Annotated in this window: 50 protein-coding genes and 1 tRNA gene (1 of these 51 running past the window's edge); 16 read left to right on the top strand and 35 right to left on the bottom strand. The window is 62.7% G+C overall.

What is annotated here, in order from left to right; translation table 11 throughout:
* The first annotated feature begins 251 nt into the window (after positions 1–251).
* Positions 252–671 carry a VOC family protein gene (locus tag IPM06_14290; protein ID MBK8771593.1) on the top strand — a complete coding sequence of 140 codons (420 nt, stop codon included), beginning with the start codon at positions 252–254 and terminating at the stop codon, positions 669–671.
* Between the two features lies 1 nt (position 672).
* Here the strand turns inward: IPM06_14290 and IPM06_14285 are convergent, their stop codons facing one another.
* The 5 genes from IPM06_14285 to IPM06_14265 all read right to left on the bottom strand — a co-directional run bounded on the left by IPM06_14285 (position 673) and on the right by IPM06_14265 (position 5085).
* Positions 673–954 (bottom strand): cupin domain-containing protein, encoded by a 282-nt coding sequence (locus tag IPM06_14285; GenBank protein ID MBK8771592.1) that lies wholly within the window; start codon positions 952–954, stop codon positions 673–675.
* Between the two features lie 95 nt (positions 955–1049).
* On the bottom strand, positions 1050–1796 hold the full coding sequence (locus IPM06_14280; GenBank protein ID MBK8771591.1) for an SDR family oxidoreductase: 747 nt from the start codon (positions 1794–1796) through the stop codon (positions 1050–1052).
* A gap of 28 nt (positions 1797–1824) precedes the next feature.
* Positions 1825–1899 (bottom strand) — tRNA-Glu (locus IPM06_14275).
* A gap of 86 nt (positions 1900–1985) precedes the next feature.
* Positions 1986–3770 (bottom strand): single-stranded-DNA-specific exonuclease RecJ, encoded by a 1785-nt coding sequence (gene recJ, locus IPM06_14270; GenBank protein MBK8771590.1) that lies wholly within the window; start codon positions 3768–3770, stop codon positions 1986–1988.
* A 10-nt stretch (positions 3771–3780) separates the two neighbouring features.
* Complete coding sequence (locus IPM06_14265) at positions 3781–5085, bottom strand: homoserine dehydrogenase (GenBank protein ID MBK8771589.1); 1305 nt, start codon at positions 5083–5085, stop codon at positions 3781–3783.
* Positions 5086–5222: 137 nt separating this feature from the next.
* Between IPM06_14265 and phaC the strand changes: the two genes are divergently transcribed.
* Positions 5223–7037 carry a class I poly(R)-hydroxyalkanoic acid synthase gene (gene phaC / locus IPM06_14260; protein ID MBK8771588.1) on the top strand — a complete coding sequence of 605 codons (1815 nt, stop codon included), beginning with the start codon at positions 5223–5225 and terminating at the stop codon, positions 7035–7037.
* A 144-nt stretch (positions 7038–7181) separates the two neighbouring features.
* Here the strand turns inward: phaC and parE are convergent, their stop codons facing one another.
* Positions 7182–9215, bottom strand: coding sequence for a DNA topoisomerase IV subunit B (parE, locus tag IPM06_14255; GenBank protein ID MBK8771587.1), 2034 nt, complete (start codon positions 9213–9215; stop codon positions 7182–7184).
* Between the two features lie 203 nt (positions 9216–9418).
* On the opposite strand from parE, the gene IPM06_14250 reads away from it, so the two are divergent.
* The 3 genes from IPM06_14250 to IPM06_14240 all read left to right on the top strand — a co-directional run bounded on the left by IPM06_14250 (position 9419) and on the right by IPM06_14240 (position 13362).
* Entirely contained in the window at positions 9419–10849 is a 1431-nt protein-coding gene (locus tag IPM06_14250; GenBank protein MBK8771586.1) for a homospermidine synthase, read from the top strand.
* Between the two features lie 108 nt (positions 10850–10957).
* Positions 10958–12733 (top strand): ABC transporter substrate-binding protein, encoded by a 1776-nt coding sequence (locus IPM06_14245; GenBank protein ID MBK8771585.1) that lies wholly within the window; start codon positions 10958–10960, stop codon positions 12731–12733.
* Complete coding sequence (locus tag IPM06_14240) at positions 12733–13362, top strand: DsbA family oxidoreductase (GenBank protein ID MBK8771584.1); 630 nt, start codon at positions 12733–12735, stop codon at positions 13360–13362. The genes IPM06_14245 and IPM06_14240 overlap by 1 nt, the downstream gene beginning before the upstream one ends.
* On the opposite strand, the gene mfd is transcribed toward IPM06_14240, so the two are convergent.
* Both mfd and IPM06_14230 read right to left on the bottom strand, forming a co-directional pair.
* Complete coding sequence (gene mfd, locus IPM06_14235; protein ID MBK8771583.1) at positions 13359–16835, bottom strand: transcription-repair coupling factor; 3477 nt, start codon at positions 16833–16835, stop codon at positions 13359–13361. The two genes, IPM06_14240 and mfd, sit on opposite strands and share 4 nt — an antisense overlap.
* Positions 16832–17107, bottom strand: a complete 276-nt coding sequence (locus IPM06_14230) for a succinate dehydrogenase assembly factor 2 (GenBank protein ID MBK8771582.1) — start codon at positions 17105–17107, stop codon at positions 16832–16834. The genes mfd and IPM06_14230 overlap by 4 nt, the downstream gene beginning before the upstream one ends.
* 64 nt (positions 17108–17171) lie before the next feature.
* Here IPM06_14230 and recG point away from each other — a divergent pair, with 64 nt between their 5' ends.
* The gene (gene recG / locus IPM06_14225; protein MBK8771581.1) at positions 17172–19274 is read left to right on the top strand and encodes an ATP-dependent DNA helicase RecG; all 2103 of its coding nucleotides are present in this window, start codon (positions 17172–17174) and stop codon (positions 19272–19274) included.
* A 6-nt stretch (positions 19275–19280) separates the two neighbouring features.
* Here recG and IPM06_14220 read toward each other — a convergent pair whose 3' ends face one another.
* Entirely contained in the window at positions 19281–20045 is a 765-nt protein-coding gene (locus IPM06_14220; protein MBK8771580.1) for a DUF502 domain-containing protein, read from the bottom strand.
* Positions 20046–20092: 47 nt separating this feature from the next.
* Here IPM06_14220 and IPM06_14215 point away from each other — a divergent pair, with 47 nt between their 5' ends.
* Positions 20093–20470, top strand: a complete 378-nt coding sequence (locus tag IPM06_14215) for a YbaN family protein (GenBank protein ID MBK8771579.1) — start codon at positions 20093–20095, stop codon at positions 20468–20470.
* A gap of 7 nt (positions 20471–20477) precedes the next feature.
* Here the strand turns inward: IPM06_14215 and IPM06_14210 are convergent, their stop codons facing one another.
* Positions 20478–21392, bottom strand: a complete 915-nt coding sequence (locus tag IPM06_14210) for a sel1 repeat family protein (protein MBK8771578.1) — start codon at positions 21390–21392, stop codon at positions 20478–20480.
* Between the two features lie 319 nt (positions 21393–21711).
* Between IPM06_14210 and IPM06_14205 the strand changes: the two genes are divergently transcribed.
* Together IPM06_14205 and IPM06_14200 are read left to right on the top strand one after the other, a co-directional pair.
* Entirely contained in the window at positions 21712–22830 is a 1119-nt protein-coding gene (locus IPM06_14205; protein ID MBK8771577.1) for a DUF898 domain-containing protein, read from the top strand.
* A complete protein-coding gene (locus IPM06_14200) occupies positions 22830–23924 on the top strand; it encodes a M48 family metallopeptidase (protein MBK8771576.1) in 1095 nt (364 codons plus the stop codon). Before IPM06_14205 ends, IPM06_14200 begins: the two co-directional genes overlap by 1 nt.
* Here the strand turns inward: IPM06_14200 and IPM06_14195 are convergent.
* Together IPM06_14195 and IPM06_14190 are read right to left on the bottom strand one after the other, a co-directional pair.
* On the bottom strand, positions 23919–24209 hold the full coding sequence (locus IPM06_14195) for a chorismate mutase (protein MBK8771575.1): 291 nt from the start codon (positions 24207–24209) through the stop codon (positions 23919–23921). The genes IPM06_14200 and IPM06_14195 overlap by 6 nt on opposite strands.
* A gap of 86 nt (positions 24210–24295) precedes the next feature.
* Positions 24296–26380, bottom strand: a complete 2085-nt coding sequence (locus tag IPM06_14190) for a ComEC/Rec2 family competence protein (protein ID MBK8771574.1) — start codon at positions 26378–26380, stop codon at positions 24296–24298.
* A gap of 116 nt (positions 26381–26496) precedes the next feature.
* Between IPM06_14190 and IPM06_14185 the strand changes: the two genes are divergently transcribed.
* Together IPM06_14185 and gltA are read left to right on the top strand one after the other, a co-directional pair.
* A complete protein-coding gene (locus IPM06_14185; GenBank protein ID MBK8771573.1) occupies positions 26497–27921 on the top strand; it encodes a glutamate--tRNA ligase in 1425 nt (474 codons plus the stop codon).
* A 113-nt stretch (positions 27922–28034) separates the two neighbouring features.
* Positions 28035–29333, top strand: a complete 1299-nt coding sequence (gene gltA / locus IPM06_14180; GenBank protein ID MBK8771572.1) for a citrate (Si)-synthase — start codon at positions 28035–28037, stop codon at positions 29331–29333.
* A gap of 71 nt (positions 29334–29404) precedes the next feature.
* On the opposite strand, the gene fabZ is transcribed toward gltA, so the two are convergent.
* The 7 genes from fabZ to IPM06_14145 form a co-directional block, all read right to left on the bottom strand.
* Positions 29405–29884 carry a 3-hydroxyacyl-ACP dehydratase FabZ gene (gene fabZ, locus IPM06_14175; GenBank protein MBK8771571.1) on the bottom strand — a complete coding sequence of 160 codons (480 nt, stop codon included), beginning with the start codon at positions 29882–29884 and terminating at the stop codon, positions 29405–29407.
* A gap of 77 nt (positions 29885–29961) precedes the next feature.
* Positions 29962–32370, bottom strand: a complete 2409-nt coding sequence (gene bamA, locus IPM06_14170) for an outer membrane protein assembly factor BamA (protein MBK8771570.1) — start codon at positions 32368–32370, stop codon at positions 29962–29964.
* Positions 32371–32535: 165 nt separating this feature from the next.
* Complete coding sequence (gene rseP, locus IPM06_14165) at positions 32536–33672, bottom strand: RIP metalloprotease RseP (protein ID MBK8771569.1); 1137 nt, start codon at positions 33670–33672, stop codon at positions 32536–32538.
* Between the two features lie 99 nt (positions 33673–33771).
* Positions 33772–34623, bottom strand: coding sequence for a phosphatidate cytidylyltransferase (locus IPM06_14160; GenBank protein MBK8771568.1), 852 nt, complete (start codon positions 34621–34623; stop codon positions 33772–33774).
* On the bottom strand, positions 34620–35345 hold the full coding sequence (locus tag IPM06_14155; GenBank protein ID MBK8771567.1) for an isoprenyl transferase: 726 nt from the start codon (positions 35343–35345) through the stop codon (positions 34620–34622). Before IPM06_14155 ends, IPM06_14160 begins: the two co-directional genes overlap by 4 nt.
* Before the next feature lie 11 nt (positions 35346–35356).
* Positions 35357–35923: a ribosome recycling factor gene (gene frr / locus IPM06_14150; GenBank protein MBK8771566.1), complete on the bottom strand. Its 567-nt coding sequence runs from the start codon at positions 35921–35923 to the stop codon at positions 35357–35359.
* A gap of 15 nt (positions 35924–35938) precedes the next feature.
* Positions 35939–36655, bottom strand: a complete 717-nt coding sequence (locus IPM06_14145; GenBank protein ID MBK8771565.1) for a UMP kinase — start codon at positions 36653–36655, stop codon at positions 35939–35941.
* Between the two features lie 155 nt (positions 36656–36810).
* Here IPM06_14145 and IPM06_14140 point away from each other — a divergent pair, with 155 nt between their 5' ends.
* Entirely contained in the window at positions 36811–37386 is a 576-nt protein-coding gene (locus IPM06_14140) for a DUF805 domain-containing protein (GenBank protein ID MBK8771564.1), read from the top strand.
* A 71-nt stretch (positions 37387–37457) separates the two neighbouring features.
* Here the strand turns inward: IPM06_14140 and IPM06_14135 are convergent, their stop codons facing one another.
* From IPM06_14135 to IPM06_14100, 8 genes are all read right to left on the bottom strand, one after another.
* Complete coding sequence (locus IPM06_14135) at positions 37458–38381, bottom strand: elongation factor Ts (GenBank protein ID MBK8771563.1); 924 nt, start codon at positions 38379–38381, stop codon at positions 37458–37460.
* 137 nt (positions 38382–38518) lie between these two features.
* Positions 38519–39274, bottom strand: coding sequence for a 30S ribosomal protein S2 (gene rpsB, locus IPM06_14130; GenBank protein ID MBK8771562.1), 756 nt, complete (start codon positions 39272–39274; stop codon positions 38519–38521).
* A gap of 198 nt (positions 39275–39472) precedes the next feature.
* Positions 39473–39928 (bottom strand): DoxX family protein, encoded by a 456-nt coding sequence (locus IPM06_14125; protein MBK8771561.1) that lies wholly within the window; start codon positions 39926–39928, stop codon positions 39473–39475.
* The gene (locus tag IPM06_14120) at positions 39925–40689 is read right to left on the bottom strand and encodes a putative DNA-binding domain-containing protein (protein ID MBK8771560.1); all 765 of its coding nucleotides are present in this window, start codon (positions 40687–40689) and stop codon (positions 39925–39927) included. Before IPM06_14120 ends, IPM06_14125 begins: the two co-directional genes overlap by 4 nt.
* On the bottom strand, positions 40679–41593 hold the full coding sequence (locus IPM06_14115; protein MBK8771559.1) for a DUF692 domain-containing protein: 915 nt from the start codon (positions 41591–41593) through the stop codon (positions 40679–40681). Before IPM06_14115 ends, IPM06_14120 begins: the two co-directional genes overlap by 11 nt.
* 38 nt (positions 41594–41631) lie before the next feature.
* On the bottom strand, positions 41632–41940 hold the full coding sequence (locus IPM06_14110; protein ID MBK8771558.1) for a DUF2282 domain-containing protein: 309 nt from the start codon (positions 41938–41940) through the stop codon (positions 41632–41634).
* Between the two features lie 146 nt (positions 41941–42086).
* The gene (locus IPM06_14105) at positions 42087–42746 is read right to left on the bottom strand and encodes a class I SAM-dependent methyltransferase (GenBank protein MBK8771557.1); all 660 of its coding nucleotides are present in this window, start codon (positions 42744–42746) and stop codon (positions 42087–42089) included.
* On the bottom strand, positions 42743–45430 hold the full coding sequence (locus tag IPM06_14100; protein ID MBK8771556.1) for a DUF2339 domain-containing protein: 2688 nt from the start codon (positions 45428–45430) through the stop codon (positions 42743–42745). Before IPM06_14100 ends, IPM06_14105 begins: the two co-directional genes overlap by 4 nt.
* 56 nt (positions 45431–45486) lie before the next feature.
* Between IPM06_14100 and lipB the strand changes: the two genes are divergently transcribed.
* Both lipB and gstA read left to right on the top strand, forming a co-directional pair.
* Complete coding sequence (gene lipB / locus IPM06_14095; protein ID MBK8771555.1) at positions 45487–46164, top strand: lipoyl(octanoyl) transferase LipB; 678 nt, start codon at positions 45487–45489, stop codon at positions 46162–46164.
* Positions 46165–46227: 63 nt separating this feature from the next.
* Positions 46228–46830 carry a glutathione transferase GstA gene (gene gstA, locus IPM06_14090; protein MBK8771554.1) on the top strand — a complete coding sequence of 201 codons (603 nt, stop codon included), beginning with the start codon at positions 46228–46230 and terminating at the stop codon, positions 46828–46830.
* Between the two features lie 193 nt (positions 46831–47023).
* On the opposite strand, the gene clpA is transcribed toward gstA, so the two are convergent.
* The 3 genes from clpA to IPM06_14075 all read right to left on the bottom strand — a co-directional run bounded on the left by clpA (position 47024) and on the right by IPM06_14075 (position 50905).
* Positions 47024–49426, bottom strand: coding sequence for an ATP-dependent Clp protease ATP-binding subunit ClpA (clpA, locus tag IPM06_14085; GenBank protein MBK8771553.1), 2403 nt, complete (start codon positions 49424–49426; stop codon positions 47024–47026).
* A gap of 112 nt (positions 49427–49538) precedes the next feature.
* Entirely contained in the window at positions 49539–49865 is a 327-nt protein-coding gene (gene clpS, locus IPM06_14080; protein ID MBK8771552.1) for an ATP-dependent Clp protease adapter ClpS, read from the bottom strand.
* Between the two features lie 230 nt (positions 49866–50095).
* A complete protein-coding gene (locus IPM06_14075; GenBank protein ID MBK8771551.1) occupies positions 50096–50905 on the bottom strand; it encodes a phytanoyl-CoA dioxygenase family protein in 810 nt (269 codons plus the stop codon).
* A 131-nt stretch (positions 50906–51036) separates the two neighbouring features.
* Here IPM06_14075 and IPM06_14070 point away from each other — a divergent pair, with 131 nt between their 5' ends.
* Positions 51037–51438, top strand: coding sequence for a DoxX family protein (locus tag IPM06_14070; GenBank protein ID MBK8771550.1), 402 nt, complete (start codon positions 51037–51039; stop codon positions 51436–51438).
* A gap of 63 nt (positions 51439–51501) precedes the next feature.
* Here IPM06_14070 and IPM06_14065 read toward each other — a convergent pair whose 3' ends face one another.
* Positions 51502–53472 (bottom strand): acetyl/propionyl/methylcrotonyl-CoA carboxylase subunit alpha, encoded by a 1971-nt coding sequence (locus IPM06_14065; GenBank protein MBK8771549.1) that lies wholly within the window; start codon positions 53470–53472, stop codon positions 51502–51504.
* Between the two features lie 94 nt (positions 53473–53566).
* The gene (locus IPM06_14060) at positions 53567–54754 is read right to left on the bottom strand and encodes a hypothetical protein (protein MBK8771548.1); all 1188 of its coding nucleotides are present in this window, start codon (positions 54752–54754) and stop codon (positions 53567–53569) included.
* Positions 54755–54850: 96 nt separating this feature from the next.
* Between IPM06_14060 and rimO the strand changes: the two genes are divergently transcribed.
* Entirely contained in the window at positions 54851–56176 is a 1326-nt protein-coding gene (gene rimO, locus IPM06_14055) for a 30S ribosomal protein S12 methylthiotransferase RimO (protein MBK8771547.1), read from the top strand.
* On the opposite strand, the gene IPM06_14050 is transcribed toward rimO, so the two are convergent.
* The 3 genes from IPM06_14050 to IPM06_14040 form a co-directional block, all read right to left on the bottom strand.
* Complete coding sequence (locus tag IPM06_14050) at positions 56173–56964, bottom strand: hypothetical protein (GenBank protein MBK8771546.1); 792 nt, start codon at positions 56962–56964, stop codon at positions 56173–56175. The genes rimO and IPM06_14050 overlap by 4 nt on opposite strands.
* Before the next feature lie 58 nt (positions 56965–57022).
* Positions 57023–57478: a hypothetical protein gene (locus IPM06_14045; GenBank protein MBK8771545.1), complete on the bottom strand. Its 456-nt coding sequence runs from the start codon at positions 57476–57478 to the stop codon at positions 57023–57025.
* A 99-nt stretch (positions 57479–57577) separates the two neighbouring features.
* Positions 57578–57671, bottom strand: the final stretch of a protein-coding gene (locus IPM06_14040; GenBank protein MBK8771544.1) for an outer membrane protein transport protein. It continues 1178 nt past the right edge of the window; 94 of the gene's 1272 nt are visible here — the last part of the coding sequence; its start codon lies off the right edge, out of view; the stop codon is at positions 57578–57580.

Here is a 57671-nt window from a genome sequence, read left to right as displayed (position 1 = left end):
ACGATTTGTACAGCGTCTCGAATTCGTGGCGTTGATAACTCACCAGCGCGGCAATGCCAACTTGCGACTCCGCAAATGGTCACTTGAAAAAGAGACTGTAATTCCGGCACTTGTTGCACTTCGTCGGAAGATTTTGTGCAGGTGCTCAGGACGCTCACGCGGACGCGCTTGGCTGCCTCCCGCCGTACGGTGCTGGACAAACGAATCACCAGTCTGGCAATTTGGCTGCGACTCACCCGAAAGGCAGCCACATGAAATATCTCCACACCATGATCCGCGTCTCCAACCTTGAGCAGTCGCTGGACTTCTTCATCAACAAGCTCGGCTTCGTGGAACAGCGGCGCTACGAGAATGAAAAGGGCCGCTTCACGCTGGTGTTCGTGGCCGCGCCCGAAAGCCCGGATGCACCTGTCGAACTCACCTACAACTGGGACCCCGAGGCCTATACGGGCGGGCGCAATTTCGGCCACCTCGCCATCGAGGTCGACAACGTGCACGACTATTGCGCGAAGCTGCAGGCGCAAGGCGTGACCATCAACCGCCCACCGCGCGACGGCCGCATGGCCTTCATCAAGACGCCGGATGGCATTTCGATCGAGGTACTGAACAAGGGCGGCGCGCTGACACCGCAGGAGCCCTGGCTCAGCATGCCCAACACGGGCAGTTGGTAGTCTACCAGACGCCGTCCACGAACTGCGCTTCGCCGTCGCCTGGCCACGGCGGCATGGTCACGCCGATGATGTCGAGTGACGTATCGCCGTCGCAGCGGAATTGAAAGGCGGTGCCGACGGGAATGGTGAGAGAGAGGCCGGGCTCAAGTTGGGTGATCATCTCGTGACTGCCCGACTTTCGCCAGATGCGGCCACGGCCAGCGCTCACGTACCAGACTTCATCGACGGTGTGATGGACGATGGCCTTGGACACCTGCCCCGGCGCAAGACGGAATTGCGCCATGGAGCCACGGACCGTTGCAGAGAGAAGCCGCACCTCCGAGCCATCGGGTGCGATGACGTCCGGCGTGTCCGGCAGCTTCCGATCGCCCGGCGCGATCACGGCATCAATTGTCCGCCGTTCACTTCGATCACCTGGCCGGTGACGTAGCCCGAGGCCTTGCCGCTGGCGAGATAGAGGAAGGTACCGGCGCAATCCTCGGCCGTTCCGAGGCGCTGCATGGGAATGGTCTTCGCTGTTGCGGCCAATTTCTCCGCGCTGGAATAGCGGCTGTGGAAGGCGGTGTAGATCGTGCCCGGCGACACCGCGTTGACGCGGATGCCATGGCCCACCAGTTCCTTCGCAATGGTTTTGGTGAAGGACGAGACGAAGCCCTTCGCGCCCGCATAGATGCTGCCACCCGCGCTGGAACCCTGCCGCGCGGCGATGGACGTGACATTGATGATGGTGCCGTCCTTCTGCTTGATCATCTCGTTGGCCGCGAGGCGGCTGCAATGGACGAGCTGGCGGCAGTTCACATCGAAAACCTTGTCGATGAAATCGTCGGTGAGGTCGGCAAGGGCGGTGCGAGCCACCAGGGTGCCGGCGTTGTTCACCAGGACATCAATACGGCCGAAATGCTTCATGGCTTCTGCCATCAACGCGTCGGGGCCACCCTTCTGGGTGAGGTCGAGCTTGATGGTCTTGATGCCTGCTGCCTCAATAGCTTTGAGTTCATCGCCACCGGCGTGGTAATGCGCCAGCACACGGGCGCCCGCGGCTGCAAAGGCGAGCGACACGGCGCCGCCAATACCTGTGACGCCGCCCGTCACCACAACGGCCTTGCCCTTCAGATCATCAAACATGGAAAGCTCCGCGGATACGGGAGAAAAGTGGCGCGCCCTACGGGAGTCGAACCCGTCTTTGCAACGTGAAAGGCTGCCGTCCTAACCGATAGACGAAGGGCGCACTGGGATGCCAGACGGTGACAAATCACCGAAGGCCGCCGCTCTATAGGTGGCGAAATCCGGCTTGGCAAGCACCAAGACACAACTTCAGCGAACGGGTGCGGCATCCTCGATCTGGAGGCTGGGAACGCGCTTCGCACCCCATTCATCTGCCACCAGCCGCCCGGCGATGTGGAGCGGAAACTGGCGTTCGGAGAGCAGCAATTCCCCCAGTTCCGTGCCCATGGCGCGGAAGGCGATGGCCTTGATGCGCGTGCCGTCGGCGGCCACCACGGTGCAGCGGACGTGATCGCTCCCCGCCGTATCCGCGTAGATGACGCGGTGCGCCGGGAAGACGAACATGGGTGACGGGTGGCCCGAGCCATAGGGCCCCGCCTGCTCCAGCAATTCGATGAGGTCGAGCGTTGCCGCCGTCGCCGTCAGCGCGCCGTCGACCAGGAGGGAATCGTCCCGCGATGATTCCACTTCCTGCGCGAGATACTCGCCGAGGAATTGGCGAAGGTCCCCCAGGCGAAGTTTTTCCACCGTGAGGCCCGCCGCCATGGCGTGTCCGCCGCCCTTGAGCAGCAGTCCGCCTTCCAGTGCGGTGCGCACGGCGCGGCCGAGATCAACGCCCGCGACCGAGCGGCCCGAACCCACGGCAAATCCCGTCTTGTCGTCGATCGCGAGCGCAAAGGCCGGACGGCGGAACCGTTCCTTGAGGCGGGCGGCCACCAGACCGACCACTCCCGGATGCCAACCCGATGCCGCTGCGATGATGACGGCAGGCTTAGCCTCCTTGCCCAGTTCGAGTTCAGCCTGGGCGACGGCTTCATCGACGGCGCGCATCTCGATCACCTGGCGTTTGCGGTTCAGGTCGTCCAGATTCCGCGCGAGGTTGGCGGCTTCTCCGCGCTCGTTGGCCATGAGCAGAGCCAGTGCCTCGTCGGCATGGCCGACCCGTCCTGCCGCGTTGAGGCGCGGGCCAAGCATGAAGCCCAGCGCATAGACATCCGGACGTCGTTTCAGCCCCGCCACATCGGCCAGCGCGGCAAGGCCGGCGTTCTCGCGCCGTGCCATGATCTTGAGGCCCTGCGTGACATAGGCGCGGTTCAGGCCCTTGAGCGGCACCACATCGCAGACCGTGGCGAGCGCCACCAGTTCCAGCCACTGCAACATGTTGGGTTCGGGCCGCTCCGGGGTGTAGTGGCCCTGCAGTCGCAACAGGCGGTTCGTGGCGGCGATGAGGATCATCACTACCCCGGCGGCGCAGAGATGGCCCTGCCCGGACAGGTCATCCTGCCGATTCGGATTGATCACCGCATGGGCCGCGGGCAGTTCGGCGCCTGCCTGGTGGTGATCGACGATGATGGTTTCCAGTCCCAGTCCGGCGGCATGGGCCAGCGGGTCATGGGCGAGGACACCGCAATCCAGCGTCAACAGAACTTGCGTGCCTGCATCGGCGAGTGCCCGCACTGCCTTGGCGCTGGGGCCATAACCTTCGCTCAGCCTGTCTGGCAAATAAACTTGGGCATCGCCGCCCACGGAACGGAGGAAACGCAACATCAGCGCCGCGGACGACACGCCATCCACGTCGTAGTCCGAGATGATACCGATCTTCTCGCCATTGCGAATGCCAGCGGCGAGCCTCTCGGCCCCCTTCTCCATGTCACGGAACGTGGCGGGTTGCGGCATGAGCGAGCGGAGCGTGGGATTGAGGAAGGCTTCCGCATCGTCAATGCCGACGCCGCGCCCCGCCAGCACGCGGCACAGCAATTCCGGCAGATCATGCCGTTGCGCAATGGCCTCCGCCACGCGCACATCCTGCAACCGCGCCTGCCAACGCTGCCCCTTGGCCGAGCGCGTGACATTGAGAAAAGCGGGCGCGGTCATGCGCGTCCCGTCACAGCCGTTCGATTCGTATCACCCGGGGGTGGCCGACGACGTGACCGTCTTTTTCGATCTTGCCCATGGCCTTGCGGATCGACGGTTCCAGGGTGTTGTGGGTGATCAGAATGAAGGGCGCGGTGTCACGCGCCGTGGCGGCGGAGGCGGTGCCGCGCTGGACGATGCTTTCAATCGAAATCTTCTCATCCGCGAGAATGCGGGCGATGGCCGCCACGGCGCCGGGGCGGTCGTGCAATTGCAGCGACACATAGAAGCCGCCCTCGTGGGCCTTCTGCGGGGCCTGCACATAGGCCTTGAGGCTCTTCGCCGGCACGCCGAACACGGGCCGGGCATTGCCACGGGCAATGTCGACAATGTCGCCCACCACGGCAGAGGCCGTGGGATGGGAGCCGGCACCCCTGCCCTCCAGCATGAGGTCGCCCACGAAGTCACCACGGATGACGACGGCGTTGAACACGCCGTCGGTTTCTGAAACGGGAGAATTCTTCGGCACCAGCGTCGGGTGAACCCGCTGCTCGATGCCGCCTTCATGCTGCACGGCAACGCCAAGCAGCTTGATCTTGTAGCCAAGCTCGGCGGCGTTGCGGATGTCTTCCAGCGTGATGGCCTCGATGCCTTCAATGGCGATCTTGTCCACGTTCACCTGCGTGCCAAAGGCGAGCGAGGTAAGGATGGCGAGTTTGTGGGCGGTATCAAAGCCGCCAACGTCAAAGGTCGGATCGGCTTCGGCGTAACCCAGCCTCTGTGCCTCGGCGAGCACGTCGGCGAAGCTGCGGCCCTCGTCCGCCATCTTGGTGAGGATGTAGTTGCAGGTGCCGTTGAGGATGCCGAAAATGCGGCGCACATCGTTGCCCGCCAGTCCTTCGCGCAAGGTCTTGATGACGGGAATGCCGCCGGCCACGGCCGCTTCGAAGTTCAGCATCACGCCCTTGGCCTCGGCGGCCTTCGCAAGTGCAGCGCCGTGATGGGCAAGAAGGGCCTTGTTGGCCGTGACCACGTGCTTACCGGCGGCAATGGCCGCTTCAACCGAATCGCGGGCGGGACCGGAATCGCCGCCGATCAGTTCAATGAAGACGTCGATCTTGTCGGATTTGGCCAGCGCCACGGGATCGTCGTACCAGGCGAGGTTCGACAGGTCATGGCCACGGTCCTTGCCCTTGCTGCGGGCCGACACTGCCGTCACGGCCACGGCACGCCCGCCACGGGCAGCCAGAAGGTCGCCATGGCGTTTCAGGATGTCGAGGACACCCGTTCCGACGGTACCAAGCCCCGCGATACCCAGCCTGAGCGCATTGGTCATTTGTTTGTCTTGTGCCTTCCCGAAATTTGCCGGACTTATGGCCTTCAGGCCCCGATTTGGCAAGGAAAGCCCTTGCCCTGCGTCGCCGCGTCCTTAAATTGAACAGCGCAGATATACCGAGATATACCAAGGTTCTCATGAGCGACAGCAAGCCCGGCCCGGTCTCCGATTTCAGCCTGCCAGATCCCGCACGCTTCGCGCAGAACCTTGCGAAACTGGCGGAACAGGCAGCGGTTCTCGCCAAGACGCTCTCGGAAAATCCCGAGGCACGGCAAATGGAGGCCGAAACCCAGATCGTGCCGATGGCGCAGGTGAGCAAGACGCTGGGCGAAGTGTGGCAGGCCCACATGGCTGACCCGAAGAAGTTCATGGAGGCGCAGGGGCAATTGTGGGCGCAGTACACCGAAGTGTGGAACCGCTCCTGGGGCCGAGCCATGGGCATGCCCGTCGATCCCCTCGTCACGCCCGCCAAGTCCGACAAGCGCTTCAAGGACAAGGATTGGGTCGAGAACACGGTCTACGATTTCATCAAGCAGATCTACCTCGTGTCGACCCGCTGGGCATTGGACCTTGTGAATACCGCGGAGGGACTAGACGAACATACGAAGCAGAAGGCGCGCTTCTATGTGGAAAATATCGCCAACGCGCTCTCTCCCACCAACTCGGTCCTGCTCAATCCCGAGGTGCTGCGCACAACACTCGCCACCAGCGGCGACAACCTGCTGAGGGGACTCGAGAAGTTCCAGAAGGACCTCGGCCAGGTGAAGGGGCGGCTCCGTATCAGCCAGGTGGATGGCAGCGCCTTCAAGCTGGGCGAAAACATCGCCACAACGCCGGGCAAGGTCGTCTTCCGCAACGAGTTGTTCGAACTCATCCAGTACAGCCCGCAGGTGGCACGGACCTATGAGATTCCCCTGCTCATCGTGCCGCCGTGGATCAACAAGTATTACATCCTCGATCTCACCCAGCAGAAATCCTTCGTGCGCTGGTGCGTGGAGAACGGACTCACGGTGTTCATCATCTCCTGGGTGAATGCCGACGAGAAGCTGGGGCGCAAGAGCTTCTCCGACTACATGCGGGAGGGCATTCTCACCGCCATCGACGCGGTGCAGAAGGCCACCAACGTCAACAAGGTGAACACCGTCGGATTCTGCATCGGCGGATCGCTGCTCGCCTCAACCATGGGCTATCTCGCGGCCAAGAACGACAGCCGCATCAACTCGGCCACCTTCTTCACCACGCAGGTGGACTTCGAGAAGGCCGGCGACCTGATGGTCTATGTGGACGAAGAGCAGGTGAAATGGATTGAAGACCGCATGCAGGACAAGGGCTACCTGCCCGGCAACCGCATGGCGGACGCCTTCAATCTGCTGCGCTCCAACGACCTGATCTGGTCCTACGTGGTCAACAACTACCTGCTGGGCAAGGATCCGGCGCCCTTCGACCTGTTGTACTGGAACAGCGATTCAACCCGCATGCCGGCGGGCGTTCATTCCTTTTATCTGCGGGAGTGCTATCTCGAGAACAAGCTCTCGCATGGCAAGCTGGTGGTGGACAATGTGCGGATCGACCTGAAGAAGGTGAAGGCACCCGTCTACAATCTCGCAGCCAAGGAAGACCATATCGCGCCGCTGCCGTCGGTGTTTCGCCTCGGGCGCTATTTTGGCGGGGAAACGACGCTGGTGGTCTCGGGCTCGGGCCACATAGCGGGCGTGGTCAATCCGCCGGCAGCGAAGAAGTATCAGTATTGGACGGACGGCAAATCCGCCACGTCTCACACGGATTGGCTGAAGACAGCGACGGAACATCCCGGCTCATGGTGGCCGCACTGGCTGGAATGGGTCACGGCAAAATCCGGCGACAAGATCGCAGCCCCCGTTCCTGGAGACGGCAGCCTGTCCGTGCTGGAAGATGCACCGGGGTCGTACGTGCGGGTGAGCGGGATCACGTGAGGGGTCGCGTCGTGGCGCGTCGGTGGCGGTGCGCCTTGCAACTCACCACCAAATAACGCCATCCCGGTGACAGCCGGGGCCAAGGGATGGAGGCGCATTGCGGCTCGCGGCACTCCCCCGCGAAGGCGCGCACCCCGTCACGCCTCAGATGTCCAGCCCCTCTTCGCTCACGAAGGCCGCACGTTCGGTGATGAAGTTGAAGCGTTCTTCGGCCTTGTTGCCCATGAGCTGTTCCACCACGCGGGCGGTGGAGGTTCGGGCGGCTTCGGACAGGGATACGCGGAGCAGTGAACGCTTCGCCGGGTCCATGGTCGTTTCCTTCAGCTGCGGCGCAGTCATTTCGCCGAGGCCCTTGAAGCGGCCCACTTCCACCTTGCCGCGCCCCGCGAACTCCGTCTTGAGCAGCTGTTCCTTGTGGGCATCGTTGCGGGCGTAGGCATTCTTGCCGCCCTGGCTGATGCGATAGAGCGGCGGCACGGCGAGATAGAGGTGCCCCTCGTCGATCAGTTTCGGCATCTGCCGGTAGAAGAAGGTGATGAGCAGCGAGGCAATGTGTGCGCCGTCAACGTCGGCGTCGGTCATGATGACGATCTTGTCGTAGCGCAGGTCTTCCTCGCGATAGGAGGCGCCCATGCCGGCCCCCAGCGCCTGGATGAGGTCGGCCAGCTGCTGGTTCTGGGCGAGCTTGTCCTTGCCGGCATTGGCGACGTTCAGGATCTTGCCGCGCAGTGGCAGCACGGCCTGGGTTTCACGATTGCGCGCCTGCTTGGCCGAGCCACCGGCCGAGTCACCTTCCACGATGAAGATTTCAGAGCCCTGCGCCTGCGTGGCGGAACAGTCTGCGAGCTTGCCCGGCAGGCGGAGTTTCCGCACCGCCGTCTTGCGGCCCACTTCCTTTTCCTGGCGGCGGCGCAGGCGTTCCTCGGCGCGCTCGATGATCCAGTCCAGCAAGCGGTCGGCCTGGGCCGGGTGACCCGTCAGCCAGTGGTCGAAGTGATCGGAGACAGCGCGGTCCACGATGCGCACCGCCTCCACGGTGGCCAGCTTGTCCTTGGTCTGGCCCTGGAATTCCGGTTCGCGGATGAAGACCGAGAGCATGGCCCCGGACTGGACCATCACGTCATCAGTCTGGATCACGGATGCGCGTTTGTTTCCAGCGAGTTCCGCATAATTCTTGAGGGACCGGGTGAGCGCGGTGCGAAAGCCCATCTCATGGGTGCCGCCATCAGGCGTGGGGATGGTGTTGCAGTAGGACGAGATGAAGCCATCGTCGCCGCCGAACCAGGCCACGGCCCATTCCACGCTGCCGTGGCCCTCTTCCTTCTCCACCTTGCCGGAGAAGATGTCGTCCACCACGCGTGTCTTGCCTTCCAGCCGTTCGGCCAGAAAGTCCTTCAGGCCACCGGGGAAGTGGAACACGGCCTCTTCGGGAATCTCCTTGTCCTTGAGGTGGACGGGTGCACAGCGCCAACGGATTTCCACGCCACCGAAGAGATAGGATTTCGACCGCGCCATCTTGTACAGTCGCGCGGCGTTGAAGGCGGTACCCTTGCCGAAGATCTGTTCGTCGGGCTTGAACTTCACGGTGGTGCCGCGGCGGCCGGAAATCTTGCCGAGGTTCTCCAATTTGCCCACCGGCTTGCCGCGGCGGAATTCCTGTTTGTAGAGCTGCTGGCCGCGCGCCACTTCCACGATCACGTGTTCGGAGAGGGCGTTCACCACGGATACGCCAACACCATGCAGGCCGCCTGACGTGTCATATGCGCCGGAGTCGAACTTGCCCCCCGCGTGCAGCATGGTCATGATCACTTCGAGGGCCGATTTGTCCTTGAACTTGGGATGGTTGTCGACGGGCATGCCGCGGCCGTTGTCGGTGACGGCGAGATAACCATCGGCAAAATACTCCACCTCGATCCGCGTGGCGTGGCCGGCCACGGCTTCATCCATGGAGTTGTCGATCACTTCGGCGAAGAGATGGTGCAGCGCCTTTTCATCCGTGCCCCCGATGTACATGCCCGGGCGGCGGCGGACGGGCTCCAGCCCTTCCAGCACTTCGATGTCGGCAGCGGTGTAGCTGTCTTCACCGCGCGTCTTGGCAGGTGCCTTGGCAGCCGGCTTTTTCACCTGTGGTGTTTCTCCAAACAGGTCGTCGTCGGATTTGGCAGCGGATTTGGCCATCAGGTCCTGCTTCAAATGTCATGCGAATCGTTCTTGCCAATATGGCGGTTCGGCCTGCAAATCTCAAACCCGTGGCGCAAACGGATTATATCGCGGAAACGCCACAAGAATTCTCTTGCATCGCGGCGTGCAAGCCTTATGAGCGCGCGCGCTTAGCGGCCCATTTCACCCCCCGCGAACATTGACGGCACGAGGAGACTGACATGAGCAACTGGACACTTCACGCGACCTGGAACGGCCCCATCGTCATGGTGGGTTTCGGCTCCATCGGCCGTGGCGTTCTTCCCCTCATCCTGCGGCATATCGGCGGCGACAAGAGCCGTATCACGGTGATCGATCCTTCGACGGCGTCGAAGCATGTTGCCGATGAACTTGGCGTGCGCTTCGTACAGCAAGCGATCACGCGCGAGAACTATGTGAAGGAACTGAAGCCGCTGCTCACTGCCGGCCCGTCGCCCGCATTCCTCGTCAACCTGTCGGTTGATGTGGATTGCCTCGACCTGATGAAACTCGCCCGCCAGACGGGATCGCTCTACATCGACACGGTGATCGAGCCGTGGCCCGGTTTCTACTACAACCCCAAGCTCGGCTCGGCGGCGCGCACGAACTACATGATGCGGCAGGGCCTGCTGGCGCTGAAGCACAAGCTGGGTGCGGGCGTGACAGCGGTTTCCTGCTGCGGCGCCAACCCCGGCATGGTGTCCTGGTTCGTGAAGCAGGCGCTGCTCGACATCGCCCGCGACCTCAAGATTGCACATGACGTGCCGAAGACGCGTGAAGGCTGGGCCAAGCTCATGAAGAAGGTCGGCGTGAAGGGCATCCACATCGCCGAACGGGACACGCAGCGCGCCAAGAAGCCCAAGCCGCTCGATACCTTCATCAACACCTGGTCGATCGAGGGCTTCGTCTCGGAAGGCCTGCAGCCGGCGGAATTGGGCTGGGGCACGCACGAGAAGAAGTTGCCGCCGGAAGGCCGCCGCCACAAGGTGGGCCCTGGCTCTGCGATCTATCTGGAACGGCCGGGTGCCGATACGCGCGTGCGCACCTGGACTCCGGAAGCGGGTCCGCATTTCGGCTATCTCGTGACCCACAACGAGGCAATTTCCATAGCGGATTTCTTCACGGTGAAGTCCGGCCGCAGCGTCAGCTACCGTCCGACATGCCACTATGCCTATCATCCGTCGAACGACGCGGTGCTCTCCTGGCATGAGTTGCTGGGCAATGGCGGCAAGCGCCAGACACACAACCACATCCTCGAGGAAAACGAGATCGTGGACGGGCGGGACGAATTGGGCGTGCTGCTCTACGGCCACAAGAAGAATGCCTACTGGTATGGCTCCAGGCTTTCAATCGAGGAAGCACGCAAACTTGCGCCCTACCAGAACGCCACGGGCATGCAGGTCACGTCCTCTGTGCTCGCAGGCATGATCTGGGCCATCGAGAACCCCAATGCCGGCATCGTCGAGACCGACGAGATGGACTACGCCCGTTGCCTCGAAGTGCAGCGGCCCTATCTCGGCCCGGTGGAAGGCATCTACACCGACTGGAACCCGCTCAAGTCGCGCGTCGGCTTCTTCGGCGATGCGCCCGACAAGCGTGATCCCTGGCAGTTCTCCAACATCATCGCGCGCTGACCGGCGCGCCACAGCTTCACCATCAAGGCCGGGCAGGCTTCGCTTGTCCGGCCTTTTGATTTGAGGCACCTTCCGGCCATCGGCCCTTCGCAATCTACGGGTGATTCCATGCACTTCCTCCGCATTCTGACCGCCACCTTCGTCACGGCCCTGCTGGCCGGAAGTGCCTTGGCGGCACCGCGCCATGGCATTGCCATGCATGGCGAGCCGGCCCTTTCCGCCGATTTCAAGAACCTGCCCTACGTGAACCCCGAGGCGCCCCAGGGCGGCATGTTGCGGCAGGCCATTTCCGGCAGCTTCGACAGCGTCAACCCCTTCATCATCAAGGGCACCGCGGCTTTCAACGTGCGCACGCTCGTTTTCGAAAGCCTGATGGGCCGCAACTGGGATGAGCCCTTCTCGCTCTATGGGCTCCTCGCCGAAAGCATCGACGTGACCGATGACCGCGCGACCTTCACCTTCAAGATCAGGCCCGAAGCGAAATTTTCTGATGGCTCGCCGGTGACGGCGGCGGATGTCGTGTGGTCGATGGAGACGCTGCGGGACAAGGGCCGCCCCAATTTCAAGAATTCCTACTCCAAGGTGAAGAGTGTCGAAACGCCCGATGATCACACCGTCGTCTTCAGGCAGGACGGGGGCGACCGCGAGTTGCCGCTGATCGTGGGGGTGATGCCGGTGCTTTCGAAGAAGAACTGGGAGGGCAAGGCTTTTGACACAACGACGCTGGACAAGGTGGTGGGCTCCGGCCCCTATGTGATCAGCGAGATCAAGGCGGGAGAGCGCATCACCTATACGAAGAACCCGGATTACTGGGGCAAGGCCCTGCCCCTGAACAAGGGGCTGTGGAACTTCGACAGCCTCCGCTACGATTATTTCCGCGACGCCAATGCCGCTTTTGAAGCCCTGAAAAAGGGCGATGCGGACGTGCGGATCGAGACAGACCCCGTGCGCTGGTCATCGGGCTATGATTTCCCTGCCGTGAGCGAGGGGAAGCTCATCAAGGAAACCGTCGAGCAGCGCTCGCCTGCGCCCGCTTCCGGCTTTGCCTTCAACACGCGGCGCAAGATCTTCGAGGATGTGCGAGTGCGCGAGGCCCTCAGCATGGCCTTCGATTTCGAATGGGCAAACGCCAACCTTTTCAGCAAGGCCTACCGCCGGACGTTTGGGTACTACAGCGGCTCAATGCTGTCGTCGAAGGGCAAGCCTGCGGATGCGCGCGAACTTGCCATTATCGGCGAAGGTGGCTTGCGCGCCGACTATCTCGACGGCAGCTACGCACTTCCGGTGAGCGATGGTTCGGGCCGGGACCGCAAGGTGCTGCGCGCGGCTGTGGGCAAGCTCGCGGACGCGGGCTGGACCATCAAGGACGGTGCCATGGTGAACGCCGCGGGCGAGCCCTTTGCCTTCACGCTCACGCTTGGGAATGGCGACCAGGAGAAGATCGCGCTGCATTTCCAGCGTACGCTGCAACAGATCGGCATCAAGGTGGATGTGCGGCTGGTCGATGCAGCGCAGTTTGCCTCCCTGCAGAAGACCTACGACTACGACATGATCCCCGTGACCTGGTACAATTCGCTCTCGCCGGGAAATGAGCAGAAACTCTATTTCGGGTCTGCAGGGCGCACCGCCGAGGGCACGCGGAACTATCCCGGCATCGCCGATTCCAAGGTCGATGCGGCCATTGATGCGATGCTGAAGGCAACGACGCAGGAGGACTTCGAATCCGCCGTGCGCGCCGAGGACCGCCTGCTGGTGGCAGGCCACTACATCATTCCGCTCTATGACGCGGGCGGGCAGTGGGTGGCGCGCTGGACCAGCATCGGCAGACCCCCGACCCAGCCTCTTCCCGGTTTCGAAGCGACAACCTTGTGGCGGGTGCAGTGATGGCGCTCCGCATCGATGTCGTCTCGGACGTGATCTGTCCCTGGTGTTTTCTGGGAAAGCGCAGACTGGACAGGGCGTTAAGCCTCATACATGACGTTGACGTTGAAGTGATCTTCCGCCCCTTTTTCCTCGACCCGAGCATTCCGCCGGAAGGCCTCGATCGCCACGCCTACATGGCGGCCAAGTTCGGCGAGGAGCGGCTGAAGACAATCCATGATCCGCTTGTCGCGGCGGGCGCGGCGGAAGGCGTGCCGTACCGCTTCGACCTGATCACCCGCACGCCCAACACCCTCAACGCCCACCGCCTGCTCCGTCTTGCCCAACCTGCTGGCGTGCAAGCCAATGTTGCTGAGGCGCTGTTCATGGCCTACTGGCACCACGGTCAGGATGTCGGCGACACGGAGGTGCTCACCACCATCGCCGTGATCAACGGTTTCAAAGCCGAACAGATCAGGGACTACCTCGGCAGCGATACGGATGTGGACAAGGTGATGACGGAGGTGACGCAGGCGCAGGAGATCGGCGTCACTGGCGTTCCCACCTTCATCCTCGGCAGCCGCTACGGCGTCGTCGGCGCACAGTCGCCGGAATACCTGGCGCAGTCCATCCGCAAGGCGGCCCAGAGCTAGCTTGCGGCCAATTTTACCAGCGTCTGCATCAACTGCCGCGTACCCTTCAGCCGCGCGGCGGGGGTGGCCCAGTCGCGGATGATGACGAGTTTCATGTCGGCACGCAGCTTGGCGAGTGTGCCCTGCCCCGCAATCCATTGCACCAGTGCTGGCGGGTTCGGGAATGTGCCGTTGCGGAAGGTGATCGACGCCCCCTTGGCACCGGCATCCACCGACTGCACGTTGGCCACGCGGCACAGGAGCTTGATCGAAACAATGTCGAGGAGGTGCTGCACTTCCTCCGGCGGCTTGCCGAAGCGGTCGTGCAATTCCGCGCCAAAGGCATCGAGGTCCGGCTGTTCCTTGAAGTCAGCAAGACGGCGGTAAAGACCGAGCCTCACCTGCAGGTCGGAGACGTAGTCCTCGGGGATCAGCACGGAAGTGCCGATGTTGATCTGCGGCGACCACTGGCTGTCGTCCACTGTCAACTCGCCGGCCCGCATCTGCGCCACCGCCTCTTCCAGCATGGTCTGGTAGAGTTCGTAGCCCACTTCGCGGATGTTGCCGGATTGCTCCTCGCCCAGGATGTTGCCCGCACCGCGGATATCGAGATCATGGCTGGCCAGCGTGAAGCCCGCGCCAAGCGAGTCGAGCGATTGCAGCACTTTCAGCCGCCGTTCCGCCGATCCGGTCATGGCGCGGTTGGCCGGGGTGGTCATCAAGGCGTAGGCGCGCGTCTTGGAGCGCCCCACGCGGCCACGGATCTGATAGAGCTGCGCGAGGCCGAACATGTCGGAGCGGTGCACGATCAAGGTATTCGCCGTCGGGATGTCGAGACCCGATTCCACGATCGTGGTCGACAGAAGCACGTCGAAGGCACGGTCGTAGAAGCCGGTCATGATGTCTTCGAGTTCCGTTGGCGGCATGCGGCCGTGGGCCGTGCGGAACTTCACCTCGGGCACGCTTTCGCGCAGGAAGGCGGCAATTTCATCCAGGTCGGTGATGCGGGGCACGACATAGAAGCTCTGGCCGCCGCGGAAATGTTCGCGCAGCAGATGCTCGCGGATCACCACCGGATCAAACGGAGTCACGTAGGTGCGCACGGCCAGGCGGTCGATGGGCGGAGTTGCGATCAGCGACATGTCCCGCACGCCCGAGAGCGAGAGTTGCAGCGTGCGCGGAATGGGCGTGGCGGTGAGCGTCAGCACGTGGACGTTCGCCTTCATCTCCTTCAGGCGCTCCTTGTGCTTCACGCCGAAATGCTGCTCCTCGTCGATGATGAGAAGGCCGAGGTCACGGAACTTGATGGTGCCTTGCAGCAGCGCGTGGGTACCGACCACGATATCGATGGAGCCATCGGCCAGGCCCTGCTTCACCGCCTCCACCTCTTTCCGGCCCACGAGGCGCGAGGCTTGGGCGAGCCGGAGCGGCAGGTTCTTGAATCGCTCTGTGAAGGTGCGGAAATGCTGGCGGGAGAGCAGCGTCGTCGGCACCACCACGGCCACCTGCTTGCCGGCATAGGCCGCCACGAAGGCGGCCCGCAGCGCCACCTCCGTCTTGCCGAAGCCCACGTCGCCACACACGAGGCGGTCCATGGGACGGCCGCGTTGCAGGTCGTCCAGCACGGCTTCGATGGAGGTAAGCTGGTCTTCCGTTTCTTCATACGGGAAGCGGGCGCAGAACTCGTCAAATGCGCCTTCCGGTGGCGCCAGAATGTCGCCGGACTTCAGTTCGCGCGCCGCCGCCGTCTTGATCAGGTCGTTGGCGATCTCGCGGATGCGTTCCTTCAGGCGCGCCTTCTTCGCCTGCCACGCGCCGCCGCCCAGACGGTCCAGTTGCACGCCTTCCGTCTCGGAGCCGTAGCGCGAGAGCAGATCGATGTTCTCCACCGGAATAAACAGGCGGTCGTTGTTGTGATAGATCAGCAGCAGGCAGTCGTGGGGCGCACCCTGCACGTCGATGGTCTTCAGCCCTTCGAAGCGGCCGATGCCATGATCGACATGGACCATGTAGTCGCCGGGTGACAGGGATGCGAGTTCGGAGATGACATCCGCCGCCTTGCGGGCACGCCGGGCGCGGCGCACCATGCGGTCGCCGAGGATGTCCTGCTCGGCGATGACGGCGATATCGTCCGTCTCGAAGCCCTCTTCCAGTGGCAATACAATGATGTTGGTGAGTGCAGCGGCGCGGGCCGTGACCTCGTCCCAGGACCTGGCATCGGCAATCGCTGCAACATCATGGTCGCGCAGGATGGTGGCGAGGCGCTCGGCGGACCCTTCTGACCACGCCGCCAGCACCACGCGCTTTCCGCCGGCACGCACTGTTTCAATGTGCGTCTTCACCGCCTCGTAGACGTTGCCGCCAACCTCCGCCCGCTCGGCAGCGAAGCTGCGGCCCCTGCGGCCGCCGAAGGAAACGGCATTGCCTTCGGGGCGCTCGAAGGGCGTCACCTCAACCACCGCGCGGTCGGCCAGCAGTTGCTTCCATTCCGCTTCCATCAGGAACAGGCGACCGGGCGGCAGTGGCTTGTAGGGGGCGGCGCCGAAGGTCTGCTTGGTCAGCGCCTCCTTGCGGGCATCGTAATATTCGGCGATCTGCTCATGCCGCGCGGTCACGGCTTCCGGCACGGTATGGCCGAGGCTGATCACGGCATCGGGCAGGAAATCCGGCAGGCGCGAGAGCGTTGCGTGGAACAACGGCAACCAGTGCTCCATGCCCTGATAGCGGCGCGCCGATGTGACGCTTTCATAGAGCGGGTCCGAGGTGTCGATGCCACCGAAGGCCTCCGCATATGATTTGCGGAACAGCGCGACGCTCTCGGCATTGAGCAGCACCTCGTTGGCCGGGTTGATGGTGAGGCGTTTCAACTGCTCGGTGGTGCGCTGTGTCTCCGGATCGAAGGCACGCAGGCTTTCCAGCGTGTCGCCGAAGAAGTCGAGGCGCACGGGTGCCGATTGCCCCGGCGGATAAATGTCGATGAGGCCGCCGCGCACAGCATAGTCACCGGGGTCCACCACGGTGCCCGTGCGGGAATATCCGTTGTCGGCGAGGAAAGCCGTGAGCGCATTGCTGTCCACGCGCTGTCCTGGTGCGGCGGACCAAGAAGCGCCCTTCACCACATCGTCGGCCACGGTGCGCAACAGGATGGCGTTGACGGTGGTGAGAACAAGTATCGGCTTCTGCAGTGGTCGCGCCAGTTCCGCCAATGTGGCCAGGCGCTGGGCGATGATGTCCGCCGATGGAGAAACCCGGTCGTAGGGCAGACAGTCCCAGGCGGGGAAGCGCAACACACGCAAGCCCGGCGCGAAGAAACGGATCTGCTCTTCCAGCTGGGCAGCACTCTGGTCATCCACGCAGACGTGAATGTAGCCGCGTGTTCCTGCTGCCTGCACCAGTTGCGGCAGCACGGCTGCTTCAAGCCCGCCCGGCAGTCCGGCGGCGATCAGGCGGCCGGAGACGTTCCAGCGGGCGGTCAGTTCGGTGATGGCGGTCATGGGCTTACTGCGGGACGAAAGGCGAGAACGGCCTCCAGCATGGGTGAGCGGAGGGGGACCGGGATGTCGACCTGCATCGTGGCATAGGAGAGGAGATCCTGGTCCGGAATATCCAGAATGCGTTCGAAGGCATCCAGTTCGGTTGCATCCATGCCGGCAAGACGCGCCTCGGCAAAACCGCCGACGATGATGTCCATCTCCTTGATGCCGCGCCGGGAGGCGCGCCAGAGCAAGCGCTTGCGGCGGGATTCGAGCGGGTCTGCCAGGGACATGATGGCCTGCTTATAGTGCAGAAGACTTGCACCGCAACCCGTTCCGAAGGACAACAGCCTCACCATGCGGCCCGATGTCCTCACCCCGTTGTTTGCTTCCGTCACCAGCCTCAAGGGCGTGGGCGACAAGGTGGAGGCGCTGTTCCGGAGGCTCGTGGGGAGGTCGGACGAAGTGCGGCTGGCGGACCTGCTGATGCACCTTCCATCGGGTCTTGTCGACCGGAGATACCGATGCAAGATCAAGCAGTTGCCTGAACAAGGTATTGTGACGGTTGAGGTGACGGTGGGGGCGCACAAGCCGCCACCGCGAGGGCGCGCCAACATTCCCTACCGGGTGGAGGTGCATGACGACACGGGGCACATGTCGCTTGTCTTCTTCCGGGCTTTTCCGGACCACCTCAAGCGCATCCTGCCGGAAGGCGAGACCCGCGTCATTTCCGGGGCAATCGAATGGTTCCGCGCCGACGCCCAGATGAGTCACCCCGATCACATCGTCACCCGCGAGGAATTTGCGCACCTGCCGCTGATCGAGCCGGTTTATCCCATGACGGCGGGGCTGTCGTCGAAGGTCATGGCGAAGGCGATGCAGGCAGCGCTGACGCGCCTGCCTGATCTTCCGGAATGGCAGGACGCGGCTTGGCTTTCCAAGAACGCCTGGCCGGATTTCGCTGCGGCGCTTCGCGCCTGCCACAGGCCGGAAACGCTTGCGGCGCTTGAAAGCAACAGCCCGGCACGCCAGCGTGTCGCCTATGACGAGTTGCTGGCGAACCAATTGGCGTTGATGCTGGTGCGGCAGAACATGAAGCGGGCCTCCGGGCGCGTTCTGCGCGGCACGGGTGAGCGCCGGACACAGATCATCGCGGCCCTGCCCTATACGCTCACCACATCGCAGGTCACGGCCTCTGAGGATATTCTCCGCGACATGGCGCAGCCCTTGCGGATGATCCGCCTGCTGCAGGGCGACGTGGGCGCTGGCAAAACCGTCGTGGCGCTACTCGCCCTTGCGGCCGCCGTGGAAGCGGGAACGCAGGGTGCCTTCATGGTGCCGACGGAAATTCTTGCACGGCAGCATTTCGCCACGCTCTCAAAGATGGGCGCCGCGGCCGGACTGCGGATCGGCCTGCTAACGGGCCGCGAAAAAGGTGCGGCGCGCGACGAGGTGCTGGCCGCACTCGCCTCCGGGGCTATCGACATTCTCATCGGCACACACGCCTTGTTCCAGGACGAAGTCACCTTCCGCGACCTCGGACTTGCCGTGATCGACGAACAACACCGCTTCGGCGTGCACCAGCGTCTTGCCCTCCAGGCCAAGGCCAATGAAGCGCCGGACCTGCTGGTGATGACGGCGACACCGATCCCCCGCACGCTTGCGCTCACGGTCTATGGCGACATGGACGTTTCCAAGCTCACAGAAAAGCCTGCAGGACGCTTGCCCATCGACACACGCGTGATGCCGCTCTCGCGCATCGACGATATCGTGGCGGGGCTGGCGCGGTCCCTCTCGCAGGGTGTGCGCGCCTATTGGGTGTGCCCGCTGGTGGAGGAAAGCGAAGTTGTCGACATGGCTGCGGCGGAGGATCGCTACGCAGCGCTGGCCAAGGTGTTCCCCGGCAAGGTCGGTCTCGTGCATGGCCGCATGAAGGGCAAGGACAAAGACGCCGTCATGGCTGCCTTCAAGGCGGGCGCGTTGTCGGTCCTGGTCTCGACGACGGTGATCGAGGTGGGAGTCGATGTGCCGGAAGCCTCCATCATGGTGATCGAGAATGCGGAACGTTTCGGACTGTCGCAGTTGCACCAGTTGCGCGGGCGCGTGGGGCGCGGCTCCGCCAAATCCAGTTGCCTGCTGCTCTACCAGGAACCGCTGGGCGAGACGGCAAAAGCGCGGCTGCAGATCATGCGCGACACGGAAGACGGTTTTCGCATCGCCGAAGAAGACCTGCGCCTGCGGGGTGCAGGTGAAATGCTGGGCACGCAGCAATCCGGGCTGCCCGTGTTCCGCATGGCCGATCTCGCCATACATGGGGACTTGCTCAGTGCGGCGCGGGATGATGCGGCGCTGATCCTGCGCATCAACCCGCAACTTGCCGGAGCTCGCGGCGCGGCGTTGCAGACGCTGCTCTATCTTTTCGGCCGTGATGAAGCTGTCCGCCTGATTTCGGCGGGGTGACAGGCGCTATTTCGTGCGGCGGACCTTGCGGGCCGGCTTCGCCCGTTGCGGCGCCAGTCTGGGGCTTTCCACGGCGGGAGGAATCGTTGCGATCTTTTCCGCAGCCGCTGTTGGCCGGTCGGGGAACACCAGTCCCATGGAAATCACCAGCTTCAGTCCGTCCTCGACACTCATCGGCAGGATGTCCACCTCGGCTTCGTCGACGAAGACCACATAACCACCGGTGGGATTGGGCGTCGTGGCGACGTAGACGGCATACATCTTGCGGCCCGTTTCCAATCCGATCTGCCCGCCATCCAGCTCGCGGGAGACAAAGGCAATCGTCCACATGTCGCGGTGTGGCCAGCGGACCCGGCAGACGAATTTGAAGTTGGTGCCCTTGTCGGCAAAGATCGTCTGAAAGATCTGCTTCGATCCCTTGTAGACGGAGCGGACCACCGGCGTGCGGTGGATGATGCTATCCCACCAACCGATCAAGGTGCGGCCCACGAGGTTGGCCGCGAGAGCACCCACCGCCGTGATGATGAGCAGTGCCACCACAAGGCCTGTTCCCGGAACCTTGAAGGGGAGATACGTATCCGGATTGTAGTGCAAGGGAATGAGTGGCTTCACCACGCTGTCAAACAGCGAGATGAACCACAGTGTTGCCCACACGGTGATGGCGGCGGGGGCGATGATGACCACACCGGTGAAGAAATAGGCGCGCAGACGCCCCAGAAACGATCGTTTCTGTTCCTCGCTGTCGGGCTTTTTCGGGTCCAATTCGGCCATCTCACGTGATTGCATTATTCGGCAGGCCAGTGCAAGCATCCCCCACAATGAGTGCCAACCGCTTCGCGAAACCGTTCTTTCTTGCCTTGGGTTGGATCAGTGTCCTGCTTGGGCTTGTGGGCATCGCCCTCCCCATTTTGCCGACCACGCCCTTCCTCATCGTGGCAGTTTGGGCCTTCAGCAAAGCCTCACCGGAGCTTGCCGAGAAGATCCGCAATCATCCGACAGCAGGCCCTTACATCCGCGACTGGCAGGACCATGGCGTCATTCCCTTGCGCGCCAAGATGCTGGCTACGGCGATGATGCTTGGCGCCGCCGCCGTACTGTTCTTCTGGAGCAGTATCCTGTGGGTTCCTGCCGTGGCGGCGGGCATCATGGCGGCGGTTGGTGTCTATATCTGGACGCGGCCGTCACGCCACGATTGAGGGCAGCCTATTGCGACGGGGCGGGATACTGGTCGGCCCAGACGCGGGCGCGGGCTTCAGCTTCCAGACGCTCGTCTTCCTCCAGCGCGCTGTTCAACTCGTTGTAGCGCTCGATGATCTTGCGGTCTTCGGACGGATTGGCCGTCTGCGAGGCCAGCACATACCACATGAGGGCGCGCACCTGATCCTGTTTCACGGCATTGCCGCGCCAGTAGAGATCGCCCAGGTAGGCTTGTGCACCTGGGTGGCGCTTGCGGGCGGCCGCGGTGAGCCATTTCAGGCCCTGCTGCGGGTTCTTCTTCATGCCCTCGCCCTTCAGGCTCATGACACCCAGCGCAAAGCTCGCTTCTGGATGGCCATAGGTGGAGGCGAGGCGGAGATAGACGCGGGCGGCACGCCCCGGATCGGCCTTGATGCCGGCTTCCGGCACGCCATGGCGGATGTAATAGGCAATCCAGATCTGGCTATCGACCATGATCTGGAGGCGTTTGTGGTCGGGCTCGTCGGGATCGAAATTTTCGGCCACACGCTGGTAGTAGCTGTAGGCCATGGCATCGCTCGCCGATACGCCCCGGCCCAGCCGGTACATGTGGCCGAGATACCAGTCGGCGACGGAGTTGCCGTCTTCCGAGGCGCGGCCAAAGAACTTGAAGGCCCTGCCATAATCGCCCTTGTTGTAGGCCTTGCGGCCTTTCTTGAGGTCATCCGTCCAGAACGGGACGAGATCAAGTTTGGGCAGTCTCACCTGCGGCACCGCCTGCAGGTAGCGGAAGAAGCCGGAACGGTCCTCCTCGCTGGGTTCTTCCTGGGCGAAGGCCGGGGCGTGAAGGGCAGCAATTGCAGCCCAAACAAGCAGCAGAAGCGTGCCGAGGTGCACCCACCTACCCGCTTTCAATCCAGCGCCTGCCCGCAACCCGATCACGATCTAATTGTCACTCCGCACATGATGTTCCGGATTCCCGGCCACCTGATTCCACTTCCAATACCCGGCAAAAGCGACTGAACCATTGCCGGATGCAGACCGAATCTGGGCGGAACTTTGATCGGGGCCCGACGCATCACGCTTTGCGGCGTACGCAGCAATTGCGGCGGATCATGGCAAGGAATTCGGGGCGGGTTCCCTCGCTTTCACATATTGGTTAACTGTTGCAAGAAAGACACAAGGGCTGTGACTGTAACCATGGGTTGACGGCTTGGCCTGCGGTTGGAAGACTGCGCGCATTGATTTGCGAGCCCTCCCCATGACCGAATCCCTTCCGCCGTCCGCGCCAGAACGCCTGACCTTCACCTATGTCCCCCGGGCGGGCCTGCTGAAACTGACGATCGTCAATTTCCTGCTGTCGGTGCTTACCTTCTCGATCTACCGGTTCTGGGCCAAGACGAATGTGCGCAAGCACATCTGGTCTTGCGTCCATGTCAACGGCGAACCGCTGGAATACACCGGGCGAGGCAAGGAACTGTTCATGGGGGCGCTGATGGTGTTCGTCTTCCTCGTTCTGCCCATCGTGTTGGTGACGGGGGGAATCAGTCTCATGTACGGGCCGGACTCGCCGCTTCTCATCATTCCGCAGATGATCATCATCTTTGCGATCTACATCTTCTGGGGCTTTGCCATCTACAAAGCGCGCAAGTACCAGCTGTCGCGCACCCAGTGGCGAGGCATCCGGGGCACGCTGGCGGGATCGGCCATGACCTACAGCCTTCTGTATTTCGGCTCGCTCCTCGCCAAGGGCATGTCACTGGGCTGGGCCACGCCGGTCATGAATACGGTGCTGCAAGAGCAGATGACCAACGACATGCGCTTCGGCGATGCCGCCTTCAAGTTCAAGGGCCGTGCCGGCCCCCTCTATCCCACCTATGCGGTCTGCTGGATCCTGTCCTGCGCAGCCCTCGTCGGGGCCGTGGTGCTGGCTGTCATCACCATCGCCGGATCCCAGGCGCTGCAGGATTTTTTCACCGGCCCCAGTGAACTTTCCAAGCCGGCGGAGATCGTCGCTTACGTCTTCATCGGCCTCGCTGTCTTCCTGGTGTTGACGGCGCTCATCATCCCCATGCTGTGGTCGATCTACATCGCGCGCGAACTGCGCACCTTCGCGGCCTACACGCGCTTCGACGGCGCGCAGTTTTCCCTCGATGCCTCGGCCGGGTCGGTGATCTGGCTCAGCGTGGTCAACATCCTGATCCTCATCTTCACCCTTGGCATCGGCTGGCCCTTCATCAACCAGCGTCTGGTGCGCTTTGTCGTGGACCGCCTTTCGCTGCAGGGCATGATTGACGTGGACCGCATCCGGCAATCGCAGGTGCCGCTGGACAAGCGTGGCGAGGGTCTTGCGGACGCCTTCGATGTCGGAGGTCTGTGATGTCGATACCGGCCACATATTTCGATGGAGAATCCGCCCGCGACCGCGCCATCATGCTCAGTGCGGAAGCGAACGAGCTTGTTTTTTCCGGTCCTGACGTTGCCGAAACACGCTGGAGCGTCGCGGGCCTGCATCCGGTCGATCCGCCCTCGCCCGGGCAGCCCTTCCGTATCACGCATCATTCCCGGCCGGGTGCGCGGCTGGTGATCCGTGACGAGGCCTTCGTCCAGAGACTCGTGGCGGACCACAAGCACCTGCGCGGCGGCTATTCCTGGGTCCATCTTCGCCAGGTGGCGATGTGGACGCTGGGCGGCGTAGTGGCATTGGCGGCTATCGGCTATGTGCTGGTGTCGTTCTTGCCGCAAAGGGTTGCATTTGTGTTGCCCGAGGCGTGGCGAAACCGCGTGGGGGAACAGGTGGTCAAGGGACTGGTCAGCGGTGCGCGGCTCTGTTCCACTGCGGAGGCGGAAGCGGCCAAATCCGCACTGATCGCCGCCATTGCGCAGGGCAATCCCGACCTGCCGCCCATCGCCATGGAAATCTACGACATGGCGCTGGTCAATGCCTTCGCGGCACCCGGTGGCAAGATCATCTTCACGCGCGGCATCCTGGAGAAGGCAGATACGCCGGAGGAAATCGCGGGCGTTCTCGCCCATGAAGCGGGTCATGTGGCGCACCGCCATCCGGAGGCGCAACTGGTGCGCATCACGGGCATGCAGGTGTTGATCAGCGTGATGACCGGCAGCAACGGCGGAGATTTCACCAGCAACATGGCGGCGCTTGCAGCCCTGCTCCGCTATTCCCGCGATGCCGAACGCGAGGCGGACGCCTATGCGCGTGACACGATGGACAAGGCCAGCATCAACCCCATGGGTCTCCGCACTTTCTTCGAGAAGATTCTCAAGGACAGCAATTCCTCCACGCCCGCTGCGAAGCAGCCCTCGGCGCTGGACAAGCTGGGGAATGTCTTTTCAACCCATCCGGGAACGGAAGACCGCATCAAGAACATCGTGCCGCTGCCGCCGGGCCGCCTGCCCGTGGAGGTGATGACCCCGGAGCAATTCAAAGCCCTCAAGTCGGTCTGCGGATCATGACTCTTTAAGCTGTTTTTCCTCGAAGGCCACGAACCAGTCGATCATGCCCTTCCACAGCGTGCGGGCAAGATCGGGCGAGAGGCCTGCTGCTTCGGCCTGACGCGAGACGCCCTCCAGTACTTCCTCGATCCGTTCCGGAATGAAGGCAGGGAGTCCATCGCGTTCCTTGATGGCGATCACCTGTTCCACGATCTTCTGGCGGCGCGCCAGCACCTGCACGAGTTCGCTGTCCACGCGGTCGATTTCGCGGCGCAGCTTCAGCAGGTCCGGCGGAGTGGCGATCATGTCATGTCCTCGTTTGCGAACCACCTCGTGGCGGGTTCGGCGCGACGCCGCAATGTGCCAATCCGTCCCAGAATACAACTGCGAAACTATTTCAGCCGCGGGCGGGGCCAGACGCGCCAGGCGCGGTCTCCCTGTGCGCCGCGGGCCGTCGCCACCTCCACGCCTTGCGGGGTGAATGTCAGGGCATGGGCGCCCTGCCGCCAGACATCGAAGCGGTCAATCGTGGCGAGCGTTCCCTTGCAGCGGCGGCGCAACGGATATTGCGCGATGATGACTGCGGCGCGCGGGCACGGCTTGATGGGGGCTGCCGTCTCGCGCAGGAACACCACGTCCCTCCCCTTTACCGTGGCCCGGCATTGGCTTGCGTCGCAGGTCCACAAGGGCCATTTGGCGGCGTCGGCCGCTTTCTGGTTCTGCCCGCGTGCCAGCAGCCACTTGTTGACGGAGAAGCGCCCGCGCTTGTCGGGCAGCGGCACCAGATAGCCGGTTTGATCGACAGCGGCCGCCGTCTGTGTCCGTTCTTCCACCAGGACATCCGGCGAGGACTGCTGCCAGACCAGTGCGATCCCGATGGCCAGCAATGGCAAGGAGAGCCAGCGGAGCGCGCTTCGTGGCATGGCGAGGAAGGCCGCCGCGAAGGACAGTGCCGCCGCCGCTTCCGCACTCAGCAGCGGCATGGCGAGGCCCGCATTGGGCCAGCTTGCCACCCAATCGGAAATCGCCATGACGACGCGCAACCCCTGTTCCATCACCATCAGGGGAAGCGCCTCAAGTCCGAAGGGCATCAGCAGCACTGCCAACAAGGCCATGGGCATCACAGCGACACTGGCGACCGGCAAGGCCAGGGCATTGCTGACCACGCTGTAGAGCGCGAGCCGGCCGAAGTGGTGGGCGGCGGGAATGCTCGACAGTCCGCCTGCAATGAGTGAGGCGGCAAGTGAGGTGAGCGCCAGATGCACCAGCTTCCACATCCAGCGCCACAAACGTCCCGCCGTGGCAGGTGCGGCGCGGGGCATGCGAAGGCTCCACCATTCAAAGAAGGCAGCGAGGCCCATGACGGCAAGGAACGACATCTGGAAACTGGCGGCAACCGCCTGTTCGGGCGAGAACAGCAGGATGAAGACCGCCGCCACCGCGAGATTGTGCAGGGAGATTGCCGGACGGTCCACCATCACGGCAAAGAACATGACGGCGATCATGATGAAGGAGCGTTCCGTTGCGGCACCTCCATCGGCCAGCAACATGTAGAAGCCGCCAACAACAAGGGCCGCACCCGCCGCCCATTTCTTGATCGGCCGCCGCAGCGCCAGTGCTGGCGAGAGCGCCAGCAGTGCCCGCACCAGCCAGAAGGACGTGCCCGCTACCATGGCCATGTGCAGGCCGGAGATCGAGAGGATGTGGAACAGGCCAGAGGCCTGCAGGCTTGCATTCATGGCCTTCGGGATGCGTGCCCGCTCGCCGGTGATGAGCGCATCGGCGAATGAGCCCAAAGGCCCCTCGATCACGGCCGCCACGCGCGCACCGATGGTGGCGCGAAGACCATGCAGGCTCCGGCGCAACTGATAGCGCAGGGGCACGTCTCCCTTCTCCACGGTCGGAGGCGCGGTGAAGCGTCCTGTGGCGCCGATCGACTCGAAGAACAGGCTGCGGCCATAGTCAAATGCGCCCGGTGAAACGGGCAGCGGCAGCGGCAACAGCATGGCGGTGCCACTGACACGGTCGCCGATCTGCGGCGTGTCCATCTGGCCCGTCACGGTGAGGCGTACGCGGCGCGGCACTTCCTCCGGCGGCAATCCGCTCGCCGTTTCCACATCGACGACGAGCGTGAGGCGCTTGGCGCTGGGGCGGTCCACATCGCGCAGCCGACCTGTGATGGTGGCACCCGGAACATAAGCGCGCAACAGCGGCGTGCTTACCCATGCGGTGCGCAGGTCTGCGCCCACGAAGCCCATGAAGATGAGGGCGACGGCCACGAGCGTCGGGATGTGGCGGAAGCGCAGCGCGAGGGCACCAGCACAGACGGCCAGCGACACTACCAGCGGCCAACCCGGTTCGTGCGCCAGGGCGAAGTAGCCCCAGATTCCGGCGACCAGCAGCATGGGCGTCCACACCGTGAGGCGCGCGCCCTCGATTTCGCCGATCCGCGCGGCGGCGCTGCGCCAGGACGCCATGGCAGCCGCCATCCGTGCATGGCCTTTGACGGCCACGGACCCTGTGCTATCCGGCTCCACAACGGCCATTGCTGCCCCACCCCCTGACGACCAAGGCTACAAGGAATTAGGCGTACATGTCATCGCCCGTGATCACTCGTTTTGCACCCTCGCCCACTGGCTTCCTTCACATCGGGGGCGCGCGCACGGCACTGTTCAACTGGGCCTATTCGCGGGGCCGCGACGGCAAGATGCTGTTGCGCATCGAAGACACTGACCGCGAACGCTCCACTGATGCGGCCGTGACCGCGATCCTTGACGGCCTCACCTGGCTTGGCCTCACCTGGGACGGCGATGCGGTGTCGCAGTTCGCCCGCGCAGAGCGTCACCGCGAAGTGGCACACGAGCTGCTGAAGCGCGGCAAGGCCTATTACTGCTACTGCTCGCCGCAGGACCTGGAGGCAATGCGCGCCAAGGCGGAAGCCGAGAAGCGGCCTATCCGCTATGATGGCACGTGGCGCGACCGCGATCCTTCCACCGCTCCCGCTGGCGTGAAGCCCGTGATCCGCTTCCGTGCGCCGCAGGAGGGCGAGACGGTGATCGACGACCAGGCACAGGGCCGCGTTGTCATTCCCAACAAGGATCTCGACGATCTCATCATCCTGCGTTCGGATGGCAATCCCACCTACAATCTGTCTGTCGTGGTGGACGACCATGACATGGGCATCACGCACATCATCCGCGGCGTCGATCATCTCACCAATGCAGCGCGGCAGACGCAGATCTATCTCGCCATGGGTTGGAGCGTGCCGTCCATGACCCACGTGCCGCTGATCCACGGGCCGGACGGCGCGAAGCTCTCCAAGCGCCATGGTGCGTTGGGTGTGGAGGCCTATCGTGCCATGGGCTATCTGCCCGCGGCCCTGCGCAACTATCTCGCACGCCTGGGCTGGAGCCACGGCGACGATGAGATCTTCTCCACCGGGCAGCTGGTGGAATGGTTCGATCTGGGGGCGCTGGGCAAGTCGGCGTCGCGCTTCGATTTCGCCAAGCTGGAGAATCTCAATGGCCACTACATCCGCCACACGCCGGATGCGGAGTTGTTGAACCACCTGCTCGCCTTCATGCCCTACGCCGAAGGTGGGCCGGAGCTTCTGGCGCAGACCGACGATGCGATGAAGGCCAAGTTGCTGCATGCCATGCCCGGTCTCAAGGAGCGCGCCAAGACACTGGTGGAACTGCTGAAGGGCGCGGCCTTCCTCTATGTGCGGCGTCCCCTGCCCATGGATGACAAGGCGAAGCAGATTCTGGCCGATGGCGGACAGGCCGCACTTGCGGCCCTGCAGCCGGTCCTCGACGGCGCATCCGCGTGGTCGGCCCCGGTGCTGGAGGCTGCGGTGAAGGCTCATGCCGAACAGACAGGAATCAAGCTCGGCAAATTCGCACAGCCGCTCCGCGCTGCTCTCACGGGAACTTCCACCTCTCCCGGCATCTTTGATGTGCTCGAAGTCCTGGGACGGGAAGAAGCGCTCGCCCGCATTGCAGACCACGCCGCCACTTGACCCTGGCGCGTATCAAATGCGACGCTTTATCGTTCCAAAGTCGCAAATAGTGCAGCAAGGTTGACCTTTTTGGTGCGCCGCAATAGTGTCTGCCGAACAAGTGGGAGTCCGTGATGGCCGAGAGCAAAAAGACCGCCAAGCTGGAATTTGATGGCAAGACGGTGACGCTGCCCGTCCACTCCGGTTCAATCGGGCCGGATGTGATCGATATCGCATCACTCTACAAGGAAACGAAGGCGTTCACCTTCGATCCCGGCTTCACCTCCACGGCCTCCTGCGAATCCACCATCACCTACATCGATGGCGATGCAGGCGTACTTCTCTATCGCGGCTACCCTATCGAGCAACTGGCCGAACAAGGTGACTTCATCGAGACCTGCTATCTGCTGCTCTACGGTGAATTGCCCACGCCTGCGGAACGGCAGAAGTTTGAAAACACCATCACACGCCACACCATGGTGCATGAGCAGATGGCGCTTCTTTTCCGCGGCTTCCGCCGTGACGCGCATCCGATGGCGGTCATGGTCGCGGTGGTGGGCGCGCTCTCGGCTTTCTATCACGACTCGGTTGACATCAACGATCCGCGCCAGCGCGAAATCGCCTCGCACCGCATGATCGCCAAGCTGCCGACGATTGCGGCCATGGCCTACAAGTATCACATCGGCCAGCCCTTCGTTTATCCGAAGAACGACCTCTCCTATGCAGCGAACTTCCTGCACATGTGCTTTGCCGTGCCGTGCGAGGAGTACAAGGTGAACCCGGTGATGGCACGCGCCATGGACCGTATCTTCGTGCTGCACGCCGACCATGAGCAGAACGCCTCCACGTCCACCGTGCGTCTTGCGGGCTCGTCGGGTGCCAACCCCTTCGCCTGCATTTCCGCGGGCATCGCCTGCCTGTGGGGCCCGGCGCATGGCGGCGCCAACGAGGCCGCCCTCAAGATGCTGTCGGAAATTGGCCGGCCCGAGAACATTCCGGACTTCATCTCCAAGGTGAAGGACAAGAACTCCAACGTGCGCCTGATGGGCTTCGGGCATCGCGTGTACAAGAACTACGATCCGCGCGCCAAGATCATGCAGGCCACCGCCAAGGAAGTGTTTGACCAGTTGGGCCTCGTGGAAGACCCGCTGCTGCAGGTGGCGCAGGAACTGGAGAAGGTGGCGCTGTCGGATGAATATTTCATCTCGCGCAAGCTCTATCCGAATGTGGATTTCTATTCCGGCATCATCCTGCGCGCCATGGGTTTCCCCGTGAGCATGTTCACCGTGCTCTTCGCGCTGGCCCGCACCGTGGGCTGGATTTCGCAGTGGAAGGAAATGATCGAGGAGCCGAACCAGAAGATTGGCCGTCCGCGCCAGCTCTACACTGGCCCCACCCGCCGCGACTACGTGCCCATGGGTTCGCGGGGCTAAACCAACGACACTGGTTTAATGGCCCGAGAAATCTCTGCCGTCAGCCAACGGCATGACGTTCGATTGTGAGATCAGACGCCGCGCTCGTCCATCAGCATGGCGCCGATTTCGGCTTCTGCCACCTTCTTGCCGTCGACATGGGCTTCGGCCCAGTATTTCCAGACGGGCGGGCGCTTGTGGCTGAGCTTCACGTGGAAATGCACCTGGTCGCCCGGCACCACCGGCTTGCGGAAGCGGGCCTTGTCGATTGACATGAAGAACACGAGTTTGCCGGCGTGGGCATCGCCGAGGTGCTCCAATACGATGGCGCCGGCGGCCTGGGCCATGGCTTCGACAAGCAGCACGCCCGGCATGACCGGGCGGCCCGGGAAGTGCCCCTGGAAGAAGGGCTCGTTCATGGTGACGTTCTTGATCGCCGTGCCGCTCTCCTCGCCGTGGATGTTCACCAGCTTGTCGATCAGCAGGAACGGGTAGCGGTGCGGCAGCAGCTTGAGAATGCGGGTGATATCCACGGTCTTGCCCGTGGGAGCGGCCGGTGCAACGTCGGTCATGGGAAATCCTTGAAGCGGTCCTGAAAAGAAAAAGGGCGGGAAATTCCCGCCCCTTTTAGCTGAATCTGCAACCTCGTCTAGAAGCGCGTGCCGATGGAGAACTGGAAGATCTCCGTATCGTCGGTCTTTTCCTTGAGGATCGGATAGGTGGCCGAGAGGCGCAGCGGTCCGAACGGCGACGTCCAGATGATGCCCGCACCCACCGAGGCGCGGAGGTTCATGGAGTCGAAGACGGTGCAAGCGGTTGCGCCTGTGCAAGTGGTCAAGGGTGCACTGGCTTGCGTGATTGCATCCGTGCCAAACACCGTACCGAAGTCGCTGAACACCGCGCCTTCGATGCCCCATTCCTCGGGAATGCCGAGCGGGAAGTTCACTTCGACCGTGCCGATGGCATAGGTCTGGCCGCCGATCGAATCGAGCACGCCGTCATTGCCGGTCTGTTTGGGGCCGAGGCCGGAGCGGGCAAAGCCACGGAAGGAGTCCGCACCCTTGAAGAACAGGTCCTGCAGCGGCACGTCATTGCCGAGCGACTGGATGTGTCCGGCGTTGGCCTCGAGTTTCAGCACGACCTTTTCATCCATGAACGGGATGAAGTACCAGGCGTGACCTTCGACGGAAGCGTATTGCGCGTCACCACCGAGGCCCGCCAGTTCCGTTTCCAACTGGGCACGAAGCCCGCTCGACGGCTTGTTCGGGTTGTCGAGGTCGTCATAGGTGTAGGTGGCGCTGACAGCCGATTTCCAGCTCTTGCCTTCCTGCGAGATGACCATGGGCGATGACACCGCGTCATCGATGCCGCTCACTTCACGGCCCGCGATCAGGTACTTGAGGCTGAGCGAGGAATACTCGTCCAGGCGGAAGCCGGTGCGCAGCGCGCCGCCGATCTGCTTGCTCTGGTAGGACGAGGTGGACTTGTTGTCGGAGGCGTTGGCGAACACGTCGAAGCCCATGGCGATGGGCTTGCCCATGAAATAGGGCTCGGTGACGCTGAGGTTGACCGACTGCTTCTTGAAGCTGAGCGAGGTATCGATTTTGGCCTGCAAACCACGGCCGAAAAGGTTGCGCTCGGAGAGGCTCACCTGCCCGATCACGGTTTCCACTGTGGAGTAGCCGATGGAGAAGGAAATCTGGCCCGTCGACTTTTCGACGACTTCGACCACCAGCACCACCTTGTCAGGCGCGGAACCCGGCTCTTCCTTGAACTCGACGCTGGAGAAGTAGTCCAGTGCCGTCAGGCGGCGGCGGGCGCGCTCGACGAGCGTGCGATTGTAGGCGTCACCTTCATACAGCTGCAGTTCGCGGCGGATGACGCGGTCCAGCGTGCGGTCGTTGCCGACGATGTCGATGCGCTCGACATAGGTGCGCGGACCCTCGGTGATGTCGTAAGTGATGTTGAGCTTGCCGTTGGCCGGATCACGATCCACCTTCGGCTCGACCTTGGCGAAGACGAAGCCCTGGTTCGAAGCCTCAAGTGTCAGCTTTTCAACCGACTTGTCCACCTTGGAGGCGTCGTAGCTGTCGCCCACGCCGGTCTTCACGACCTTGCGCAGCTTGTCGGGTTCAAGGTTGGCATCGCCGATGTTCACCGCAACGTCGGCCACCGTATAGCGCGGACCTTCCTCGATGGCGAAGTTGATGATGAAGCCACCCTCCTCGCTGCCGGAATACTGCGCGCTGGCATCCAGCACCTGCACGTCGGCAAAGCCGTTCTTGAGGTAGTAGCGGCGGATCAGTTCCTTGTCGTACTGCAGGCGGTCGGCGTCATACGTCGTATTTCGCAAGAAGAAGAACAGCCAGTTGCGCTTCTTGGTGGCGATCACGTCGCGCAGGTCGCCATCGGAGAAGCTGTTGTTGCCCTCGAAATTGATCTGGCGGACGTAGGTCTTGCCGCCCTCGTTCACCTCGAACACGAGGTTGATGCGGTTTTCCGGCAGGCGGATCATCTTCGGCACAACGGAGACGTTGTAGAAGCCCTGCTTCTGGTAGAGCGCGAGGATGCGGCGGTTGTCGCTGGCGACGCGCGCCTTGGTAAAGATCATGCGCTCGCGGACTTCGACTTCCTTGGCCAGCGTATCATCATCGATCTCGCTGTTGCCTTCGAAGTTCACCACGCTGATGAGCGGGTTTTCGACAACGGTGATGACAAGCTGCGAACCACTGCGGTCAATCGAGACGTCGCGGAACAGGCCCGTCTGGAACAGGACCTTGATGGATTCGTCGACGGCTTCGCTGTCGAACTGGTCGCCGACGCCAAGCTGCATATAGGAGAGAATTGTTTCGTCTTCGACGCGCTGATTGCCGTTGATGACGATGCCGCTCACGGCGGCGGCATAGGCAGGACGCGAAAATGTTGCAGGAGAAAGTACCGGGGCAAGGGTCAGCGCCAACAGCACCAAAACGCCAATCACTGAAAGTCTATTACGCATCCAATAAGCCAATCTCACTTGCGCCGTGCCATCCACCCACGTCCGGACAAGGTTCGACATGCTCCCCACTCCGGCGAATCGCGCGTCCCAGCCCGACCCCTGAACTTCAATTGCGACCCATTGTGACCTCACCATGGCGCAAATCAGTCCCCAAATCAGCCCGCGATCCGCGATGGCTCTTTTAGTCCGTTTCTCCTCTAATGCAACTGAAACTAAGTCGTTGTTTCAACTGCCCAGATAGACGCTGACCATTCTCACGACGTCGTTCCAGATTCCGATCAACATGAGCATGACTACAAAGGAGAAACCGATGCGGTATCCCCACTCCTGGGCGTTGGGCCCCAGCGGCTTTCCGCGCAAGGCTTCAACGGCGTAGAAAGCAAGGTGGCCGCCATCGAGCATAGGAACAGGAAATAGGTTAATAAGTCCGATACTGACGCTCAGCAGGGCCACGAAACTGATGAAGGCAAGGCCGCCGGACGAGGCCGTGTCGCCTGCCCCCTTGGCCATGGCAATCGGACCGCCGATCTGGTCGATGCTTTCGTTGCCGGTGAACAGCTTGCCGACATAGTGGCCGGTGGTGGCGATGATATACCAGGTGCGCTCGATCCCCTTGGCGAAGGCCTGGGGCAGCGAGTAGCGCTCGTAAAGGGCCTTGTCGGTCGCCGGGTTGTGGCGCACGCCCATGAGCGCCACCTTGATCTTGCCACCGAAGCCATCCGGCATTTCCTCCACACGCGGCGTCAGGGTGAGTTCAATCAGGCTGCCGGCGCGCTCAACGACGATGGGCAGCGATTGTCCGCCGCTCTGGAAAACGATCTCCTGCACCGCACCGAAGCTCCTGGTGTCGCTGCCATCCACCTTGCGGATGAAGTCGCCGGGTTTCAGGCCCGCATTTTCGGCTGCCGAACCGGCAATCACTTCGTCCACACGCGGTTCCGAATAGGGTACGCCGATGATCGAATAGGCCGCGGTGAAGATCGCGATGGCAAGGATGAAGTTGGCGATGGGGCCGGCCGCCACGACAGCGGCACGCTGCCAGATTGGCTTGCCGTGGAAATTGCCGGGGCCGCGCGGTGCCACTGCTGGTTCGCTGCCGGGCATGCTGGCGGCGTTGGCATCACCCTCGAAGCGCACATAACCGCCGAGGGGCAGCCAGCAGATCTTCCAGCGGGTGCCATGGCGATCCACCCAGCCGTAAATTTCCTTGCCGAAACCGATGGAGAAGGCTTCCACCTTCACGCCGCACCAGCGGGCAACCTGGAAATGCCCGAACTCATGCACAAAAACGATGATCGTGATCGCCACGAGGAAAGGCAAGATATAGCCCAGGGGCAAATTCACGAGGGATGACAATTCCATAGCCTCTTCCTGTCAACACAAATGCCGCCCGCCGCGGGGCGCGTTTACGAAGTCTTAACTACAAAGCGGGGCTTTTGCGTCAATATTTCGGCAAGATGGTTACCACACCAGGAGGCCCTGCGCGGCCGAGGGCGCGTAGCGGATAAACCCGATGATCGCCGCCACAACGGTGACGGCGATCAGGCCGTCCACCCGGTCGATGATGCCGCCATGGCCGGGGATGAGATGGCCAGAATCCTTGACGCCGTGATAGCGCTTGAAGGCGCTTTCCAGAATGTCACCGCCCTGCTCCACCACGGCGAACAAGGCAGCGAGAACAACAAGCGGCAGCACCGACGGCGCCACCCAGGATGCATAGAGACCGCTGGCAATGGCCGCACCGGCCATGGCACCGCCCATGCCAGCCCAGGTTTTCTTGGGCGAAATCTTCGGCGCGAGTTTCGGTCCACCGATGATGCGCCCGGCGAAATAGGCCAGGCTGTCGGCGGCCCAGACGGTGAGCATGATCCAGATGATGGCGTGAAGGCCCCATTGCGGATCATGCCGGAGTACGACGAGGGCCAGAACCGGCAGCGCCACATATGGAACGCCGACAAAGCACCACGGCGATTTCTCACGGGGACCGAAAGCAACCCCGGCATAGGCGACGGCGGCGATCACGAGGATCACGGCGCATGTGAGCAGCGGGCCGATCTCCTTCGGCAGGAACGCCGCACACAAGGCGGCGAGTGCATGGAGGGCGAACTGCGAGGTGGACCGGCCATGGGCGATCACCGTCCACTCATGCGCCATGAGGATTCCGAGGAAGGCGGCAAAGAGCTCAAACCACAATCCACCAAGCCAGATGTCGAGCAGCACGGCGGGAATGAGAACGGCGGCGGAAGATGCGCGGACGCCAAGGTCCTGCCATTTCGCGCCACCCGCTGCCGGGGCCGGAGGTGCCTCGCTCATGCGGACTGGACTTTCAGGCCACCGAAGCGGCGTTCGCGCGAGCCATATTCCGCCACGGCGCGGGCGAAGATCTCGGCGCTGAAGTCAGGCCAGAACTCGGGCACGAAGACGAATTCCGCATAGGCGCATTGCCACAGCAGGAAATTCGAAATGCGTTCCTCGCCGCCGGTGCGAATGAGAAGATCGGGTGCTGGCATGCCTGCCGTATCGAGCCGGCTTTCGAGCAGCTCCGGTGTCACGTCCGGGAGCGCCACCTTGCCTGCCGCCACGTCGGCTGCAATGGCGCGGGCGGCGCGGGTGATTTCCTGACGGCTGCCATAGTTGAAGGCGACGACCAGATTAAGCTTGGTGTTGTCACGGGTCAGCTTCTCGGCATCCTCCAGCATCGAGACGATGCTGCCCTCGAGCTTTTCACGATCGCCGATCACGTGGATGCGCACGCCAGAGGCGTGGAGTTCGGCCACGTCCTGCCGGATGAAGCGGCGCAGCAGTTCGAGCAGGAACATCACTTCCGTCTTGGGCCGCGACCAGTTCTCGGTGCTGAAAGAATAGATCGTCAGGTATTCGATGCCCATGTCGGCGGCGGTGCGTACGGCGTTGCGCAACGCGTCGATCCCGGCCTTGTGTCCGGCGGAGCGCGGAAGTCCGCGCGCTGCGGCCCAACGCCCGTTGCCATCCATGATGATGGCGGCGTGGCGGGGAATCTTGAGGCTGGAACGCATGGCGCTTCGGCTCACACCTGCATGATTTCGGCTTCCTTGGTCTTCAGTGCCGCGTCGATGTCCTTCATCGTGTCGTCGGTGAACTTCTGGACTTCGTCAGCCTTGTTCTTGTGCTCGTCTTCGCTCATCAGGTGCGCCTTCTCGAGCGCCTTGAGCTGGTCCATGCCGTCGCGGCGCACGTTGCGCGCGGCAACGCGGGCCTTTTCGGCATACTGGTGCGCGACCTTCACCAGTTCCTTGCGGCGGTCTTGTGTCAGGTCGGGCATGCGCAGGCGGATCACCTGGCCTTCCGTCTGCGGATTAAGGCCGAGGTTCGAGGCGTGGATGGCCTTCTCCACCCCGATCACGAGGCCACGGTCCCAGACGCTGATCTGCAGCAGGCGCGGCTCCGGCACGCTGACGGAGGCCACCTGGCTCAGCGGTACGTTGGCGCCGTAGGCATCGACGTGGATGGGATCGAGCAGCGTGGCCGAGGCGCGGCCGGTACGCAATCCGCCGAAATCATGCTTCAGCGCGTCCACGGCACCGTGCATGCGGCGCTTGATGTCCTGTGAATTGAAGGGGGCGGGTGCAGCCATGATGGGTCCTTGATCTCAGTCTCTGGTGATGGTCGTGAATGTGCCTTGGCCGTTGAGCACGCGCGCAACGTTTCCGGCTTCCCGGATGGAAAATACAACGACAGGCAGGCCGTTGTCACGCGCAAGGGCAATGGCCGCGTTGTCCATGATCTTCAGGTCCTGGGCGAGCACATCCTTGTAAGTGATTGTCTTGAAACGTTTTGCCTCCGGAACCTTCTTCGGGTCGGCATTGTAGACACCGTCCACACTGGTGCCCTTGAAGAGCGCGCTGCAGCGCAATTCCGCCGCCCGCAACGCGGCTCCCGTGTCGGTGGTGAAGAAAGGCAGTCCCGTTCCGCCGGCGCAGATCACCACGCGCCCCTGCTCCAGGTGGCGGATGGCTTCGTGGGCCGAATAGGTTTCGCATACGGTTGGCATGGCTATCGCGGACATGACCCGCGCATCTACACCCTTGCCGCGCAGCACGCCTTCCATGGCGAGCGCATTCATGATGGTGGCCATGATGCCCATGTGGTCGGCGGAGACCCGGTCCATGCCACGGGCAGCGCCTGCCATCCCGCGGAAGATATTGCCGCCGCCGATCACGAGCGCGATCTCGGCGCCGGTCTTGCGCGCGGCGATCACTTCGTCAGCCACGCGCTCCACCGTCGGCAGGTCGATGCCGAAAGACTGCGGACCCATCAGGACTTCGCCCGAGATCTTCAGCAGGATACGCTTGTGGGTGATGGCCATGGCAGTTCCCGACGTCAAAAATATAGCGGCGTGCTTAGCACTTTCAGCCCGATTCGCTTGGGTGCGGCAGCGGTTTTTCAAGCCATTTGCCAGCCGGGACTTAACAGCACCTTAGAGATTTGGGCTCAAAATCGCCGCCGTCACGGGAGGAAGCCATGCTTCACACGCTGTTCGGATTCCAGGGACGCATCGGACGCGGCTCGTGGTGGTTGGCGCAACTGATCGCCATTCCGGTCGTCTATCTGGTGGGCTTCGGCATGCTGGCGGGGGCCATGGGACTGGATGGAAGCCTGGATGGGACAGATCCCGCTCCGGGTGCCGCGATCTTCCTCATCATCGTGCTCGCCGTTGGGGCAGGACTATGGATCAACATCGCCTCCACGGTGAAGCGCTACCACGACCGGGACAAGAGTGGTCTTTGGACATTCATCGTGCTTGTGCCGTTTATCGGTGGCATCTGGCAGATGGTTGAATGCGGGTTCTGCAATGGCGACGGCGGCGACAACCGCTTCGGTCCGCCCGGTGGATCCGGCGGCGGTTACAGCGATGCCGCTTCGGCTTCGGGTGGCAAGCTCGCCAAACTCGATGACGATTATTTCCGCACCTATGCCGCGCAAGGTCAAGCTGCCGAGCCCCCGCGTATGCCTGAACCCGTGGTTCAGGCAACCTATGTGCGGCCCGCTGCAACGGTGAGTGCCGGGACTGGCAAGCCCGTTTTCGGGCGTCGCTGAGGTTCCAACAAAAAAGCCCGGTGCGAACACCGGGCTTCCTTAATCAGTGGACTGAATATTCAGTCCCGCAATCAACCCTGGCCGGACATCTTGGCGACTTCGGCGGCGAAGTCGTCGCTGCCCTTGTCGATGCCCTCGCCCAGCTGCATGCGGTTGAAGGCCTTGAGCACCACGCCGCCACCAGCCTTGTTGCCGGCTTCGGAGATGGCCTGCGCCACCGTCTTGGAGCCGTCGTGCACATAGGCCTGTTCCAGCAGGCAGTTTTCCTTGGCGTAGGACTTGAGGCCCGAGGCGATGATCTTTTCCATCACGTTGGCGGGCTTGCCGGCGTTCTTCTCCTCGAGGATCGCCTTTTCGCGGGCCAACACGTCGGCAGGCACGGAGGCGAGGTCAAGCGAGACCGGGTTCGTGGCGGCGATGTGCATGGCGAGCATGCGGCCGAAGGCGTTCAGTTCGTCCTTGCTGCCAGCACCTTCCAGCGCCACCAGCACGCCGATCTTGCCCATGCCGGGCGCGGCCTGATTGTGGACGTAGGACGCGACAACACCATCCTTCACGGACAGCGCAGCGGTGCGGCGGACGGTCATGTTCTCGCCGATCGTTGCCACCATCTCGGCGACATAGGCGGCGACGTCATGGCCGGAGCCCGGGAACTTCATGGTCTTGAGCTTCTCGGTCGAGCCGTCGGCGTCGACGGCCAGCTTCGAGATCTCGGCCACCATGGCCTGGAACTTTTCGTTGCGGGCCACGAAGTCCGTTTCCGAATTGACTTCGACGAGGGCGCCCGTGGTTCCGCGGGTCAGGACACCGACGAGGCCTTCAGCGGCGACGCGGGTCGACTTCTTGGCGGCCTTGGCAAGGCCCTTGGCGCGCAGCCAGTCGACGGCGGCTTCCATGTCTCCGTTGGTGGCGGCGAGGGCTGCCTTGCAGTCCATCATGCCGACGCCGGTTTTTTCGCGCAGATCGCGCACAAGTGCAGCTGTGATCTCAGCCATGTTTGTCTCCATGCACTGCCATTCAAATATGCGTCACCCCGGCAAAGGCCGGGGCCCAGGCTTTCAAGCGGCAGCTTTAGGGAAAGTCTGGATTCCGGCTTGCGCCGGAATGACGTCAGATGATGAACCGCGAGTGCTTACTGCGCGGCGACGGCTTCTTCGACCGGCACTTCGGCGGCGCCGAGGTCAATGCCCGAAGCCGACTGCGACTGCGAGATGCCTTCGATGACGGCCTTGGTGATGAGGTCGCAATAGAGCGCCACAGCGCGGGCCGCGTCGTCGTTGCCGGGGATCGGATAGGTGATGCCCGACGGATCCGAGTTCGTGTCGATGATGGCGACGACCGGGATGCCCAAGCGGTTGGCTTCCTTGATGGCGATCTGTTCCTTGTTCGTGTCGATCACGAACAGGATGTCGGGAACGCCGCCCATGTCCTTGATGCCGCCCAGCGCCTTCTCCAGCTTGTCGCGCTCACGCGTGATGCTGAGGAGTTCGCGCTTGGTGAGGCCGGCGCCCTGCTTGGACACCGTTTCATCAAGCGTGCGGAGGTGCTTGATCGAGTTGGAAATGGTCTTCCAGTTGGTCAGCATGCCGCCGAGCCAGCGGGAGTTGACGTAGTACTGGGCCGAACGCTTGGCGGCTTCGGCGATCTGCTCCTGGGCAGAACGCTTGGTGCCCACGAAGAGCACGCGGCCACCCTTGGCGACCGTGTCCGAAATGGCGTTGAGGGCCTGATGCAGCAGCGGAACCGTCTGCGACAGGTCGACGATGTGGATGCCATTGCGCGAGCCGTAGATGTACGACTGCATCTTGGGATTCCAGCGGTGTGTCTGGTGGCCAAAGTGAACGCCAGCTTCCAAGAGCTGACGCATGGTAAAGGGAACTGCGCCCATGTCTTTTCCTTCTCCGGTTGATCCGCCACGGGGGGAAGTGAACTGGAAGCTCCAGCACCGGAAGGACCCACTCTATGAGGCTCTGCCATTCGCGTTGCGAAAGGCTCGGCATGAGGTGATCCAACCCCCGTGTGAGTGTTGAACGGGCCGGGCCATAGCCGGACCGTGGGGGGATGTCAAATCATAGGCTTTGAGCCCTCACGCCCTTCCGAGCATGCCATCGATCGAGGCCTTGCCTGGTCCGAGCAGGACAATGCCCGCTGCCATGGCGGCCCAGGTGGCGTGGATGGGCCAGCCGGTGGGAATGGTGAGCTGGATCAGGGCCGTCATCACCAGCAGGGCGAAAGCCGCAAGGCGGGTGCACAGGCCCAGCACCAGCAGCACCGGCAGGACGATTTCTGCGACGGACGATCCCCAGGCTGCCGCGATGGGGAACGGATAGTCATAGGTCTTGCCGAGGACATGCAGCTTGAACTCGTTCTGGAACAGGATGAGCGGCGTATCCGAGAGCGTCAGGAAGCCGCTCCACTTCGTCAGTCCGGAAAGCCAGAAGGGAATCGCCAGGGCAAGGCGGAGCGCCAGACTCACCAGCGTGTAGGGCAGCACCCGCGCCACGGTGCGTTCGAGGGCGTTGACGGTGGAGAGGATGCTCATGACGGGTCCTGCGTGATCTTGTTTTGGAAGGCGCCTGCTTCGACCATGAGTCTGATGGCGGCGGCAAGGTCGAAGCGCGGATTGGCGGCGAAGCCCTGCTCCGCCGCTTTAGTTAGCGTGGCGCGGGCGGCGAGTGCCTGGAAGAAGGCGTGAGTCTCGGGGGAGATGATACGAACCTCCACATCAAAGCGCGGGCGCGTGAGCAGAACGCACTGGGCCTGAGCGGCGTCCGGCACGGCATCGCCCTCCCCGCGGCTTGCGGTGAAGATGGCGTGCACCGCGTAGGGCGACGACAGCAACGCGCAGGCCGGATGCGGGCGCAGGCGGGACGACATCAGCGTTTCGGGATCCGTGGCAGACAAGCTGTCGGGTTCCAGCACCTTCGCATCCCGTGCGTGATGGGCACGGCGCCAGAGATGCTCAAGCCGTGCCACATCAGCAAGGTATGGATAGCCTGCGAGATCATCTTCCGCAGCGAGGACATCCGCGAAGTCCTCGCCATAGTGAAAGAGGAGCGGCGATGTGGGCGGATGGGCCTGCGCGAAAGTCCGGGCCAGGCCTGTGAAATAGGCCTCGCCCAGCAAGCGGCGGATGGCTGGGAAATTCGCTTCGAGGGCCCGCACCAATCCCACCGTCACGTTGTTGCGATAGACGGCATAGCGGCGCTGCCCGCCGCGCTTCAGAACCTGCGGCAGGGCTGCGGCCGGATCAAGCAAGGCGTTGGCGAAGGCCGCTTCGCTGGGGGTGGCGTTATCCTGCACGGCGCAAATCCGGATGGGCCTGCGTGGCGTAGATCCCGAGGATGGCATCAGCGGCGTCTGCCTCCGCCTTCAGGACTGGCCAGTCCGGCACATCATTGTCCCACTCGATCAGCGTGGGCACGGGCCCCAGTTGGGCAATGACGGTCTCATAGAGTGCCCAGACGTCGCGCGCGACCGGGCGGTCGTGGGCGTCGATGAGGAGAGTCTGGCCGCCGTCATCCACATCGGTGGCATGGCCCGCCAGGTGAATTTCGCGGACGAGATGGAGCGGAAATTCCGCGAGATATTGCGCGGCGGAGAAACCGTGGTTGGTGGCGGAGACGAAGACGTTGTTCACGTCGAGCAACAGTCCGCAACCCGTGCGGCGCGCGGCCTCGCGGATGAAGTCGGTCTCGTTCATGCCGGCAATGTCGAAGGTCACGTAGGTGGATGGGTTCTCCAGCAGCATGGTGCGGCCCAGCGTGTCCTGCACCTCGTTGATGTGGGCGACGACACGGTCCAGCACGGCAGGCGTATAGGGTACCGGCAGGAGGTCATTGTAAAAGACGCCGTCATGGGTGGACCAGGCGAGATGCTCTGAAACGACATGCGGCTCGATGCGTTTTGCCAGGCGCCTGAAACGGCGGAGGTGGTCCCTGTCGAGGGGACCCTCGCCGCCGATCGACATCGCCACGCCATGCAGGAAGATGGGATAATCGGCGCGCAGGCGTTCCAGCATGGCAAGTGGCGCGCCACCATCTCCCATGTAGTTCTCGGCATGCACCTCGAAGAACCCGACCTTGCGGGTGTCTTCCAGAATGGCGGCGAGGTGTTCCGGTTTGAAACCCGCACCGCTCTTCAGCGGTGTGGGGAAGATGGGCAGGCGCAGACGTTGCGCCGTTTGCGGAGAACGAGTCGCCTTCATCATGCACCTGCCCTTCTGTCGCCGTCCCTGGTTTGGGATCAGGCAGGAATGTCGCGCTTGAGAGCCTTCATCGAACCCATGCGATCGCCCGGCAGCATCATGGAGGTGCAGGTGCCCTTCTCCACGTACTTCCAGGAATTGCCCTGGTAGTCGACCTTGGAGGTTCCGGCGCAGGTCGTGCCCGCACCAGCGGCGCAGTCATTCTTCCCGGCCATGGCGACGCCAAAGCACTTTTCCTTTTCCGCAGCGGCGGCGGAGGTGGCTGATGTGACGCTGACAGTGGACAGGGCTGCCGTGACGGCAGTGGCGAGCATGGCGGCGCTGAAGGCGCGGCGGGTGGTGATCATGGGGGGTCTCCTTCGGTTGTCGTATGGCGGTGTCGGTGCGACGCCGTACGCGCAAGGTGACGGAAACCGGGTTCAACTGGAAATAAACTCCAACGCCGGAACCATCACGCCGGGGTGAGCGGTTCCGTGATGCAGCCGTGAAGCGCTCAGCGCTTGCGCACCAGCGTCAGGCCATCTGCGATGGGCAGCATGCAGTGGGTGACGCGTTGATCGGCCGCCACCTTGGCGTTGAGGTTGCGCAATGCGGTGGTGTCGGCATCGCGCTTTGCCGGGTCGGCCACGTCGCCGCCCCACAGCACGTTGTCGATCATCATCAATCCGCCACTTCGCAACAGCGTGAGACCGCCTTCGTAGTAGGCATCGTAGGAGGGCTTGTCGGCGTCGATGAACATGAGGTCGATGGTGCCCTCGCGGCCTGTGGCGCGGAGGTCCGCAATTGCGGCATGGCCTCCGTCGAGGCGCAGGTTGATGCGGCCGTCCACGCCCGCCTTCTTCCAATACTGGCGGGCGATTGAGGTCCACTCTTCGCTCACGTCAACGGCGGTGATTTCGGCGTCGCAGGCGAGCGCCATCGCGAGTGACGAATAGCCGGTGAAGGTACCGATCTCGAGAATGCGGCGCGCGCCCATGAGGGCCGCCACCATTCCCATCAAGGCGCCCTGCTCCGGTGCGATCTGCATCACGGCATCCGCGCCCAAGCGCCCGGTGGCAGCGCGCAATTCCGCCAGCACGGGGGCTTCGCGCGCGGCGTGGGCGCGGTAGTAATCAAGCACCGCGCCTTCCAGGACGATTGACGAGGTGCTCATGCGGTTGCTCCCGTGCGCGGCGCCTGAACGAAGCGCGTGTAGACCCAGCCCACGCCGATGAGGCAGAGGCCGAGCCCGATGATGCTGGCGATGCGCCACAACCCGCCCAGTTCGAACAGGTCGAGCGCGAAGACCTTGGCCACGGCCAAGGCGATGATGGCGAGGCCTGCCAGGCGGATGTTCTGCCGCGACAGGCGGATGCCGGCGAGGAAGATGGCGATGGCAGTGGCGATCCACGCGGCGGAGACGCTGTAGGATTCGGCATCGCTTTCGAACCACGGCACCAGTGTTTCATCCTGGAAGAAGCGCTTCACCTGCAGCGTGACAAACGCAATGAGCAGCACGAGCGCGAAGACGCCGAGCGCATTGCGCGCCTTGCCGAGGCCCAATCCCTCCAGCTTGCGGGCCATCAGCGCCAGCAGCGGCACGGGTGCAAGATAGGCCAGCCACAGGCTGTTGAAGATCATGCTGCCTTCCAGCGCATCACCGGTGATGACGGGATTGCGGCCCGTCAATCCGATGAACAGCACGGCACAGGATGCGGCCAGCAAGAGGCGCGCGCCCCACAGCGATATGAAGGACGAGAACATGGTCTGGCGATAGGCGAGGCCATAGGCAGCACCCAGCCACGCCAGCGCATGCGCCGACATTTCGAGAAGGCCCATGTGATCCGCCGTGATGCCGCCTGCGATCAGCACGCGGAGTTCCAGCGAGACGAGTGCGATGCCGAGGCCCAGCGCCAGCCCTTCGAAGGCAGCGCGCCAGCGCGCGTAGCCGTCGCGGCGGAGGTCGCGCGCGGCGAGCCAGAACAGGAGGACGGGCACACCGTAACCATAAAGCACCCAATGCGCGCCCAGCGGCAGGCCGCCGGGTTCACCCCAGAACTCGCGGCCGATGAACAGCCTGAGTGCGGCGAGGCTTCCGGTTGCTGCCGCCATCCCGGCAAGGTTGACGCTTTGCACGCGCCGCGTGGCAAAGGCGAGCGCTCCTGCCAGCGCGGCCGTCAGCAGCGTCTGCCACACGCCGTCGGCAAGGCGGTCGATGGCGAAGAGTGCCAAGAGAACGGTGCCGGCAGCGGTCACGTCAGCCGCGCGGCCCGCAACCTGCCAGATCCTGTCAGTGGCAGCGGCAAGCAGCGCGGCCAGCACAAGCCCGATCACGGCCCAGGAGATGTTCGACTGGACAAAGTCCGCCTTGGACCAGGCTCCAAAAAGAAAGAACACGGCGGCACCGGAGGCCAGCGCGGCCCACGGCAGCCTCTCCGCCCGCCTGAACACGCCCGCAAGGCCGATCGCCGTGAAGGCCGCAAGCGCCACGAACACGGCGGTGCGGAAGCGCGGCGGTTCGATGAGGCCGGGCACGGTGGACCAGAAGCCCCGCTCGTCCATGGCCCATTCGTAGAATCCCACTTCCGGCCAGGCCATCAGCAGCACGAGCGTTGCAAGCCCCGCCGCAAGAGGTGCCGCCACCATGCCGCCGCGCAGCCAGCCGAAGGCGGTGATGGCCAGCATCGCCACGGCGAAGAAAAGAAGCGCAAGCGTGGCGTAGTGGGTCTGCCAGACCAATGCCGCCAGCACGAGGGATGCGGCGGCGCATCCGGCAATGGCGATCTGCATCGGCGGCATCAGTTTGTCTGGCTTGGCGAGTGTGCCCATGTGTTCGGCCAGAATGCCGCGGCCCACGGGCAGGAGCACGGCCCCTGCTCCCATGACCAGCGCAAACACGCCGGCGGGCACGACATGCGATGCGTCAAAGAATGCGCCCTGCGTCCAGAGCAGAGACCAGAGGGTCGCACCTGCAATGGCCGCAAAGCCAAGCCACCACCATGGGCGGCTCCGCAATTCGTAGAGCGAGGCCAGCACGATCACCAACAGGAAGGCAAAGAAGCCGGCTGCACTCGGGTGTTCGGAAGGCACAAGCGCTGGCGCCACATAGGCGCCCACCAGGCCGAGCGCAGCGATGAACGGTCCTTGCCGCCGCGACAGCCACAGGGCCGCGAGTGCGACCGCCACCAGAAGCGGGAAACAGATGCCAGGGCTCAGCAAATCATAGAGGGCATAGGCCGCGTAGATGACGCCAAAGGCAATCACCAATCCGGCGGCCGAGAGTGCGGCAGGCACGTAGCCGCGCGCAAGCTCATCACCACGCTTCCTCACCCATTCGCCGGCGAAGATCAGGGCCACGGCCGCCGCCAGGCCGATGATGACGCGCAGCACGGGCGGAATAAGGCCTTGGTCGTGGGCATATTTCACAAAGAGCAGGCCGCCGAGCGCGATGGCGACGCCACCCACCCAGACAAACCAGCGCGAGGCCAAGGCTTTTTCCACGTCTCTGGAGGCAGGTGGCGGACTTGCCTCCCTGCCGGGTGCAGGCGTGGCACTCTCGGCGGATGGAGTGGCAGACCAGTTGGTACTCGCCGCGGGTTTTGCTGTTTCGCCGGGCGCACCGGGAGCGACGAGACGCTGCTCCGGTTCCGCCGTGACCGCCATTTGGGTCTTCTGTCCGGTGGACAGACCGGGGGCTGCGGCGGCGGGTGCCATCACCGTTCCCGGCGTGAGCCTCTCCAGTTCCTTCTTCATCGCCCGCAATTTCGTGTTGAGATTGCCGATCTGCACCAACGCGATGATGGCGAGGATCGGTCCGGCGAGAAACAGGAGAAGCCCGAGGGCGAAGAACGATTCCATCGGCGAAACCTAACCCTCTTGCGGGCCGCTGTCTAACTTGGGAAAAGCGCCAGCCCATGACATCCCGCGATGACCTTCGCCCTGCCCTCGCCGCCGCCCGTCCCGTCCGCTGGGAGGTGACGCCGGGGCTTGTGTCCTATCCGGATGCACTGGCGCGCATGGAATCAGAGGTGGCGGCCATCCATGGGGGTGCGCCGGAACTGGTGTGGCTGGTCGAACATCCGCCGCTCTACACCGCAGGAACGAGCGCACACCCGCGCGACCTTGTGGAGCCGGAGCGCTTTCCCGTGTTTGAGGCCGGTCGCGGCGGGCAATACACCTATCACGGTCCCGGACAGCGCGTGGCCTATGTCATGCTCGATCTCAAGCAACGCGGCAGCGACGTGCGCGCCTTCGTGACAGCGCTTGAAGAATGGATCATCGACACCCTCGCCCTGCTGGGTGTGCGCGGAGAACGGCGCGAGGACCGCGTGGGCGTCTGGGTGAGGCGACCCGACATCGAACCGGGCCGCGAGGACAAGATCGCCGCCCTCGGCATTCGCGTCCGTCATGGCATCAGTTTCCACGGCCTCAGCATCAATGTCGATCCCGACCTCGGGCACTTTGCCGGCATCGTGCCGTGCGGAATCGCCGAACACGGCGTCACCAGCCTGCGCGACCTTGGACTCGGCTGGACCATGGCTGAGGTGGACGAGGCCCTCGCCCGGACATTCACAAAAATCTTCACGCGGTGACAATCGGTCACTTGCGTTGTTACATAAGATTGTTATGTCAGGAGGGCAACCGGAGACATGACAATGAAACTATACTACGCCCCCGGCGCCTGTTCCATGGCGCCCCATATTGCTCTCAACGAGCTGGGCATCGATCACACCACCGAGAAGGTCGACCTCAAGTCCAAGACCACGGACACGGGCAGCGATTTTCTCGGCGTCAACAGCAAGGGCTATGTGCCGACGCTGGAAACCAACGACGGAACGCTCACCGAAGTGCAGGTGATCCTCCAGTATCTCGCAGATGCCAATCCGGCCAAGGGTCTGCTGCCGAAGTTCGGCGACATCAAGCGTTACCGCGCCATGGAAATGCTGAACTTCATTTCCTCGGAACTGCACAAGGGCATCGGCGGCCTGTTCAACCCTGCCATGCCGGACGGCGGCAAGGAGGCCATCAAGGGCCGCCTCGACTCGCGCCTCGGCTGGATGAACAAGCAGCTTGAGAAATCCCAGTATGTGCTGGGCGATGCCTTCTCGGTGGCGGATGCATATGCCTTCACAGTGCTGGGCTGGTGCAAGCACGTCGGCATCGACCTCGGGAAATTCCCGGCGATCGGCGCCTATCTTGCCCGCGTCGCAGCCCGTCCCGCCGTGCAGAAGACACTGCAGGCGGAAGGGCTGGCTTAGGACTGATTATTGTTGCGATGGCTCATGTGAATGAGCCTGCATGCGGGCTCCCGCGTAAGCGGGAGAAGGCCGGGGGGCTTCCAGACTTTCGTGCGGCAACGCCGTTGAAAGTCTGGACTCCTTCCCTCGGCAAGAGCGGATGCAATGCCATTGAAACTGAAAAGGGCCAGACAGTGTCTGGCCCTTTTTGTTTCTACGCCTTCGCCTTGCGCTTTTTCGCGGGCGGCTTCTTGGGGCCTTCACCCTTTGCCTTGGCGCGCGGAAGGGCCTTGCGTTCCGGTGGCTTCGGCAGGGACGAGCGTTCCTCCTCGCGGCTGAGATAGGCGAAGTCGAGTTCTCCGCCCTTCATGAGGATACGCACGGTGCCGCCCTTCGACAGCTTGCCGAAGAGCACCTCTTCCGCCAGCGGCTTCTTGACATGCTCCTGGATGATGCGGGCCAGAGGCCGCGCACCCATTTGCTGGTCGTAACCCTTGGTGGCGAGCCAATCCGCTGCTTCCGACGAGATCTCGATGTTGATCTGGCGTTCGGACAACTGCGCTTCCAGCTGCAGGATGAACTTCTCGACCACCTTGCGGACAACCGACGGCGGCAGGTGGCTGAAATTCACCACCGCATCGAGGCGGTTGCGGAATTCCGGCGTGAACATGCGGGTGATCGCCTCGTTGTCCTCGGCCACGCGAACCGAAGCACCGAAGCCAATGGCCGGGCGGGCAAGGTCGGCAGCGCCTGCATTGGTCGTCATGATCAGCACGACGTTGCGGAAATCGACGGACTTGCCGTTGTGATCCGTCAACTTGCCGTGGTCCATGACCTGCAGCAGGATGTTGAAGAGGTCCGGATGGGCCTTCTCGATTTCATCGAGCAGCAACACGCAATAAGGATTCTGGTCCACACCATCGGTGAGAAGGCCACCCTGGTCGAAGCCCACATATCCGGGAGGCGCGCCGATGAGGCGCGATACGGAATGACGCTCCATGTATTCCGACATGTCGAAGCGCAGGAACTTGACGCCCAGCACTTCCGACAGCCGCTTGGCGACTTCCGTCTTGCCGACGCCTGTGGGCCCAGCGAAGAGGTAGCTGCCGATGGGCTTTTCGGGTTCGCGCAGACCGGCGCGCGCCAGCTTGATGGCGGCGGCCACCTGCTCGATTGCCTTGTCCTGGCCGAAGACCAGCCGCTTCAATTCGGACTCGAGATTCTGCAGCACCGTCGCGTCATCGCGTGACACCGTCTTGGGAGGAATGCGGGCCATGGTGGCGACCGTCGCCTCGATCTCGGGCACGCCGATGGTCTTCTTGCGCTTTTCTTCTGGCAGCAGCATGAGCGAAGCGCCCGTTTCGTCGATCACGTCAATCGCCTTGTCCGGCAGCTTGCGGTCGTTCATGTAACGGGCCGAAAGATGCACAGCCGTCTCGATGGCATCGTCGGTGAAATGCACCTTGTGGAATTCCTCATAGTAAGGCTTGAGGCCCTTGAGGATTTCGATGGCGTCCGGGATGGACGGCTCATTCACATCGATCTTCTGGAAGCGGCGCACCAGCGCGCGGTCCTTCTCGAAGTGCTGGCGATACTCCTTGTACGTGGTGGAACCGATGCAGCGCAGGCTGCCCGCGGCCAGCGCGGGCTTCAGCAGGTTCGATGCATCCATGGCGCCGCCCGATGTGGCACCGGCGCCGATGACCGTATGGATTTCGTCGATGAACAGGATGGAGCCGGGCTTGGATTCGATCTCCTTCATTACGGCCTTGAGGCGTTCCTCGAAATCGCCGCGATAGCGCGTGCCCGCCAGCAACGTACCCATGTCGAGCTGGTAGACGGTGCAGTTACGCAGCACGTCCGGCACTTCGCCCTTGATGATCTTGCGAGCCAGGCCTTCGGCGATTGCCGTCTTGCCGACGCCGGGATCGCCCACGAAAAGCGGGTTGTTCTTCTGTCGGCGGCAGAGGATCTGGATGGTGCGATTCACTTCCGCTTCCCGCCCGATCAGCGGATCAATCTTGCCATCGGCGGCCTTGTGGTTGAGATCGACGCAATAGGCTTCCAGCGCGCTCTGGTCGGACTTCTTCTTCGCTCCGTTGGCGGCTCCGCCCATGTCGTCATTCTCCCCTTCACCCGGCTCCGTGCCCCGGACGGGACGGGATTCCGATGAACCCGGGCGCTTTGCGATGCCGTGCGAAATGTAGTTGACCGCATCGTAGCGGGTCATGTCCTGCTCCTGCAGGAAGAACGCGGCGTGGGATTCTCGCTCGGCAAAAATTGCCACAAGCACGTTGGCGCCCGTCACCTCCTCGCGGCCCGAAGACTGAACGTGAATCACGGCGCGCTGGATCACGCGCTGGAATCCGGCGGTGGGTTTGGCCTCTCCCGTCGTTTCCGTCACCAGGTTGGAAAGTTCGGTGTCGATATAGTCGGTGAGGTCGTCGCGCAGTTCTTCGACGTTGACGCCGCAGGCCTTCATCACGGCCACTGCGTCCTTGTCCTCCGTCAGGGAGAGCAGGAGATGTTCGAGCGTCGCAAACTCCTGACGGCGCTCAGCGGCGTAGGAGAGCGCACGATGCAAGGCCTTCTCAAGGGAACGCGAAAATGTCGGCAAGGCTGTGTCCTTTCACCAGGCAGGGTGTCGCTGTTTCCCCTGACTGTCAATGTTCAAGCGGGCTTAAAAGTTGCAATGTGATATGGGATGGAGCGGGCGAGTTTCACAGCCCTCACTCTTTTTCCATCGTACATTGCAGTGGATGTCCATTCTGCTTGGCGTAGTCCATCACCTGCGTCACCTTGGTCTCGGCAACTTCAAAGGTGTACACACCACATACGCCCACACCCTTCTGGTGCACGTGCAGCATGATGCGATAGGCGTCCTCGCGCGTCTTGCCGAAGAACTGCTCCAGCACATGCACGACGAACTCCATCGGCGTGTAGTCGTCATTGAGGAGAAGCACCTTGTAAAGCGAAGGCTTTTTTGTCTTCGCCTTGGTGCGGGTCAGGACTCCGGCGTCTTCACGATCGCCGGGTTTTGCAGGGAGTCGGGCCATGGCCCAGAATATAAGGCACTGTGGCGGAATGTGGAGGGGGTGTTGACGTTTCAGTGAAGAGACAGGAACCCGGCGCCGAAAACAAGGAATGCCACGAGCGAAATGGCCTCGTAGGCGAGATACATCCAGCCGAAGCGGCGGACCATCGGGTGTTTGAAAAGGCGGGCCATTCTGTCCGTTCCTGAGACACGTGCATTGTTTCACGCGGGAACGGAGCAAGCGCCGTGCCGTCAGTCTCGGTTTGTCCAAAGGACCGGAAAGAGCGGATGATCCATGGCCGCACCCGGGGCCAACTCCTTCTCCAGGCCCTGAAACGGCGGCGATGTGCGCCAGGGACGCGGTGCAAACGTGGTGTCGTCGCCCATGAAGCGGAACGAGACGACGCGCCGCCTGTTGCCGCCAGCGACTCCGCCTGCCCCGTGGAGCGAGAGCATGTGGAAAAACACGGCATCCCCCGGTTCCAGCGCCCAGCCCAGTACCGTGTAAGTGTCGGGATTGCCTTCAATGTCGGGAATTTCCCGCAATGATCCTTCGGGAAACCATTTGGCTTCATTGTTCATGAAGGTGCGCGGCATCAGCCAGCCTTGGCGGTGGGACCCGGCCACAAATCTGAGGGTCGCGTCAGCGGCCACGGGGTCGACTGGCAACCACATGGAAATATTGTCGAAACCGTCGATATTGTAGTAGGGCTGATCCTGATGCCAAGGTGTCTTGGCGACAGTCTTGGGTTCCTTCACCAAGAGGTGGTCGTGATAGAGGCGCAAGGTCTTGCAGCCCATCAGCTGACCAGCGGCCGCTGCGGCGGGCGATTGCATGAGGAAGTCGCGATATTCGGGAATGCGCTGCCAGTTGCAGAAATCCTCGATGAAATAGCCGGGGTCTTCGGGGCGCGAGGCCACGATGGAGAGCGGACTTGGCTCGGCCATATTGCGGGCAATTCCGCGTTCCAGCAGCGACAATTCCTCGCGGCTGAACAGGCCCCGGATCACGACAGCGCCATTTTCCCGATAGAATTCAATGTCTTTGGCGGAAATCTTCATGATTCACTTCTTTCGGGATATTTCTGTAATATCTATTGATACATATTATGATCTTCGCTACATCGTGCTTACCGGGTGCCCGCCTCGTGGGCATTCTTCAACATCACAATGCTTTCGGAGAAAGTACAACTATGAACGGTATCCTTCCTGTTTCCTGGTCTGGCTACACTCATGCGGCGCTGCGCATCATGACTGGCCTCCTGTTCCTCGCCCACGGCACGGCCAAGCTCCTGGGCTGGCCTGCTGTCGACATGTTCAAGGATGGCGTGCCCCTGCTCTCGCTGTTCGGCATCGGCGGCCTCCTCGAAATCGTCGGCGGCCTGATGATCGTCGTCGGCTTCTTCACGCGCACCGTGGCCTTCGTGCTCTCGGGCATGATGGCGGTGGCCTACTTCATGTTCCACGCCCCGTCGTCGGTTTATCCGATCATCAACCAGGGCGAACTCGCCATCATCTACAGCTTCGTGTTCCTGTGGCTCGCCACAGCCGGATCCGGCCCGTGGAGCGTGGATGCCAGCCGCAAGGCTGCCTGATACTCGATCTCCCGCAAGACCGACTGGCGCAGGTGCAAACCTGCGCCTTTTTCTTTGTCCAGATCAGGCAAATTCCATGATGACGGCGTCCACCTGAAGACTGTCGCCCTTTTTGGCATTCAGCTTGCGGACGGTGACATCGCGCTCGGCACGCAGGATGTTCTCCATCTTCATCGCTTCCACGATGGCCAGCGGATCGCCCGCCTTGACGTCCTGCCCTTCCGCCACCGCAATCGATACGACAAGCCCCGGCATCGGGCAGAGCAACTTCTTCGAGGTATCGGCGGGCTTCTTCTCCGGCATGAGGCGCGCGAGTTCAGCCTCGCGTCCAGAGAACACGTGGGCATTCACGGACATGCCGCGCCAGGTGAGGCGGTAGCCGTTGAGCACGCGCTTCACTTGCACGGAGAGGGTTTCGCCTCCGGCCTGCACGTGGGCGATGCTTTGGCCGGGCACCCAATCGCAGGCCCGCGCTTCAGCTTCCATCGCCGCATCCAGTTCGATCAGGTGCCACTCCGATCCGAGACGCACATGGCGGCTGTGATCGAACTTCACTTCGCGGCCAGTCATCTGCCCGGAGATATGGCGCTTGCGGGCGTTTTCGATGTGATCAAGCAGCGCCGCCACATGCGCCAGCTTGGCGGAACTTCCCGGCGAGAGGGCAGCACCCTTGAAACCATCGGGGTAATTCTCGGCGATGAAACCTGTGGACAGCTTCCCGGATTGCCAGACCGGATGTTCCATGATGGCGGCGACGAAGGGAATGTTGTGCTGGATACCCTCGATCACAAATTCATCCAGCGCCGTGCTCATGGCGGCGATTGCGCCGGCACGGGTCGGCGCATGGGTGCAGAGCTTGGCGATCATCGGGTCGTACCAGATTGAAATCTCGCCGCCCTCGAACACGCCGGTGTCGTTGCGCACAGTGATGCCGTTCTCGCTCTTCTCCGCCGGGGGCTGGTAGCGCACCAGACGGCCCGTGGAAGGAAGGAAATTGCGGTACGGGTCTTCGGCGTAGACGCGCGATTCGACGGCCCAGCCATTCAGCTTCACGTCCGCCTGCCTGATTGCCAGTTTCTCGCCAGCAGCAACCCGGATCATCTGCTCCACGAGGTCGATGCCGGTGACGAGTTCCGTCACGGGATGTTCGACCTGCAGGCGCGTGTTCATCTCGAGGAAGAAGAACGAGCGGTCCTGGCCCGCCACGAATTCCACCGTGCCGGCGCTGTCGTAACCCACCGCCTTGGCGAGGGCCACGGCCTGTTCGCCCATGGACTTGCGGGTCTTGTCATCCAGCAGTGGCGACGGGGCCTCCTCGATCACCTTCTGGTTCCGGCGCTGGATCGAGCATTCACGTTCGCCCAGGTAGATCACGTTGCCGTGCTTGTCGCCCAGCACTTGGATCTCAATGTGGCGCGGATTTGTGATGAATTTCTCCACGAACACGCGGTCGTCGCCGAAGGACGACTTGGCTTCCGACTTGGCGCGGGCAAAACCATCGCGCACCTCGGCGTCGCTGTGGGCGATGCGCATGCCCTTTCCGCCACCGCCGGCCGACGCCTTGATCATGACGGGATAACCGATGTCCCTGGCGATCTTCACCGCTTCGACATCGCTCTCGATGATACCCATGTAGCCGGGAACGGTTGAAACACCGGCGGCCGCGGCGGCCTTCTTGGATTCAATCTTGTCGCCCATGGCGTCGATGGCGTGGGGGTTGGGGCCGATGAAGACGATGCCCGCTTCCTTCAGCGCCTTGGCGAAGGCCGAGCGTTCCGACAGAAAGCCGTAGCCGGGGTGCACGGCTTCTGCGCCCGTCTTGCGGCAGGCCTCGATGATCTTTTCGATGACGAGATAGGACTGGGCCGCCGGTGCTGGCCCGATGTTCACGCGCTCATCCGCCATCTCGACGTGGAGGGCGCGGGCATCCGCGTCGGAATAGACAGCAACCATCGCGATGCCCATCTTGCGCGCCGTCTTGATGACGCGGCAGGCGATTTCGCCACGGTTGGCGATGAGTATTTTCTTGAACACGAAGCCCCTGCTCCACTTGTATTTTTCTGATCGCAAAGATTTCTAGCCGTGCCGTCAAGAGCCGCCAATACGACGGAGGGTGAAGGCCCGCCTGTCAGTCCAGCAGGGCCCGCGCCACCGCCGGAAGGTCGCCGTAGTCGCGCTCGGACAGGAACTGCGCCAGGGCCTTCGCCACGGGCACGGCCTCCAGGTTTTCCGCCGGGCAGTTTTCGAGGTCCTGGCCCGATGTGCAGATCTGCGGGCCGAAATCGCTCTTGGGATCGAGATTTTCGAGTGCCGTCTGCCAGGCTTCCTCGCCCTGCCCCAGGCGCTGCTTGGCGGCGACCCAGCCGGCAAGGAAGCCGTTGGTGCTCCACAAGCTCGGATCGACCTTGGCCGAGAATTCCATCGCCGCAAGGTCCCGTACCAGACGGCTGTGCATGGCCGGATCGTTGGAGATGTCCGCCAGCCTGTTCCCCCGGAGATGGCTGATGCGGATCGGCGCAACGGAGCCGGCGTAGGAATCGAAAGCATAGAGGAAGTCGTTGTCCACGCGGAACAGTTCCATCGTGCCGTCGCCGTCAGCATCCTCATAGGAGTAGCCGCCGCCATCGAAGACGCCTGCGTCCACCAGGGTCCAGCCGCTGCCGCCCTGTGGCGACGTGGCGATCCAGGTTTGGGTGCAGCAGTGAGCACCGCCGGTGAAGCGGGTGAACACCAACTGCGGGCCATTGGCGGTGGGATCGAGTTTGAGAAGGCCGGCGTCCGACCCGAACATGGAATAATCCGTCGGCGTGGTGAAAGAGAACAGCAGCTTTCCGTCCTTTTCGGCAGTGGCGGTGGTGGGACCGGGATTGTCCTCGTCGCCCTTCATCGACACCACATAGGTGATGCCGTCGCCTGAAAACTGCACGGGCTTGTTTACCTCGTAGGTGGCGAGCACGCGCTGTTCTTCCCAAGGGTGCTCCTCATAGATGGTGTCGATGTATTTGTCGCCACGCGAGAGCAGCGCGTCCTTCGGCAACTCCCCGATGTCCTGGTGAGCCTTCCTGATGGCCTCGACCGAGCCCTCCTTGTAGGGGCCCAGCACGATGGCGAAAAATCCGGACTGGGTGGTCACAACCCTGGCCCGTTCCGTGGAATACAGGCCCGCAATGGCGATGGCGGTGTCCTTGTCCTTGGTGGAGGCGATGGTGAGCCAGCGTTCCTTGCCCGCAAGGGCGAGGGACCCGGCAGGGGCTGGCGCCGCCATGAGGAGCGCCATCAGACAACTTGCCCCCGCAAGCATAACGATTTTTGGCATGGCTTCCTTATGGGCGAGGTGCGGGGCAACCTCAAGTGGGGGTCTGGCGGTTCCGTTAAATTTGCCCTGCCCGCGCTGCTCGGCTAAAGGCGCGCCATGACCCTGACCGTGCCGAAAGTGGGCCTTGTCCAATTGGGCTGCCCGAAGAACCTCGTGGACAGCGAGCGCATCCTCACCCAGCTCCGGGCCGAGGGCTATGTGATCGCGCCCGGCTATGACGATGCCGACGTGGTGATCGTCAACACCTGCGGATTCCTCGATTCGGCCAAGGCGGAGAGCCTCTCGGCCATCGGCGAGGCGCTGGCGGAGAATGGCCGTGTCATCGTGACGGGATGCTATGGCATCGAGGATGAAGCGATCCGCAAGGCGCATCCTTCCGTGCTGGCGATCACGGGTCCCCACCAGTACGAACAGGTGGTGAAGGCCGTGCATGAGGCGCTGCCGCCGGTACACGACCCGAAGATGGATCTGGTGCCGCCGCAGGGCCTGCACCTCACGCCGAAGCACTACGCCTATCTCAAGATTTCCGAAGGCTGCAACAACCGCTGCACCTTCTGCATCATCCCCTCGATCCGTGGCGATCTGGTTTCGCGCCCGGCGGCTGCGGTGCTGTATGAGGCGGAGCGGCTGGTGAAAGCCGGGGTGAAAGAATTGTTGGTCATCTCGCAGGACACGTCTGCCTATGGCGTTGACCTCAAATACACACCGTCGAAATACCGTGGCCGCGAGGTGCGGGCGAAGTTCTACGATCTGGCGAAGGAACTGGGCGATCTCGGTGCCTGGGTACGCATGCACTACGTCTATCCCTACCCGCATGTGGACGATGTCATTCCGCTGATGGCGGAGGGGAAGATCCTTCCCTATCTCGACATTCCCTTCCAGCATGCCTCACCCACGGTACTGAAGGCGATGCGCCGCCCGGCAAACCAGGAAAAGGTGCTGGACCGGATTGCGGCGTGGCGGAAGGTCTGTCCGGACCTTGCCATCCGCTCGACCTTCATCGTCGGCTTTCCCGGCGAAACGGATCAGGACTTCGAGCAGCTTCTCCAGTGGATGAAGGAAGCGCGGATCGAACGCGCGGGTTGCTTCCAATATGAGCCCGTGTCTGGCGCGACCGCCAATGATCTGGGCCTGCCGCAGGTGCCGGATGAGGTGAAGGCAGAACGGTTTGCGCGCTTCATGGAGACCCAGCAGGCCATTTCGGAAGATGTATTCCGCTCCAAAATCGGTCGTGAAATCAATGTCTTGGTTGATGAAATTGACGCTGATAATGAAGAAGCTGTGGCCCGCTCGCCGTGGGATGCGCCGGAAATCGACGGCAATGTCTTCATCCCCGGCGCGACGGACCTCAAGCCCGGCGATATGGTGAAAGTGAAGATTGTCGACGCCGAGGAATACGATTTGATCGGCGAGCGGATTTAGAACTCCCGCTTCTCCACGAAAAATCCGTACAGGCTGGTGAGCAACGTCACGCCCATGATGGTGAAGATCCAGTTGAACACGATCTGGAGCGACAGGCCGAGCATCAGCGCGAAGGTCAGTCCCGTTTTTTCCAGCAGGTAGACCACGCCCGCAAGCAGCAGCGCGATGACAAGCACGCAGAGTGCAAACAACAATGCCAGGCCGAAGAGTCGCCAGGTATTGCCTTGGGTGATGGACCATGCGTCCTTCAATCCGAAATCGTACCGTTCCAGCGCCACAGCCGGCAACTTCACGCTCAGGCGATAGAAGGCGGCGATGCCGTAGATCACCGTGGCGAAATAGATCGGTACCGCGAGGATTGCTCCAGCGTTGCCCATTGCGAAAGGAATCGCGGTCAGCAGCATCGCAGGCACCATTCCGGCGACCAGGACAAGCATGATCAGCAGGGTGTTTCCGAAGTAGCGCCAGACCGTATTGTCGGCACGCAACCGTGCCCATCCGCGCGGCACTTCGTCCAGCAGCACGTAGCGGTGCCAGCTCACGGCGATGGATGCGAAAGCAAACAACGTGAGAGCCGCCACAAGCAGTGCAATGGCGATGACCTTGCCCTCGGGCACGCTGCCGTCGGCGCGTGGTTCAAGCGTGAAGCCATACAGCGTGGCCAGAATGTTCGCAGGCGCGATGAGCAATATCCATGGCCAGCTCAACTGCCAGGCAAAGCCCAGGTTGTTCGTCGTCGAGCGGAGCATGTGCCCAAAGGCGGCCCCCACCGGCAATGTCCGCATCATGTTCTCCCGCGCGAATCCCTGCCCCGTTTTCCAACGGCGGAGCGGGCGGCACAAGAGGTCAGAGCAGCGAAACGTAAGTTCCTGCAGTGGGGTCCTCGAAGGTCACGCGGAGGTTCGCACCCTCGACGGTGCTGCTCTTCACCAGGTTGACCCGGCGCCCGGTGACGCGGTCATGGGCGCTGATCACCACGTCGGCCCCAGCGAAATTGTCGATGGCCGCGGTGCGGTCGTCGATGGCGTAGCCTTGCGCCTTGAGATGTTCCTTGAGCCAGACGACCTCGGATTTTCCGTCGGAGGGAAGGACATAGAGAACCGTGCCGAAGGCGGCTTCGGCCCCTGCCTCGCCCGAATATTCCACGCTGCTGATGAACGGCCGCGACGGCAGCGGCAGCCAGGCCGGTGCGACGATCGCGGCACTCTCGGTTTGAACCGATGACCCTTGTGTGTTGAAAACCGATGGACCCGACACGGCCAGAGCCAGACAGGCACCGGCCGCCAAAGCGACAAACTTCATGACACTTCTCCCCAGATGGGAAGAACGTTATCGCAGTCTTGCTAAGGCCGGGTTCAGGGATACGCTCAAATTTGAACGGTCAACCCCGGCGGGAATCCATCAGAAATCGACGGACATGCCGGCGCTGAGGATATCCATGTGCGCGTTGGACTTGCCGACGAAATGAATGGCGGATTCCGTGCGGTCGATGTCA

The organism is Hyphomicrobiales bacterium (assembly GCA_016710435.1).
In the GTDB taxonomy this organism is placed as follows: Bacteria; Pseudomonadota; Alphaproteobacteria; order Rhizobiales; family Aestuariivirgaceae; genus Aestuariivirga.
The sequence above is the reverse complement of the archived record's forward strand: the minus strand, read 5'-3'. Positions and strand labels throughout refer to the sequence as shown.

Bases quoted from the DNA above. Each gene is read 5' to 3' on its own strand.
- mfd (MBK8771583.1), bottom strand. From the start codon at position 16,835: ATGACCGCCATCACCGAACTGACCGCCCGCTGGAACGTCTCCGGCCGC.
- recG (MBK8771581.1), top strand. From the start codon at position 17,172: ATGCGGCCCGATGTCCTCACCCCGTTGTTTGCTTCCGTCACCAGCCTC.
- IPM06_14140 (MBK8771564.1), top strand. From the start codon at position 36,811: ATGCTTCACACGCTGTTCGGATTCCAGGGACGCATCGGACGCGGCTCG.
- IPM06_14115 (MBK8771559.1), bottom strand. From the start codon at position 41,593: ATGAAGGCGACTCGTTCTCCGCAAACGGCGCAACGTCTGCGCCTGCCC.
- IPM06_14125 (MBK8771561.1), bottom strand. From the start codon at position 39,928: ATGAGCATCCTCTCCACCGTCAACGCCCTCGAACGCACCGTGGCGCGG.
- IPM06_14240 (MBK8771584.1), top strand. From the start codon at position 12,733: ATGGCGCTCCGCATCGATGTCGTCTCGGACGTGATCTGTCCCTGGTGT.
- IPM06_14290 (MBK8771593.1), top strand. From the start codon at position 252: ATGAAATATCTCCACACCATGATCCGCGTCTCCAACCTTGAGCAGTCG.
- IPM06_14145 (MBK8771565.1), bottom strand. From the start codon at position 36,655: ATGGCCATCACCCACAAGCGTATCCTGCTGAAGATCTCGGGCGAAGTC.
- rpsB (MBK8771562.1), bottom strand. From the start codon at position 39,274: ATGGGCGCAGTTCCCTTTACCATGCGTCAGCTCTTGGAAGCTGGCGTT.
- recJ (MBK8771590.1), bottom strand. From the start codon at position 3,770: ATGACCGCGCCCGCTTTTCTCAATGTCACGCGCTCGGCCAAGGGGCAG.
- IPM06_14280 (MBK8771591.1), bottom strand. From the start codon at position 1,796: ATGTTTGATGATCTGAAGGGCAAGGCCGTTGTGGTGACGGGCGGCGTC.
- IPM06_14110 (MBK8771558.1), bottom strand. From the start codon at position 41,940: ATGATCACCACCCGCCGCGCCTTCAGCGCCGCCATGCTCGCCACTGCC.
- IPM06_14045 (MBK8771545.1), bottom strand. From the start codon at position 57,478: ATGAAGTTTGTCGCTTTGGCGGCCGGTGCCTGTCTGGCTCTGGCCGTG.
- IPM06_14200 (MBK8771576.1), top strand. From the start codon at position 22,830: ATGTCGATACCGGCCACATATTTCGATGGAGAATCCGCCCGCGACCGC.
- IPM06_14215 (MBK8771579.1), top strand. From the start codon at position 20,093: ATGAGTGCCAACCGCTTCGCGAAACCGTTCTTTCTTGCCTTGGGTTGG.
- fabZ (MBK8771571.1), bottom strand. From the start codon at position 29,884: ATGACCGACGTTGCACCGGCCGCTCCCACGGGCAAGACCGTGGATATC.
- frr (MBK8771566.1), bottom strand. From the start codon at position 35,923: ATGGCTGCACCCGCCCCCTTCAATTCACAGGACATCAAGCGCCGCATG.
- lipB (MBK8771555.1), top strand. From the start codon at position 45,487: ATGACATCCCGCGATGACCTTCGCCCTGCCCTCGCCGCCGCCCGTCCC.
- rimO (MBK8771547.1), top strand. From the start codon at position 54,851: ATGACCCTGACCGTGCCGAAAGTGGGCCTTGTCCAATTGGGCTGCCCG.
- clpS (MBK8771552.1), bottom strand. From the start codon at position 49,865: ATGGCCCGACTCCCTGCAAAACCCGGCGATCGTGAAGACGCCGGAGTC.
- IPM06_14100 (MBK8771556.1), bottom strand. From the start codon at position 45,430: ATGGAATCGTTCTTCGCCCTCGGGCTTCTCCTGTTTCTCGCCGGACCG.
- bamA (MBK8771570.1), bottom strand. From the start codon at position 32,370: ATGTCGAACCTTGTCCGGACGTGGGTGGATGGCACGGCGCAAGTGAGA.
- rseP (MBK8771569.1), bottom strand. From the start codon at position 33,672: ATGGAATTGTCATCCCTCGTGAATTTGCCCCTGGGCTATATCTTGCCT.
- IPM06_14160 (MBK8771568.1), bottom strand. From the start codon at position 34,623: ATGAGCGAGGCACCTCCGGCCCCGGCAGCGGGTGGCGCGAAATGGCAG.
- parE (MBK8771587.1), bottom strand. From the start codon at position 9,215: ATGGCCAAATCCGCTGCCAAATCCGACGACGACCTGTTTGGAGAAACA.
- IPM06_14105 (MBK8771557.1), bottom strand. From the start codon at position 42,746: ATGAGCACCTCGTCAATCGTCCTGGAAGGCGCGGTGCTTGATTACTAC.
- gstA (MBK8771554.1), top strand. From the start codon at position 46,228: ATGAAACTATACTACGCCCCCGGCGCCTGTTCCATGGCGCCCCATATT.
- gltA (MBK8771572.1), top strand. From the start codon at position 28,035: ATGGCCGAGAGCAAAAAGACCGCCAAGCTGGAATTTGATGGCAAGACG.
- IPM06_14250 (MBK8771586.1), top strand. From the start codon at position 9,419: ATGAGCAACTGGACACTTCACGCGACCTGGAACGGCCCCATCGTCATG.
- IPM06_14190 (MBK8771574.1), bottom strand. From the start codon at position 26,380: ATGGCGTCCTGGCGCAGCGCCGCCGCGCGGATCGGCGAAATCGAGGGC.
- IPM06_14220 (MBK8771580.1), bottom strand. From the start codon at position 20,045: ATGGCCGAATTGGACCCGAAAAAGCCCGACAGCGAGGAACAGAAACGA.
- IPM06_14185 (MBK8771573.1), top strand. From the start codon at position 26,497: ATGTCATCGCCCGTGATCACTCGTTTTGCACCCTCGCCCACTGGCTTC.
- phaC (MBK8771588.1), top strand. From the start codon at position 5,223: ATGAGCGACAGCAAGCCCGGCCCGGTCTCCGATTTCAGCCTGCCAGAT.
- IPM06_14195 (MBK8771575.1), bottom strand. From the start codon at position 24,209: ATGATCGCCACTCCGCCGGACCTGCTGAAGCTGCGCCGCGAAATCGAC.
- IPM06_14205 (MBK8771577.1), top strand. From the start codon at position 21,712: ATGACCGAATCCCTTCCGCCGTCCGCGCCAGAACGCCTGACCTTCACC.
- IPM06_14265 (MBK8771589.1), bottom strand. From the start codon at position 5,085: ATGACCAATGCGCTCAGGCTGGGTATCGCGGGGCTTGGTACCGTCGGA.
- IPM06_14155 (MBK8771567.1), bottom strand. From the start codon at position 35,345: ATGCGTTCCAGCCTCAAGATTCCCCGCCACGCCGCCATCATCATGGAT.
- IPM06_14230 (MBK8771582.1), bottom strand. From the start codon at position 17,107: ATGTCCCTGGCAGACCCGCTCGAATCCCGCCGCAAGCGCTTGCTCTGG.
- IPM06_14135 (MBK8771563.1), bottom strand. From the start codon at position 38,381: ATGGCTGAGATCACAGCTGCACTTGTGCGCGATCTGCGCGAAAAAACC.
- IPM06_14060 (MBK8771548.1), bottom strand. From the start codon at position 54,754: ATGCCAAAAATCGTTATGCTTGCGGGGGCAAGTTGTCTGATGGCGCTC.
- IPM06_14070 (MBK8771550.1), top strand. From the start codon at position 51,037: ATGAACGGTATCCTTCCTGTTTCCTGGTCTGGCTACACTCATGCGGCG.
- IPM06_14285 (MBK8771592.1), bottom strand. From the start codon at position 954: ATGGCGCAATTCCGTCTTGCGCCGGGGCAGGTGTCCAAGGCCATCGTC.
- IPM06_14245 (MBK8771585.1), top strand. From the start codon at position 10,958: ATGCACTTCCTCCGCATTCTGACCGCCACCTTCGTCACGGCCCTGCTG.
- IPM06_14075 (MBK8771551.1), bottom strand. From the start codon at position 50,905: ATGAAGATTTCCGCCAAAGACATTGAATTCTATCGGGAAAATGGCGCT.
- IPM06_14050 (MBK8771546.1), bottom strand. From the start codon at position 56,964: ATGATGCGGACATTGCCGGTGGGGGCCGCCTTTGGGCACATGCTCCGC.